This is a genomic window from Paraburkholderia sp. GAS32, assembly GCF_050434225.1.
Taxonomy (GTDB): Bacteria; Pseudomonadota; Gammaproteobacteria; order Burkholderiales; family Burkholderiaceae; genus Paraburkholderia; species Paraburkholderia madseniana.
The window spans coordinates 1-57,671 of record NZ_JBNPVS010000057.1; the positions used below are offsets into that span (position 1 = coordinate 1).

A 57,671-nucleotide genomic window follows, 5' to 3' on the forward strand; every position below is an offset into this window, starting at 1 on the left:
TGCCGTGCCGTGCCGTGCCGTGCCGTGCCGTGCCGTGCCGTGCCGTGCCGTGCCGTGCCGTGCCGTGCCGTGCCGTGCCGTGCCGTGCCGTGCCGTGCCGCAGGATCATGCATCGATCCGCACGGTCAGATCCCAACGGCAGCGGCCGCTCCATGCGTGAGTAATGCCCGAGGAGTTTATGCGCATAAAGAGGTGTCTACAGGTGACAGCTCGCGGGGCAAGACGTGACCCAGGTATGCCTCGATGCCACCAACAGTTGGACCATGCAAAAGCGATGCGACCCGGCAACGCCAAACCTGGACAAACGGGACAGCGTCGAATCCGAGACAACTGATGCACCACGATCCATACCCGAGGGCGTAGCTTCACATCGCATTGGATCCTGTAGCCGCTTCCCCTATTCGATACCCCACAGCGTCTGATATCTCCCGACGTCGCAAACCTATTGCCGTTGATACGCGCGTGACAGCCGCAGCGCTTTCACGCAGTCACGCCACACCCTTTATGCGCATAAACCTATCCCAAACGGCTAATTCTTCTCGCGTTTACACAAAAACGATTGAAATGCGAATTCATCCAGGTAAAATCCTTTTGCGTCTAAAAAGAGGAGGTGAAGATTGGCAGCAGAAATCATCGCGGTAACTCAGCAGAAGGGTGGGGTCGGGAAGAGCACAATCGCGATGCACCTCGGGGCTGCGTTCCATGAAAAAGGCAAACGCGTCCTCGTCGTAGACGCAGACGGTCAAAACACACTGGTCCATTGGGCCAGTGCATCATCAGACGGCGAAACCGGCATTCCCTTCCCGGTCGTCAACCTCTCCGAAGCCGGCAGCCAGATCCACCGCGAGATCAAGAAATTCGTGGCTGACTACGACATCATCGTGGTCGACTGCCCGCCCTCCATCACCGAGAAAGTGTCCGGCGTCGTGTTGCTCGCGGCGAGCGTCGCGATCATGCCAACGTCGTCGTCGCCCGCGGACTATTGGTCAAGCGTCGGACTGGTGAAACTCGTGCAGCAGGCCCAGGTCATGAACGAGGATCTGCGCGCCGTCTTTCTGCTGAATAAGACCGAAGAGAAACGGATGCTGACGCGCGAACTGAAGCGTGCGTTGGAAGAGCTCGGTTTCCCACTGCTCAAGACCCAGATCCCGACGCGCGAAGCCTACAAGCAGGCAATGGCGTTAGGGCAGACAGTGCTTCAGATGAACGATCGCGGCGCCAAGCTCGCCGCCATCGAAGTACGGGCGTGCGCCAACGAGATCGCAGCCCTGCTCCCCTGAATTTATGCGCATAAAGGACCCTGAATGAAACCCTCCCAATTCGCCAAAGGCTTTCAAGCACGTCCTGATACGACTAGCAGCGAAAAGCGAACCGCTCTCGACCGCCTGAACGCGATCGACGGTTTGGTCAAGAACGGCGCCCCGACTGGCGACGTACCGAACCGCGTCATCCAGCCGCTCCTGTCCCAGGACATCGCGGAAGCCGAAGCGGCGGATATCGCCAATGAGTCGGCGGCCTACCGTGCCTGGCGAATCGAACACGCTTACCGGCCGGGTCAGGTCATCGAGCTCGCGCTCAAGACGATCAAACCGAGCCCGTTCAATCCGCGCCATTTCTATCTGAAGGCGTCGATTGCCGAGCTTGCTGTCAATCTGGCGAAGCAGGGCCAGCAGCAGGCGATTCACGTCATTCCCGATTACGACAACCCCGGCACCTACTTCGTCAGCGACGGCGGCCGACGTGTGCGGGCGCTTAAAGAAGCGAACAAGGAATCGGTGAAGGCGATCGTCATCGATCTGCCGATCGGCATCCAAAGCTATAAGCTCGGCTACGACCTCAACGTCCAGCGCGATTCGCAGACCGTGTTCGACAACGCCGTCGTCTGGAAACGCTTTCTCGACGATCGGCATTTCCAGAGCCAAAAGGAGCTCGCCGAACATCTCGGACTAGACGAGTCGACCGTCGCGGTCGCCCTGTCGATTGCGAAGCTACCCGAGGTGGTGATGCATGAGATGGTCGCAAGGCCTGACCGCTTTGGTTCGAACATGGCGTATCAGGTGGGCCGCTATCACACTGCCCGCGGCGCGGACGCTACGCTGCGCCTGATCAACAAAATCCTCTCGGACGACCTGAGCACGCGACAAGTTGCGGACATCGTCAAGGGCAGGGCAAGCGCGCAGGAAAGCACCAAGCCGGCCGGTCGGCAGCGCTATGCGCAGCGTCTGGAAATCAAGCTCGGCGGCGTCTCGGTCGGCGATCTGAAATCGTATGGAGACGATCGAATCGAACTGCGCCTGAAGGGTCTCACACGTGAAAAGCGTGACGACATACTTCGTCAGATTGAAAAGATGCTGAAGTAACAGAGGGGAAAGTATCAGCAGGAAAAGAAACGGCGGCACACGAAAGTGGCCGCCGTTTTTCTTGATGTGATCTCGATGATTACGCCGCGCGCGATTGGCTCAGCGTGAAGGCGAGCAGGTCGCCATCGGTGGGTTCACCCCAGGTTTTGCGAGCCAGCCAATCGAAGAACGCGGTTTCGACGATCTTCGAGTCCAGCCCACGACGACGCCAGTCGTCACGCATGTGCGTGCCGAGATCCGGTAACACGTCGTCCTCAAACGACTTCCGCGCGATCTCCCGTTCGGACTCACCTTGCTCGTCGTAAAGCTCGCGCGCTTCCTTGCGCCGAACCGCCGAGTACTCGCCAAGCAGCCGCGCTTTCAGGTCGTCCGCCGGCGCGGCCACCGCAGCCTTGCCTCCGCTACCGGACGGCAGCGCTTCGACCGGCGGCGCATAGCCCTTCTTCAACGCATCCTTGAACAGAGCCGGCGCGCTACGCACAGCGGGCAAGGACGTGCTGCGCATGCGTTGCTCGGTCATCTGCAGCGCCGCGCGAATTCGGTTTTCTTCGCTATCGGCGTACAGTGTTTGCGCTTCTTTCAGCGGAATGCCGATCTTCACCATCCGGTCGACCAGCGTGCTGTCGAACACATTCGGGTGTTCGTCGAGTGCAAGCATGGGCTGCTTGCGCTCGGTCACGCGGAACTGGATCTCGGCGACCCGTCGCCCTTCGCGGTGTTCGATCAATTCGACAAAGATGTTGGTGACCGCATTCACCTCGGCGATGGCCGGGCGCAGGTAATCGCGCTTGAAGTACTTGTACTCGCGCTTCGCTTCGTCGCCCGCTTCGGTGTCTGGCGTGCCGGACAGAATAGGGCGCCACCATTCCCATGTTTCGCGCATCGTCAGATGGCTCGGGTTAGTCAGGTAGCGAACGCAAATCTCGTAAAGTGCGAGCCCCGCGCTACTGCGCAACTGGCTCTGGAACTGCAGACTCAACCGCGCATACTGAACCGGATCGAGCAGCTTCTTTTTGATCTTCGGCGCAAACGAGAACTCCACCCACACGCGGCGAGTGGTGGGATCTTCGAGAATTTCCGCGTCGGCAATCAGCGTGGAAATACCCCATTTCCGGCCCGGCTTCTGGCTGGACGTGCCGGTACTCCATTCGACCTGCACCGACACCATGCGCCGCAGGTGCTCTTTCACGAGCGCCGTGTCGTTCGAATCGAATGCGGAATTGGCGACGATGTCGGACAGCAAGGCCCGATAGGTATCGCCGGACTCGTCAGCTTGCTGAGCGACGGCAAGGAGAACGTTGAACAGCTTGCGGGTGAGGAGCGTGATCTTGCCGCTCTTGGGCTGGATGGCGATCGCCTCGACGGCCTTGCGTAATTCGGCCGAGCTCGGGCTGACTACATCTGTCTTCTTCGCGCGCTTCGTGGCCATGCGTCTGGTCGGAGAGGGATTTGGCGAGAGCATACCGGCTGTGGTGATACACGTCTATAGCATGGGTCTCACCGTTCCCGGTGAAGTGAGTTTACGAGGCACAACTCACCTCGAGCCACTCCCGAAAACTCTCACCTCACCCGTTTCGCGCCAGGTTCAGGGCATCCTTATAGGTCGCGGCCTCCCGAAAACTGACCTATTTCTGACCTGTCGCGAACGGGAGTCATTCGATCCCGAATCTTCTCACCTCAAAAAAATTTCGTGAATTTTGGCTGCACGCAGGTTGCGAGTAGGGTGCACTCGCACCCAATCGTTGGCGCGGACGCACTTCTGCCGATTTCAGCGGATAGGGGAGGGGAGAAACCCGGCAAACGCGCCGAGCCTCCTCCCTAAGCAGACGCCACGCCGAAGCTCGCCGGCACGCACACGCGTCGATTGAGGCCATGTGGCCTTCGCCGCGCAGACGTACACGGCAATCGCCGCGTGTCCAATTGAGTAAATGGCCGCCGAACCAGGCAGCACGACACCTCATTCATGCGAGAGTGAGATCCGAGTCGCGACAACCTCCCCCGAAAAAGCTCACCTTAACGCTAGCTGAGCGCTTGGAACGACGCGGCCTCCAGACCTGGGGCACTGAAAAAACACCGATAAATAGTCCCGAAAAGCCTCACCTAAGAGCCCGGAACAGCCCTGTGCAGCTCCTGGAAAAGCGCCCCCGAAAAACCTCACCTTTGCGCAGCGCACAAAAATTATTCAATGATTTCATTGACTTATTGGGTAGCCATTCGCCGGGCGATGGGTCCTCACTCCCGTATATCCTCACCTTTAACAGCTTTTCAGTGAAATCTGACGTTTCCGGCCACTGCCCAATGGGCCCCGAAAAACCTCACCTTAGGATTTCAATAGCCGCAAAACTGGAACGGCTCTGACAGCGTCCGTAGGGCTTTTCCGGCCCGTTGTGGCGATTTTGGTCCTGTATTTCCTCACCTTAGCGAACACAAACGTCCCAAAAGGCTCCCGAAAAACCTCACCTCAGGCCCAAAACAGGCATTTTGACGAGTCGGCTATCGCCTCGATCCACGTCTCCCGAATTCGCTCACCTTTCCGCAAGGGCTGATCGACGACCCCATCGACGCACCGAGCCGAATTTCGGTCGAAATCCGGTTCAGCTCCCGCAAACACTCACCTTAAGCGCCCGAATGCACAAAATTGAGGCAAAAATGACGCCTCGGCCCCGGAAAGTCTCACCTTCGGTTCGCGTTTTCTCCTGTCTTGACTCACCAATGGGGTTTACGAGGCCAAAATAAGACCAAAATCTGTGGTCCACGGAGGTCCCGAAAGCGCTCACCTTCAGGCCCATCCCGCTCCGCACCTACTTTTGAGCGCTGCCGGGCGATCCCGGACGCTCAGGTCCCGCAAAATCTCACCTTTAGCCAAACCGCACTTTTGGGGCAGCTCCTGAACCCGCTCACGTTCTGTCCCGGACCCGCTCACCGAGGCCCCCGAACCTCATCACTCAACACTCCCGCAAGACCTCACCACCACTCCCGTAAAGCTTCACCTTGCCGGGCTAGAACGCCTGCCTGGTAAGGGTTTGCCATGGCGTTAACGTTTTTAACATGGGTTCAAAGGTGTTTACTTTTATTACTCTCTAGACGTTCCCCGTGTGCCCTTCGGACAAGACCACTCCACCCCACAGCTCCCATGACGCCCTCGTGAAACAGTGAGCGATCAGAAAAAAACCGCTGAAACCTCTTTATTTACAAGAGCTTATTGGCTAGTCTTCGTTTTGTTTCACGGAAAAATTCGGCTTGCTCCGATCTCGAGAGCCATAAGTAACCTCAAAACACGCCAATTGGCGAAATAGCACTCGCCCCAAACAAATACGTAGCAAACAATACGTAAATTGTTATGATTCATCCGATTCGAGCGACATCGAGGTATACATGAATCTGGACCAGGAACGACAAGCCATTCGTGACGAGCTTGAATCGTTAAGGGCTAGCGGGGCACGGCGGCAAGAACTGTCACTGCATGCTTGCAAGCGACTTTTCTTTGATTTGGGCATTCGCCCGTCCATGGCAGCCGTTCGCGACCTGACTCAAACAGGCAGCGCGAGCGACATCCCGAAGGACATCGACCATTTCTGGGAGCGCATTCGAACGGTGTCGCGCGTAAAAGTCGGCGCCGGCGCTATCCCGAAGGCACTGGAAGATCGCGCCGGTGAATTGTTGGGCGCCCTTTTCGAAGAAGCCGTCGTGCATGCCCGCTCGACCCTCGACAGCGAACGCGAGGAAATTCGAGCCCAAGTCACCGTCGCCGACCAACGCGCACGAGAAGCGGAAATTCGCCGCGACGTGTCGGAAGATGCGATCAAGCGCAGCGAACTCAGAGCTGAAGCCGCGTGGGAACGTGTTCGCGCACTCGAGACTGAGCTATCCAGCGCGACCACACATGGGACCGCTCACCAGGAAGGCTTGCAGGCCACGGTCCGTCGACTCGACGGCGAAAACGAAACGCTGCGCCAACGCCTCGATACCGAACAGGCGACTAACGCGGCGCTCCGCGACCGGATCGATGCGCTGCACGTCGAATTGCGCCAAAGCACCGAGCACTATGCGCAACAGATCAAGGACGCCGTCGCCGAAGCTGAGCGCCGTGTGAAGCCAATGCTGGTCGAACTCGATTCCTTGCGCAGTATGGCGGCCACCTACCAATCGGGGGTGCGTGACGCCAGTCGCAAGGAATTCGAGTTTATTCAGCAACTCGCTTCAGCCAAGGCCCGCGGCGACCGGCTCGACGCGCAACTACGCGAGCAGTCGGACGAAGTGGATGTTTTGGCAAAAGAAGTTGCGGCGCTGCGCGGCCAGCAGGACATCGATCCCGCCGTCGCGAACCTGTTGTGTTCGCTGGTCGAAGCGGGCAGGCTCACGACCGACGAGCTGGCGATGATCGGTACCGCGGTGGACGGCCATGTCACGCTGCCGCTGCGCTGCCCAAAATGTGAGGAAGGTGAGCCGGAGCTGTCGCAAGTGGATCACCGCTTCGAGCTGCAGTGTCCGGAATGCGATCACTCGTCAGGACCCGGCGAATCAAGGCTGGAGGCGGTTAGCCGGTTTTTGTCGAGCGGATCGATTGCAGCGTCGACATGACCGCCCGGCGCGGGTGTCATAACGGATAAATCGCTAAAGGTGAGGAAATTCGGGACCTGAAGGGTGAGTATTTTCAGGGCCCGTCTACTCACCCTTTTCTCGTCAAACACCCGTCGCGCCTAGGCGTGGGTAATGGCGGGGCGGCTGGATCCGGTTCATCGACGATTGGCAAATCCTGCTGATCCATCCATCTTTGCCATGCCCGATACAAACGGTTGGCAGACACGGCCTGGACAAATCCCAGCCACTGCCCGACCTGTTCCGCCTCAACCCCGCTCTCGAACAGATCTGCGGCGAAGGTGTTGCGCAAAGTTTGCGGACTGGCGCGTGAGGCTCGCGACGCGGCGATGCCTGCGGCGTCGATCAACGCATCGACGCCGCGCAGCATGGTCGCCTTGTGCATTGGGCGTCCCGAAGGCGAAGCGGGAAAGACCAGATTGCCGGCCAGTTCGGAAAGGCGCCGTTCCGCAAGCCATGCATCGAGAACGGCGGCCGCGAAGGGCGCGAGTCGGGTACGGCGCGTCAGCATCGGATTCGCGGACTCGATCGTGACCCACGGTGAGCCGACGTTCACGCAACTAACCGTAAGTGCTGCCGCCTCGCCGGTCTTGACGCCGCCGCCGAGAAACACAGCGATCAATGCACGGTCACGTCGCTCTCTCCAGCGCTGCGCGGCTGACAAGGCCGGCAAGGGCGAAAACAGATGTGCAATGAGCGCCGCGCGTTCTGCATGATTGAGAAACCCGGTCGGCTCGTTATCGCGTGCATTCCGCCATGCTGCTTCGCCATCCTGAGCAATGAAGCGCGCAGGATTGGTCGACGCGGATTCAATTTCGCGTACGTGGTCCAGTACCCGTTCAATGAGCCGCAAATACCTGACACGTTGCGGTTTTCGGATCTCAAGGCCGCCCACGAATTCGGCGATGGTTTGCGTATCGACCGTGACCAGACTCTTTTGGCGAACCGCCAGCCAGTCGAGGAAAAGCCCCCACTGCGCTTGATAGACTTCAGCAGAAGAGTGCCTGAAATGTTGCTTGGCAAGCCACGCGTCGAACGCGATTTGCGGATCGCGGCGCCAGTCTTCCCGTTCCTGATCGAAGAGATCAGTTGACGGTGCAGGGCGTGGAACCGGGTCGGACAGATTGGGAGGTGGCATACGCTATCCTTCCGTTAGTTGCGCATATTGTAGGTGGCAACCGATGAAAGTACAGCGCCTGAGTCAGTCGCCCCACGCCCGCGCGTGCTTTAGCGGCGCGTCTTTAGATGCAGGTTGTGCGGCGCGGCGTGCCGCCTCTTCATAGGCCGAGACGGCAAACGCGAACACTGCCGGCAATGCGGTGGATGTGCCGAAGTCCACCGCTTCGTCCGTTTCCGGATAAGGCAACTCGGACGGGCGCTGGAACAGTCCGAGCATGATCGCGTCGTGCCGGCTGGCAAACCCGAGGTCCGCCAACGCTTCGGCTTCGATTGCATGAAGCAGGCGCCATGAGAGCGGCACCTGCTGGACGATGTAGCGCGCGGCGATGTTGCGCACGATGTGTTCAAGATCGCGCGCCGCGGTTTGATAGCGCAGCGCGGCCAGAGCATGCTCGGCTTGTTCGGTGGTCAGGTCGTTCATTATCGGCTCCAGTCGACACCCTGTACTGTACAAATATACAGTGTCTCGCGCAACCTCGGCCGAGCGGACAATTCAGTCCAATTCAGACATCAACCTACAACGGTGCGTCTGCCCCTCAGCCGTGAATCACCACCAGCAGCGCTTTCGCCTCGCCCTTCCCGGCGTTGCGGATCGCGTGCGGCTCGTCAGCGACATAGCGCGCGGTGTCCGCGGCCTTGAGCCGCTTCGTCGCGCCCGCCGCCTCGATCTCGATCGATCCCTGCAGCACCGTCAAATGCTCACGCGTGCCGGGTTCGTGCGCGTTCGACACCAGCGCCCCACCTGGCTGCAACGTCAGTTCGTACCACTCGAACTTGCCGGCCAATTCGATCGGGCCCCAGACACGCAACTGATACTTGGCCTCGTGCCCGTTCAAAGTCGGGATGTCGTGCGGCCCGGAGACGGCGATCGCCTCCGGCGCCTTCTGCGGCGCGAACAGCGAATCGAGGCTAACGCCGAGCGCGTTCGTCAGACGCCAGGCGACCGCGATGGTCGGATTGGCCTTGTCGCGTTCGATTTCCGAGAGCATCGATTTCGACACGCCGGCCGCGCGCGACAGGTCGTCGAGCGTCATGCGCCGTTCGGCGCGCAGACGCTGAATCTGCTCGCCGACGCGAGGCGGCGCCGCGATCGCCGGGACCGGACTCGCGCCTGAACTGGGTGCCGCGTTGGCTGCTGCGCGGCGGATTCCCGAACTTGCCATTTACTGACCTATCGTTTAGAGTTGTTCGACATACCGGATTTTAGTTCGGAAAAACGAAAATATCCGATAAAACTGACTGCCGACTATAACAGCCCGCCTCGACGTCGAACATGCCGCAAGTGCCAAGCATGTCGCGCGTGGGCGCATCACCCTTTCAGGAGTCTGGTTCATGCGTGACCTTTACCTCGCCCATCTGCGCGGCACACTCGAGCAGATCCGCGCCGACGGTTTTTACAAGAACGAGCGCGTGATCGCCAGCCCCCAGTCGGCTGACGTGCGTCTTGCGAACGGCGCGGAAGTGCTGAATTTCTGCGCGAACAACTATCTTGGTCTGGCTAACGACGAACGGCTGATCGAGGCCGCCAAGCTTGGCCTGGATAACGACGGCTTCGGCATGGCGTCGGTGCGCTTCATTTGCGGCACGCAAACCGTGCACAAAGACCTCGAAAAGGCCCTGGCCGCATTTCTGCAAACCGACGACTGCATCCTCTACTCCAGTTGTTTCGATGCGAACGGCGGTCTGTTCGAAACCCTGCTCGACGACAACGACGCCATCATCAGTGATGAACTCAACCACGCGAGCATCATCGATGGTGTGCGGCTTTCGAAGGCGAAGCGCTTTCGTTACAAGAACAATGACCTCGTGGATCTCGAAGCCAGGCTGCAAGAAGCGGATGCCGCCGGCGCACGCTTCAAGCTGATCGCCACCGACGGCGTCTTCTCGATGGACGGCATCATCGCCGACCTCGCAGGCATTTGCGATCTCGCCGACCGCTACGGCGCACTCGTGATGGTCGACGATTCGCACGCGGTCGGTTTCGTCGGCGAACATGGGCGCGGCACGCCGGAACATTGCGGTGTGCTGTCGCGCGTCGACATCATTACCGGCACGCTAGGTAAAGCACTAGGCGGCGCATCGGGCGGCTACGTTGCAGCGCGCCAGGAAGTCATCGATCTGCTGCGTCAACGCTCACGTCCCTATCTGTTCTCGAACACGCTGACACCGAGCATCGCCGCCGCCTCGCTGAAAGTACTTGAATTGCTCGCCAGCGACGAAGGCGCGCAACTGCGTGCGCGCGTGCGCGAAAACGGCGCGCATTTCCGCCGCGCGATGAGCGCGCTCGGCTTCACGCTCGTGCCCGGCGAACACCCGATCATTCCGGTCATGCTCGGCGACGCGCAACTTGCATCGAACATGGCCGACGCGTTGTTGAAGGAAGGCGTGTACGTGATCGGCTTCTCGTTCCCCGTGGTGCCCAAAGGCCGCGCGCGAATTCGCACGCAAATGAGCGCCGCACACACGCCGGAACAAATTGATCGAGCTGTCGACGCATTTGCGCGCGTCGGCCGTCAACTCGGTGTCATCTGAAGCGGAGGCGCACATGAAAGCATTGGCAAAACTCGAACGCGCACCGGGCCTCACGCTGACGGATGTGAAGAAGCCCGAAGTCGGTCACAACGACGTGATGATCCGCATCACGCGCACCGCGATCTGCGGTACCGATATCCACATCTGGAAATGGGACGACTGGGCGCAGAAGACGATTCCGGTACCGATGCATGTCGGCCACGAATACGTCGGTGAAATTGTGGAAATGGGTCAGGAAGTGCGCGGCTTTGCGATCGGCGATCGCGTGTCGGGCGAAGGCCATATCACCTGCGGCTTCTGTCGCAACTGTCGTGCAGGACGCCGGCATTTGTGCCGCAATACGGTAGGCGTTGGCGTGAATCGCGAAGGCGCATTCGCCGAATACCTCGTGATTCCCGCGTTCAACGCGTTCAAGATCCCGCCTGAAATCTCCGACGATCTCGCCGCGATCTTCGATCCGTTCGGCAACGCCACGCACACGGCGCTGTCGTTCAACCTGGTTGGCGAAGACGTGCTGATCACCGGCGCCGGACCGATCGGCATCATGGCGGTGGCGATTGCGAAACATGTCGGCGCACGCAATGTGGTGATTACCGACGTCAACGACTATCGCCTCGAACTCGCGCGCAAGATGGGCGCAACGCGTGCGGTGAACGTCTCGCGTGAATCGTTGCGCGACGTGATGGCCGATCTGCACATGGCCGAAGGTTTCGACGTCGGGCTGGAAATGTCAGGTGTACCGAGCGCTTTCACCAGCATGCTCGAAGCGATGAACCACGGCGGCAAGATTGCGCTGCTCGGCATTCCGCCCGCGCAGACCGCGATCGACTGGACCCAGGTGATCTTCAAAGGCCTCGAAATCAAGGGCATTTATGGCCGCGAGATGTTCGAGACCTGGTACAAGATGGTCGCGATGCTGCAGAGTGGTTTGGATCTGTCGCCGATCCTCACGCACCATTTCAAGGTCGACGATTATCAGGAAGCGTTCGCCACGATGCTCTCAGGCGAGAGCGGCAAGGTCATTCTCGACTGGACCGCTGCATGATTTGAAAAAGCGCTGCATTCAAGCGCAACCGCTGAAATAAAACGCCCGCACCGCGCTCACGCGCCTGCGGGCGTTTTTTCGAACTCAGCCTGAATACGCACATGAATATCGTCGCCGACAGCCGGATACCACGTCGACAAACCGAACTTCGCGCGGCTGAAATGACCCTCCGCGGAAAAGCCGAGCGTGTCTTTTTTCGTGAGCGGATCGGGCGCGAAGCCGTTGAAGGTCACATCGAGCGTCACAGGTTGCGTCACGCCGTGAATCGTCAGATCGCCGGTCAACGTGCCGCGCGATTCGCCGGTGCGCTCAAAGTGCGTGCTGGTGAAGCGCACCTCCGGATAGCGTGCGACGTCGAGCATGCTGTCGCTTTTTACCATCTTGTCGAGTAGCGGCACATTCGTATCGATGCTCGCGGCGTCGATCGTGATCGCCACGGTACTCTTGTCCATCCCGCCTTCGTTCCAGTCGAGTTGTCCCTGTCTGCGATCGAAGCGCATCGTAAAGCGCGAGTACTTGAAGTGATCGATGTCGAAGGTGATGCTGCAATGGTCCCGATCGAGATCGTAGCGACCGGCCGGTACGCGTGCTTCGTTCTGGCTGACCGTATGGGTGAGTACTCGAACGGGCACGCAACCTACCGAAGTCAGCAGCGCTGCGCTGAGCAACGCGCGCACAAATGTGACGCGGACAATAGAGAGGCTCATGAAATTCGTTCCAGTTGATCGACCATCACCACGATAGCAGTAAGCATAGCAATCCGCCGAAGCGCACAAAAACTTGACGAAGGAGAATGATCGTTCTACCCTTCGCACATGGCTACTCAAAACCCAACTGAATTGGCTGCGTCCGGCAGCAGCGCGCGTGAAAGGCTGCTCGATGCCGCGGAGGCGTTGATCTACGCCGGCGGCATTCATGCCACCGGCGTAGATGCAATCGTCAAGCAATCCGGTACTGCGCGTAAAAGCTTTTACACGCACTTCGAATCGAAAGACGCGCTTGTCGCCGCCGCGCTGGAGCGGCGCGACGAACGCTGGATGAACTGGTTTATCGCGGGCACGTTGCAGCACGGCAAGACTGCGCGCACGCACCTGCTCGGCATGTTCGATGTGCTGCGCGAATGGTTTGCGTCGGAGGACTTTCACGGTTGCGCGTTTCTGAACGCGGCCGGCGAAATCACCTCCGCGGAGGATCCGATCCGGATCGTCGCGCGTGAACACAAGGAACGCCTGCTCGTGTTCGTGAGAAGCCAGTGCGATGACTACGCGGCCGAATCGGGCATGGACGCGCGCCGCGCCGCGCGCCTGTCGCGCCAATGGCTGATCCTGCTCGACGGCGCCATCGCCGTGGCGCTGGTGAGCGGCGAGGCCGATGCCGCGCTCGACGCGCGAGCCGCCGCTGAAGCCTTGCTCAATACCGAGTCCGCAAGCGAATCGAACCCACTCGCAGGTAAATCCGCGAGCAGGTCCCCGAGTGAAGCCCGAAGCAAACGACCGCCATCCCGGCGCACAGAAACCTGACTGAGGAAACACACACCATGGCCGACCCGATCGAAACCCGCCCGCCACTCCCGCCGTTCACACGCGAAACTGCGATCCAGAAGGTGCGCGCCGCGGAAGACGGCTGGAATACCCGAGACCCTGAACGCGTGTCGCTCGCGTACACACCGGATAGCGTCTGGCGCAACCGTGCCGAGTTCACGCATGGCCGCGCGGAGATCGTCGGCCTGTTGCGTCGCAAATGGGCAAAGGAACTCGACTACCGCCTGATCAAGGAACTCTGGGCATTCACGGATAACCGTATCGCCGTGCGCTTTGCCTACGAATGGCACGACGACTCGAACAACTGGTTCCGTTCCTACGGTAACGAGAATTGGGAGTTCGATGAGCACGGGCTGATGGCGCGCCGTCATGCCAGCATCAATGATCTGCCGATTCGCGAGGCCGACCGTCTTTATCATTGGCCGCTCGGCCGCCGTCCTGACGACCATCCGGGCCTGTCCGACCTCGGCCTCTAGACCTTTCTCCGACATTGAAGGTGGACACCTGCCGGGTGTTCACCGCTCTGCCATCGGTTCTCCGTTATCGTTGCGTCTGCGCCGTGGGGCACGTCCCGTGCCCGCGCGTCCGAGCGTGTCCTCCACATCGCCCGTGCGGGTTGAGTTACAGTGCGCGACGGACGACAAGCAAGAATACCTAGAACATAGATCACACCGGCGTTCGATCGGTGGCGGAGAATACATGCATTTTCGTCAGACAAAAAAGCAGATTCGACACGCGGCCGTAGCGCTCGTCGCGAGCCTGGCCGCAGCCTCCGCTGCGCATGCGGGCAATTGGTGCGAGGGCGGCGTATGGGTCGACGCAATGCTTGGCTCGTATCACATCAATCCCGACCCCAACACTCATTTCGAGGAGTTCAATCCGGGCCTTGGCGTCGAATGTTGGCTCAACAATCAATGGGCGCTGACTGCCGGCGGTTTTCGCAACTCGCTGCGGCGCCCTTCTTATTATGGCGGCGGTGTCTGGGCGCCCGAGTTCGCGCACTGGGGCATCGTGCGGATTGCTGCGATCGGCGGGATCATCTCGGGCTATAACTACGGCAACTGGGGCCTCGGCCGCAACCACACGATCGGGCCAGTGGTCGCGCCGATCGTGATGGTCGACTACAAGCGCGTCGGGGCTAACTTTATTCTGATTCCGCCGATCCCCTCGGACAAACTTCCGTTCACGATCGGGTTTCAGGTGAAGGTGAAGTTCTAGTCTGCAAAGGTGAGCGATTCCAGGATGGTGAGGAATTCCAGGAGATGGCGTCATCGTGATCAAAGGTGAGGATCGCCAGGAAATATCGTCAACACCGCTAAAGGTGAGGAATTCCAGGAGACGCACTACCTCGACGAAAGGTGAGCGGTTCCAGGGAGCATGACATCACGTCGGTAAAAGGTGAGCGGTTCCAGGAGGTGTCGCCATATCAGCGAGCGGTGAGTCGTTTCATGAGCCGAACTGCACCGTGGAAGCTAGCAAAGCCACGCCAAGGTGAGGCGTTCCAGGAGATCGCTCGGCAAAGGTGAGCGATTCCAGGAGGTGAACAATCGCCGCGTTGAGTACGCACCTGAAACAAGGTGAGGATTTCCAGGAAGTCTTCGTTATAGTCGCCGAAGGTTCGAACGGCGGGATCGCTGCGGATTATTCCGTTGCACCGTCGACGCCGCTAACAGAGCACTAAGACCCTAGGTGCTCTCCCGCTCGATCAGACTGAATCCCACATCGACGATGGGCTCACTGCCAGCGCGATTTTCAATCCGATCGACCAGCATGGTCGCCGCAAGCGTTCCGATTCTTGTGCCGTCGACTCTCATGGTCGACAACGGTGGCGTGGTGTCTTTCGCAAAATTCAGATCACCGTAGCCAATCACACGCAGTTTCTCTGGCACCGAGATATCCCGGTACTCCGCTTCCATCAACACGCCCAGCGCCAGAATATCCGCGCCGCAAAAAACGGCGTCGATATCGGCATGCGTATCGAGCAAGCCTTTCAGCGCCCGTCGCCCGTCACCCAGATTCGCAGGTGACTCGACCGTCACGACAGGGATGGAGGAGATTGCTTTGCCATTTCCGAACGCTTTGAGGAACGCTTTGGTGCGGGCCTTCGCGCGCCGGTCGCTGGGTGTGACGACAGCGGGCCGCCGCACGCCACGCGTCTTCAGAAAATCCGCAGCAGCCTTCCCAACGTTCTCATGAGAGAAGCCGACCAGCATGTCAATAGGCTCGCGTGTCAGGTCCCAGGTCTCGACAACAGGAATGCCGCACGCGCGCAGCTTTTGCCTCGCACTCTGCGAATGAATGACGCCGGTCAGTACGATGCCGGCGGGCCGGCGGCCAATCACCGCATCAAGCAGGGCGTCCTCGCGCGACTCGTCGTATCCGCTTTGTCCAATCAGCAACTGGTAGCCCGCTGCGGCAAGCTCGGTCGTCAGGGCCCCGACGGTTTCCTGAAACACGCTCCCGGCCATCGCGGGGATCAACGCGACGATGAGACGGCTGCGAGTCGACGCCAGCGAACCGGCGATGAGGTCAGGGGTGTACCCGGTTTGCCGGACGGCCGCCTGGACGCGCTCCAGCGTATCGACCGAAACCAGCTCCGGCGTGTTCAGTGCGCGTGAGACGGTCACTTTCGTCACGCCGACGAGCGCCGCGAGATCGCTCAGGGTCACGCGGCCGGAATTCTTGCGGGCGCGCCGGGAGGCACTGCGTTCGACAGGGGCAAGCAGGGTAGTAGGCGGTTTGCTCACGACGTTGATCACTCAGGCCCAAAAAAAGTTGCTGGCGATTATGGCAAAACCATACTACCATGCGTCCTATGTTACCGGTTACATGAACCGGTAACATAAATTAGAAGAAAGGCGATTGGCGCGAACCGAGTGCGTGCGCCCAGGACTTGAGAGACAGGAGAGCAGCATGTCGGAGGCTGGTACGGTGTTGAGCGAGCCGCTGATCCGGCTTAACGCCGCGGACAATGTACTGATCGCGCGAGAATCGCTGTCGATCGGGCAGCAACTGTGCATCGGCGAGGCGACGATCCGCATCCGCGCGCAGGTCACCGCGGGCCACAAAGTAGCCGCCCATCGCATCCCGCGTGGTACGCCGATCCGTAAATACGACACGGTCATTGGCCTTGCGGCTCGCGACATCGAGGCGGGTGATCACGTCCACACGCACAACATCGAACTGATCGATTTCGAGCGCGATCCGGGCTTCTGTCTCGATGTGCGTCCGGTTGAGTACGTTGCAGAAGCTGAACGGGCCACATTTAACGGCATTGTTCGGCCCGATGGGCGAGTCGCGACGCGCAACTTCATTGGGATTCTGGCATCGGTCAACTGTTCGTCGACCGTTATCAAGAATATCGCCGCCTGGTTTACGCCGGAGCGGCTTGCGCCTTATCCGAATGTCGATGGCGTGGTCGCGTTCGCGCAGACAAGTGGCTGCGGGATGTCCTCGCCCAGCGAGCACTTCGACGTCCTGCGCCGGACGCTCGCCGGCTATGCGCGTCATCCCAATCTCGCCGGGGTGTTGATCGTCGGGCTAGGCTGCGAGCGTAATCAGGTGGGCGACCTGCTCGATTCACAAGGGCTTCATGTCGGTACGTCGGTCCACGCGTTGGTGATGCAGGACGAAGGTGGCACCCGGGCAACGATCGAAGCGGGCATCGCTGCCATACAGAAGATGCTGCCGTCGGCTAACGATATCGAGCGTCGTCCGGTGTCGGCGAGCCACCTCAAAATCGGTCTGGAATGTGGCGGTTCCGATGGCTTTTCGGGCATCACGGCCAATCCAGCTCTAGGCGCAGCTATGGACCTTCTGGTGCGTCACGGCGGCACGGCGATTCTTTCCGAAACCCCTGAAATTCACGGCGTCGAATACATGCTGACGCGCCGTGCGGTGACACCGGAGGTCGGCCAGAAACTGCTCGACCGGCTCGCATGGTGGGAGCGCTACACGCGCGGCCACAACGGTCAGTTTAACGGTGTCGTCGGGCCGGGTAATCAGAAGGGTGGACTCGCCAACATCTTTGAAAAATCGCTCGGATCGGCGATGAAAGGCGGCACGACGCCGCTGCAGGCCGTCTATGAATACGCCGAGCCTATCGACCGGGCGGGCTTCGTCTTCATGGATTCACCAGGCTACGATCCCGTTGCGGTGACCGGGCAGATTGCAAGCGGCGCAAACCTGATCTGCTTCACGACCGGCCGCGGTTCCATGTTCGGCTCGAAGCCCGCGCCCACCCTCAAGCTCGCGAGCAACACGCCGATGTTCAAGCGGTTGCGCGACGACATGGACATCAATTGCGGACTTGTCCTTGATGGTGAGCGGTCGGTCGAGGAGATGGGGAAGGATATCTTCGAGCACATCCTCCGGGCCGCGTCGGGTGAGCACACCCGTAGTGAATTGCTCGGGCTGGGCGACCACGAGTTTGTGCCCTGGCATATGGGCATCGTGAGCTGAAACGCCACCTCATTCCTACAAAAAAAGCGGAGACAGAGATTGAACCAAGCCTTGCAACAGGCGCCACGCAGCAAAGTGCGCTGGCTGGTGGCTGGTCTGATGTGGTCGGCCATTGCCATCAACTATATCGACCGTACGGTGCTGTCCGCCGCGGCCCCTCATCTTCAGGCGGAGTTCCATCTCAGTGCGATGGAGATGGGCATCGTGATGTCGGCGTTCTTCTGGTCGTATGCATTGCTGCAATTGCCTGCAGGCATGCTCGCCGATCGCTTCGGACAGAAGATCGTGCTGGGTGCGTCCGTATTCTGGTGGTCGCTTGCGACGGCCGTAACCGGACTCGCTACCGGCTTCAAGTCCCTCGTGCTCCTGCGGGTCATGCTGGGCATCGGCGAAGCGGGCGCCTACCCCAGTAACGCGGGCATCGCCTCGCGATGGTTTCCGCGCAAGGAACGCGCAACGGTGGCGGGCATCTTCGATAGCGGATCGAAGCTTGGGGGCGCGGTGGCGCTGCCGCTGATCGCCTGGCTGCTGGCGACGTTTGACTGGAAGGTCACCTTTGCGATCACCGCTGCGCTGGGTCTCATCTGGTGCGTCGTCTGGGTGTTGGTGTTCAGGGACTCGCCGGCTGATCACCGGCGCGTGAATGCGGCCGAGCTTGCCCATATCCACGATGGCGAAGCGGTGTCGCGCAGCGACAGCGTGGGCGCGGCCGCCGATGTACCCTGGCACAGGCTCTTCGCGCATCGGAACATCTGGGCGATGTGCATTGGCTTCTTCATGATCAACTACAACTCGTACTTCTTCATCACCTGGCTGCCGACGTATCTCGTCAAGGAACGCGGCATGAGCCTGATGGAGATGGGCTTCATGGCTTCGCTACCGCTCATCCTTTCGATGATCGTCGAGGTATTCGCGGGCTGGGCCTCCGATCGTGTGTATGCCTCCGGAAAGTTGTCGCTCACCGCGACCCGAAAACTGTTTCTCGTCGTCGGCCTGGTGATGGCGTCGAGCATTGGACTCGCGGCGTTCGCCACTTCTCCGCTCGTGGCCGTCGCATTGCTCTGCGTGGCGAAGTCGGGCACGACCGTCGCCGCCTCTCAGGTCTGGGCGCTACCGGGTGATGTCGCGCCGGGGAACATGGTGTCGCGGGTGGCGGGCATCCAGAACACCGTCTCCAACATGGGCGGCGTGGTCGGGCCGATCGTCACCGGCGCGATCGTCGGTGCAACCGGTTCGTTCATTCCTGCGCTGCTGTTCTCGTCGGGGCTGATCGTGATCGCGATCCTCAATTACCTGTTCCTGCTCGGAAAGGTGGAGCCCATTCAATTCAATCAAGTCCCCGTGGAGGCTAGAAATCGTGATGAACGCAACGTCGATGTCAGCGCTTAACCCATTCAAGGCGGCGCTTGCAAACGGTCAACGACAGATCGGCTTCTGGCTTTCGATGGCCGATGCTTACTTGGCCGAAGTCAGCGCGACCGCAGGCTTCGAGTGGCTGTTGATCGACGCCGAGCACGCCCCGAACGACGTGCGCAGCATTCTTGCGCAATTGCAGGCGATCGCGCCGTATTCCGCCGAAGCCGTCGTGCGACCCGTGAACGGTGATCCGGCGCTGCTCAAGCGCTTACTCGATATCGGCGCACGTAACCTCCTCGTTCCGATGATCGATACCGCGGTTCAGGCCCGCGCTTGCGTGGCCGCCGTACGCTATCCACCCCATGGAATTCGTGGTGTGGGCAGTGCGGTGGGACGTGCGTCGCGCTGGAGCTCGCGTACTGACTATCTGGATATCGCGGACAGTGAAATTTGCCTGCTCGTGCAGGCGGAGACGGTCACAGCGCTCGACAATCTCGAAGCGATATGCGCGGTTGACGGCGTGGATGGCGTCTTCATCGGGCCTGCGGATCTGGCCGCGTCGATGGGCCATCGCGGCAAGCCCGCCCATCCGGAAGTGCAGAACGCGATCGAAGCGGCGATGCGCACCATCATCGCCTCCGGCAAGGCGGCCGGCACGTTGACCTCGGACCCGGTGCTCGCGCGTCGCTATCTCGAGCTTGGATGCACATTCGTCGCGACCGGCGTGGACATCCTTATGTTTGCGAACGCGGCACGAAAGCTCGCCCGGGAGTTCATCGAGCAGTGAAGAATGGTGAGGAATTCCAGGAGATGGCGCCACCCCGATCAACGGTGAGGAATTCCAGGAGACGACATCATCTCCGTCAGAGGTGAGTCACTCCATGAGTCGAACAGCACCTTGGGAGCATGCAAAGCCGTACTAAGGTGAGGAATTCCAGGAGATGATCTGCAAAGGTGAGCGATTCCAGGAGGTGAGGAATCGCCTTGCCGAGCGCGCACCTCAAATAAGGTGAGGATTTCCAGGGAGTCCTCGTCATGGTCGCCGACGGTGATGCAGCGAGTGCTCCAACCCTCACCCTAGTGTGCGCCGGCGCAGGACTGATACCGCCAATCTCCTTACATCCTCTTCCATATACAAACAAAGCGTGAGCGCGACACCTTGCTCAGCGCCACGCCGTAAAAGCCGCGTGAACTGCGCCACGCGGCGATGCACACCAGGACTCTGCGCGGCAGAAGTGACCACGCCCTCGCCATCTTGTAACGCTCTCGTAAAACATGATCTTTCGCTCGTTGATAAGTTGCGGATAACGCGTGTCGTCGCCACTCGAGCAACGACTTTGCGTCACCGTAGATCTAACGATGGAGAAAGCATGAAGAAGCTGTTGGCAATCGCGGCGCTGGCCGCACTGAGCGCAACCTTGAGCGGATGCTGGTGGGGGCCGCCTCCAGGTTGGGGCGGCGGAGGCCCGGGCGGGGGTGGACCTGGTGGCGGCGGACCGCACGGTGCGATCGTCGTCCCTGGCCAGGCCGCTCAGGTCTAGGCCAGAAACTAGGCGGGAAACGTAATCGTCACTACAAACCCGCCGGCGGCGGCGTTATCGGCATGAAAAGCGCCGCCGTTATATCGCACGAGGCGCCGCACGATCGCGAGCCCGAGCCCGCAGTGCGCATCGCCGCTACGCGCTTCATCGAGTCGCACGAACGGTTGCAGCGCACGATTCAGTTGACCGCTTGGAATGCCGCCGCCGTGATCGCGTACCTCGAGCGTGTATTGGCCGTCGCGGCGGGCCGTCGAAATTTCCACCGTCGGCTCGCCGTAAGTGAGTGCGTTCTCGATCAGATTGGTCAGAATCCGGTCGAGGTCGACAAGCGGCAGACCAAAACCATCGCCGGCTTGTAGATCGAGGCGCACGAGCGAATCGTCCGCGAGGCTGTCGCCGTAATGCCGGCGACAGTGGGCATCGACGCTGGTGCTTGGCGAGGTATCCGCCGTCTCACGTGCGAAGTCGAGAAACTGCGTGACGATGCGTGACAACGACTCCGCGTCCCGCAAAAAGCCGCGGCGATTCGCTTCATCAGGCAGCAGATCCGCGCGCACCTGCATGCGCGTGATCGGCGCACGCAGATCGTGCGCCACGCCGGCCAGCATCACCGCGCGCTCCTGCTCGGCCTGCGCAAGTTCGTGCACCATCTGATTGAAGTCGCCGATCAGCTCTTTCAATTCGCGTGGGCCGCTCGCCTCCACGACCGGCGCCCGATGGCCGATGCGGAACTCGCGCGCTGCGAGTGCGAGCCGGTGCAATGGCCGTTGCAATTGCCACGCGCCGAGCAGCGCGATGATCACCGCCAGCACCAGCATCGTCGCGGACGCGCCCAGGAAGAGACGCGCCGGCAGCGTCGCGTTTTGCATTTTGAGCCAGCCTGGATTGCCCGCGTAATGGACCCAGACCGTGCCGTTCTCGCCGTCGGCTACGACCTGGCTGCCTGCCGGCAACTTCCGGCGCAAGTCGCGTTCGAACGGACCCGAGGTGTTCTCACACGGCGCGGGACAGCCATACCGGATCGCGTCTTGCGCGCTCACATAGGACACACCGAGCGTTGCCGCGACGTGGGAAGCGGCGAGCGGGCCGTCGCGTCCCGCCTCAACCGCGAGCAGCAAAGCGCGTTGCGCGTGACCCGCGTCGATCTGGCCACGGTCACGGTCCACGAGAACGATTGCGGTGATATGCACCAGCACGATCAGGCTCACCGTCATCAATGCGAGCCGGCCAAACAGTGTGTTAAAGGGATTCTTCATCGTCATTGCTGCCGGGCACGAACATATAGCCGATGCCGCGTATGGTCTGGATCCGGCGCGGATTGGCCGGGTCATCTTCAAGCAGACGGCGCAGGCGCCACACCGGCACGTCGATACCGCGTTCGGTCACTTCCGAGTGCGGCCCATGCAACAGATCGACGAGCTTCGAGCGCGACAGCGTTTCCATTGGATGCGCGGCGAGCACTTCCAACAGCGCATATTCGCCGCCGGTCAGCTTGAGCGCTTCGTCATCGCGAAACAGGGTGCGCCTCGCGAAGTCGAGCCGGAAGCGGCCGAAGCGCAGCGCTTCACGCTTTTCGAGCGCCGTAGCCGTGGACCCCGACGATGGCTGCGCGTGCCGGCGCAACACCGCATGAATACGCGCGAGCAGTTCCTGCGGCATGAACGGCTTGCCGAGATAGTCGTCGGCGCCGAGTTCCAGACCGATTATGCGATCCACGCCGTCAGCGCGCGCCGTCAACATGATCACGGGAATCGTGTCGCCATGCGCACGCAATTGCCTGAGTGCGCTGAGTCCGTCGACGCCCGGCATCATCAGATCGAGCACGATGATCGAGGGCCGTTCGCGTTCCAGCCGGCGTGCCAGATGGTTCGCGTCGTGCAACACGGACATCTCGATGCCGCGTTGTTGAAAGAAGGTTCTGAGCAGGTCACGAAGGTCGGCGTCGTCGTCGACCAGTAAAACCTGGATGGGCGTGTCTGACATGGCTGGGCCCTGATCGATGAGGACAATTGACGGACGGCGCGGCCGCGCGCCTATCGCACGTCGCAATATAGCGAATCGCGCGGAGACAGCGGTTTCGGGTTCTTATCTGCGCTTACAGTTTATTACGGTGGCTGCTTTCGGTTCTATCTGGCTGCGTGAAGCAACCAAGACCAGTCAACGTCACACCGCCCGACTCTTCGCAACACCACGCGCTTCGTTACAACTCGTAATCCTCGCCTAAGCCACCGTAAGACGCCGCTCACTATGCTGGGCCACCTCTCGCCGCTGGTGGCGTTACGCGGTTTCCTTCGGGCTCAGTGTGTTGGTTTGCGTGCAGTGTCAAGCGCGTGGTCGACCGATACGTTTTCACTCGCCCCGCTTTAGCGAACAACGCATGCCAGACGGCCCTTTGTCGAATTGAGTCGAAGGATGCCCACAGCATGCCGAATAACCCTATCGCGTCCGGACCCTCCTCGCGCGTACCGAGATTCACACATCTTGCTGCTGCAGTCGTCGCCGCTTTTTTGTTGGCGGCTTGCGGCCAGCAGGCGCCCCATGGACCACCACAGTCCGTTCCTGAAGTAGGCGTCCAAACGATCGCGCCGCACCCTGTGGTGTCGAGTACCGAATTGTCCGGGCGACTGTCGGCAATCCGCGTCGCCGAAGTCAGGCCGCAGGTCGAAGGCATCGTCAGAAAGCGCCTCTTCACGGAAGGCTCACAGGTCGCGGCCGGCGCCGTGCTCTACCAGATTGACCCGTCCAGCTACCAGGCAACCTACGACCAGGCCGTCGGCACGCTCGCCAAAGCCGAGGCGACAGCGAGCGCCGCGCAGACGAAGGCCACCCGCTACGCCGAACTGTCGAAGATCGAAGGCGTGAGCAAGCAGGACTACGACGACGCCGTCGCCTCCCTGGAGGAAGCGAAGGCCGACGTGGTCTCCGACCGTGCCGCATTGAAGACTGCCGCGATCAATCTCGGCTACACGAAAGTCGTTGCGCCCATCGCGGGACGGATCGGCAAATCGAGCGTGACTGAAGGCGCGCTCGTCACTGCGGAGCAGACCACCGCGCTCGCGACGGTCCAGGCGACGACCGAGATGTATCTCGACGTCACGCGCTCTTCCGCCGACTGGTTGCGGCTGCAGAAAGAATTCGCCAGTGGCCAGTTGCAACAGGCGGGCTCGGACGGCGCGGTCGTTCATCTCGTGATGGAAGACGGCAGCACGTACACGCAGCCAGGCAAGCTGCTGTTCTCCGATATCACCGTCGACGCCACCACCGGCTCGGTCACCTTGCGTTGCGTGTTCACGAATCCGGATGGCGTGCTGCTGCCCGGCATGTTCGTGCGCGCACGGCTTGAAGAGGGCGTGAACCAACAGGCGATCACGGTGCCGCAACTCGCAGTCTCGCGTGCATCCGACGGTTCGGCGAGCGTGCTGACGGTCGGCGCCGACAACAAGGTCACGCAGACGCCCGTCACGGCCGACACCGCTTCAGGCGCCAACTGGCTCGTCACGCGCGGCCTCAAGGCGGGCGATCGCGTGATCGTCGCTGGTTCGCAGAAAGCGCGCGCGGGCGGCATTGCGAAGCCGGTCGAATCGCCCGCCATATCGGGCGCACCCGCCACCGCGGACACTACGTCGGCCGCACACAGCTAAAGCGAGACACTCATGGCAGGTTTCTTTATCAACCGACCGATCCTCGCGTGGGTTATCGCCATCGTTATCATGATGATCGGCGGCGCCTCCATCGGGACGCTTCCGGTCGAACAGTATCCGAGCGTGGCGCCCGTCTCCGTGCAGATCACGGCGACGTATCCGGGCGCCTCGGCTGAAACCGTGGCGACCACCGTCACGCAGGTGATCGAGCAGAAACTGAGCGGCATCGACCATCTGCTCTACATGTCGTCCACCAGCAGTTCGGCCGGACAGGCCACCATCACGCTCACGTTCCAGCAGGGCACCAATGCCGATATCGCCCAGGTGCAGGTACAGAACAAAGTCGAGCAGGCCAGTTCGTCGCTGCCGCAGACGGTTCAGGACCAGGGCGTGCAGGTTGCGAAGGCAGCCAATGCGTTTCTGATGATCGTGTCGCTGTCGTCCTCTGACGGCAGCATGAATTCCATCGATCTCGGCAACATCATCGCAACGCAGATCGAAGATCCGCTCACGCAGATCGACGGCGTCGGCGACGTGACGCTGTTCGGCGCGCAGCACGCCATGCGCATCTGGCTCGATCCGGTGAAGCTGCAGGCAGTCGGTCTGACTGCCGGCGACGTCACCACCGCGATCACGAATCAGAACGTGCAACTCTCGGTCGGCCAGATCGGCGGCTCGCCGTCCACGAAGACGCAGGCGCTCAACGCGACCATTTCGGCATCGAGCCTGCTCACCACGCCCGCGCAGTTCGGCTCGATCCTGCTGCGCGTGAACAGCGACGGCTCAAAGGTCATGCTGAAGGACGTCGCGCGGGTCGAGGTCGGCGGCGACGACTACAGCACGGAATCGCGTCTGAACGGCAAGCCGGCGGCCTCGCTCGCGGTCAAACTGGCGAGCGGCGCGAACGCGATGAGCGCAGCCAAAGCGGTGCGTGCCAAGCTCAACGAACTGAGCGGGCAATTGCCGCATAACGTGGTGGTCGACTATCCGTACGACACTACGCCGTTCGTGCGCATCTCGATCGAAGAAGTGGTGAAGACGCTGATCGAAGCGGTGATGCTGGTCTTCGTCGTGATGTACGTGTTCCTGCAAAACCTGCGCGCGACGTTGATTCCGACCATTGTCGTGCCCGTTGCGTTGCTCGGCACGTTTGCGGTGATGTCGGCGGTGGGATTTTCGATCAACGTGTTGTCGATGTTCGGGCTCGTGCTCGCTATCGGCCTGCTGGTGGACGACGCGATCGTGGTCGTGGAAAACGTCGAGCGGCTGATCGCGGAAGAGGGTCTATCGCCGATCGAAGCCACGCGCAAGGCGATGAAGCAGATCACCAGCGCACTGGTCGGCATTACGACCGTGCTGATCGCCGTGTTCATTCCAATGGCGTTTTTCTCGGGGTCCACGGGCGCGATCTACCGGCAGTTCTCGATCACGATCGTCGCGGCGATGCTGCTCTCCGTGTTCCTCGCATTGACGCTGACACCGGCGCTGTGCGCGACCATGCTGCGGCGCGCGGACGTCGAGCACCACACGAAGCGCGGCGTGCTCGGCTGGTTCAACCGTGTGCTGACTCGTGGAACCGATCGTTACGACTCGACGGTTGCGCGTGTGATCGGCAAGCCGATGCGCTATATGGTGATCTACCTGCTGATTGGAGGCGTGGTTGCGCTGCTCTTCATGAAGCTGCCGTCGTCCTATCTGCCGGACGAGGATCAGGGGTTCATCATCACGTCGATTTCCGCGCCCGCCGGCACACCTGCCGCGCAGACGCTGGAAGTCGTGAAACAGGTCGAGGCGTATTACCTCGGTCTTCCGCAGGTGGACAAGATCATCGCGCTGACCGGCTTCAGCTTCAACGGCTCGGGGCAGAACAACGGCCTGGCGTTTGTCAGGCTCAAGGACTGGAGCACGCGGCGCGGCAGCGACGCTTCCGCGGCGGCGATCATCCAGCGCGCCAACATGCACTTCGCCGCCTCGCACGACGCGCAGATTTTCGCGCTCAATCCGCCGGCCATTCAGGAACTCGGCACGCAGAGCGGTCTCGACTTCGAACTGGAAGATCGCGCCGGGCAGGGTCATGACAAGCTGATGGCCGCGCGCCAGCAATTGATCGCGCTCGCCGCGCAGGACAGCGCGCTAGCCGGCATGCGTCCCGGTGGCCTCGACGATACGCCGCAGTTCCATGTCGATATCGATCGCGAGAAGGCGAGTGCGCTCGGACTTTCAATCGCTGATGTGAACGACACGTTGCAGACGGCGTTCGGCTCGACTTACGTGAACAACTACGTCGATACGGGACGCATCCAGAAGGTCTATGTGCAGGCCGACGCGCCTTACCGGATGATGCCGTCCGATATTGGACGATGGTATGTGAAGTCCAGCACGACCAGCAGTTCGAGTACTTCAAGCAGCACCTCGACTACCAGTACGAGCAGTACGACCACCGCAGGCTACGACGGCCAGATGGTCCCGTTCTCCGCGTTCTCTACCGGCAAATGGACCTTCGGGCCGCCGCAGATCGAACGCTTCAACCGCACGCTGGCGATGGAAATCACCGCGCAAACCGGTGCGAACACCAGCACGGGCCAGGCAATGGCCGCCGTCGACGCGCTCGTGAAGAAGCTGCCCGCCGGCTTCGGCATCGACTGGACCGGGCAGTCGTACCAGGAGCGCCTTGCCGGATCGCAGGCGATCTACCTGTACGCGATTTCGCTGGTCGTGGTGTTCCTCTGTCTGGCCGGTCTGTACGAGAGCTGGTCCATTCCGATCGCGGTGATTCTGGTCGTACCGCTCGGCGTGCTCGGCGCGGTACTGGGTGCGCATATTCGCGGGCTGTCCGACGATATCTACTTCAAGGTCGGCTTGCTCGCGACCATCGGGCTCTCCACCAAGAACGCGATCCTGATCGTCGAATTCGCCAAGGACCTGCAAGCGCAGGGCCATAGCCTGATCGACGCCACGCTGGAAGCCGCGCGACTGCGTCTGCGGCCGATTCTGATGACATCGCTCGCTTTCGTGTTCGGCGTACTGCCGCTGGTCATCAGCACAGGCGCCGGTTCGGCGAGCCGGCATGCGATTGGCACCGGCGTGATGGGCGGCATGATCGCCGCGACGTTGCTCGCCATCTTTTTCGTGCCGGTGTTCTTTGTCGTCGTGCGCCGCCTGTTCGGCGAACACGGCGATGCCAAGCAACAGGAAGGTGTTGAATGATGAGACTCAAATTGAGCGCATGCGTGGTGGCGTTTGCCGTTGCCATGCTGACGGGGTGTACGCTAGACCCGCACTATGAACGACCTGCGGCACCCGTCGCGGTGGCTTATCCAAAAGGCGAGGCGTACGAGAGCACGAGCGCCGCGGCAGCGTCCACCGCGACGCCGGGCACGACCACTACCCCACCGCCGCTCGGCGCCGACATGGCCTGGCGCAGCTTCTTTCGCGACGAGCGTTTGCAACGGCTGATCGAGATCGCGCTCGACAACAACCGCGACTTGCGTGTCGCCGCGTTGAACGTGGCCGAGTACGAGGCGCAATATCGCATCACGCGTGCCGCGCTCGCACCGTCGATCAGCGCGAGCGGCAGCCTGACCCGCGAGCGCGGCTCAGGCGTGACGACCAGTTCCAGCGACGCGAGCGTCGGCACCACGTCATGGGAGATCGACTTCTTCGGACGCTTGCGCAGCCTCAAGCGTCAGGCCCTGGAAAACTATCTCGCGACGGATGCGTCGCGGCAGAGCACACAGATCAGCCTGATCGCGACAGTAGCGACCGACTACCTGACCCTGCTGTCCGACGAACGTCTCCTGCAAATCACCGAAGACACGGTCAAAGCGGACCAGTCGACATACGACGTGACCAAGCGCATTCAGGAGTTGGGCAATTCGTCGATGCTCGACGTGCAGCAGGCGCAAAACTCATTGGCGAGCTCGAAGGCGAGCCTTGCGTCTTACCGGCGTGCCGTCGCGCAGGACCGCAACAACCTGATCGCCGTGCTCGGCGCGCCGATTCCCGACGACCTTCCGCCCGCTTGCGAATTCGACGACGAGTCGATGTTCGCCGACATCGGTGCGGGCGTGCCGTCACTGCTGCTCACCCGTCGTCCCGACATCGTGCAGGCGGAGCATGCGCTGAAGGCGGCGAATGCGAACATCGGCGCCGCGCGCGCGGCGTTCTTTCCGAAGATCGAGTTGACGGCTTCGGCCGGTACGTCGAGTTCGACGCTTTCAAGTTTGTTCAAAGCGGGTACAGGTGCCTGGGCATTCGCGCCGAGCGTGTCGGTGCCGATCTTCGATTACGGCAGCAACAAGGCTTCGCTCGACGTCGCCAAGATCGAGAAACAGATCGAGGTCGCCGATTACGAGAGCACGATTCAGACAGCATTCAAAGAAGTCGCGAACGCGCTGACAGCGCGTGCCACTTACGTTGATCAGGTGGAGGCGGATCGCGACTATGTGACGTCATCGCAGCGGTACTACACACTTGCTCAGGCGCGCTACAAGGCGGGTACGGACAGCTTCCTCACTTTCCTCGACGCGCAGCGCACGCTCTACACCGCACAACAGCAACTCGCGTCGGATAGTCTGTCGCGACAGGCCAATCTAGTGACCTTGTACAAGGTATTAGGCGGCGGTTGGGAGGGAAGCTAAAAGCCGATAGGTGAGAACATTCGGGAGCGTGTGCGGTGATAATGTTGCTACCTGTCGACGCACTTTCGATTCGAAGGTGAGAAGATTCGGGAGGCCGCCCGAACGCAGCCACCTGCGCGTTACTTTCCATTCACACGGAGCATTTCCCCAATGACGCCCGACGCTTTCGGTGAAGAAATCAAGGCGGCACTCGTGCCGCACGCCGACGCTCAACGCGCGCTTGCGATGCGCGCTTACATGCGTGACCACTTCGAGTTCATCGGTGTGCCGACACCACTGCGGCGCCAAGCGGTATTGCCGGTGTTCAAGCGGCTGACGGTGGAGAATACCGATCATCTGCTGGCGTGTGCGAATGTCCTATGGTGGATGCCGGAACGCGAATTCCAGTACGTCGCGACCGATCTGTTGGCGCGTAAATGGAAGACGCTTGCGGCAGCAGACATCGCACACTTATTAAAGCTCGCACAGCGGAGCGCCTGGTGGGATTCGATCGATCCGCTGGCGGGTGTCGTCGGCGACGTGCTGAAAGCGGCGCGAGCACACACGCCGGGGGTGCAGGCCGCGATGGACGCGGCACTCCAGCATGACTCGCTGTGGGTTCGGCGCATTGCGATGATTCATCAACTCGGCTGGCGCGAGCATACCGACGAAGAGCGCCTGTTCGGGTACGCGCGTTCGCTGGCCGCGGAAAGTGACTTCTTCATCCGTAAGGCCATCGGTTGGGCGTTGCGGGACTACGCGTGGCATGCTCCCGACGCGGTGAGCACCTTTCTTTCCGCTTCGCGGGACATCATGTCGCCGCTTACCGTGCGCGAGGCGTCGAAGCATCTGCCGCCGATTCGCTGACGCACCTGGCGCAGAACATTTGCCGCTCGATTTGCTGTTCAGTTACCCGTTCACCTGACGGCGTATGTCAACGCAATGTACGCTTTTGCAAAAGCACTGCGCACTACAACGCGCAAATCAAAAAGGCCTGTGTTAACGGCCTTAAAACCAAGAACTTTAGAAGAATATTTAACCCTCCGGACGTGGCCAAAAACCCCGTAGTCATCGCTTAGTAACATGCGGCCAGAATAATGGCCTGTGCTGTACACACGACCAGATTTCGCAAATAACGCGCTGCCCCGATCGAGGGCTGACGCGAAGGCCATACCCCCGGGGGTTTCACATGACTATCCGTCATCGCATCACGCTATTGGTTGTCTTGATGTTCGTCGCCTTGTCGGCAATCGGTGGCTACGCCGTGTATCAAACGCGTGGCAGCGCAGGCGAAGTGCGCAAGGTGACCGAGGGCGTCGTCCCCAGTGCGCTGGCTTCCGCTGACCTCGTCTCGCAAGTCAAAGACGTACAGCTCGCGACCATGACCTTGGTCTACGCGCCGGACGCCAACATGGTCGCTCAGGCACAAGACGAACTGAAGAAGAAAAAAGCCTCGTTGCAACAGGCTCTCGCGCTGCAAGGCAAAGATGCCGCGAGCCATGCCCAGCAAGGCCTCGTTTCCCAGGCTAACGACAGTCTCGAGAACTACTTCTCCGCGATCGCCGAGACGGCAAAAATGAAGGCCGACGGCAAGAACGAACTCGCGCAAGCGTATCTGTTCGCCAACGTCGCACAGTATCGCGACGAACTCGAAGGCATTGTCGAAACCCTGCGCGTAGAGAAGAACCGTCAGAAAGATGATGCGATCACCGCACTGAACACCACGCTTTCTACAACTACGACGGCCATCGCCATCGTGACCGGTATTGCGATCATTCTGCTGACCTTCATCGGCACGCTGCTCTACCGTCAGATCACTCGCCCGCTCAGCCGCATGCAAGCCATGATGAGCGAGATCGCGTCGAGCCAGGATTTCACGCGCCGCGTGCCGGTGGGCCGGCTGGATGAGATCGGCCATTCGATCGTTGCCTTCAACGGCATGATCGAAAAGATCCAGGAAAGCTCGGCGCAACTCAAGCAGAAGACCGCCGACATCCAGGCCATGTTGCAGAACATGCAGCAAGGTATCTTGACGGTGATCGACGGCGCCGTGATCCACTCCGAGTACTCGGCGTATCTGGAAGACATCTTCGAAACGAAAGACATCGCCGGGCGCGGCCTGATGGATCTGGTGTTCTCGGATACCGATCTCGGCTCGGACGTGCTCTCGCAAGTCGATGCTGCCGCGCATGCGTGCCTTGGCGAAGACTGCATCAACTTCGCGTTCAATCAGCATCTGCTGGTCGGCGAAATTTCGAAGCGCATGCCCGATGGCCGCGTGAAGATTCTCGACCTAAGCTGGTCGGCGATCACCGACGAAAACGACGTTATCGGGCGCTTGATGCTGTGCGTGCGCGACGTCACCGAACTGCGCAAGCTCGCTGCGGAAGCCAGCGAACAGCGCCGCCGTCTCGACATGATCGGCGAGATTCTCGCGGTGAGCGAAGAGAAGTTCCATCATTTCATTGAAAGCTCCGCGGGTTTTGTCAGCGAGAACGAGCGCATCATTCGCAAGCACTCGGAAGCGGACCATGCGGCGATCGCCGAGCTGTTCCGCAACATGCACACCATCAAGGGCAATGCGCGGACCTACAACCTGGCGCACCTGACTAACGTCGTTCATGAAACCGAGCAGAGCTATCACGAACTGCGCCAACCGGACGCGGACCGTTCGTGGGATCAGGAACACCTGATGCAGGAGCTGACGCGCGTGCGCGAGGCGATCGAGAGCTACGCGAAGATCAACGAACATAGCCTCGGCCGCAAGAGCAAGGCCGGAGCGAATAGCGCCGGCAACGCTGGCCGCTACGTGATGGTCGAGAAGGATCAGATTCAGCAGACCCTGAGCATGCTGGACAAGACGAACGCCGGCGAACTCCACGAATTGCAGTCGATGCGCGATGCGCTGCGCCGGACCTTGCGCGCCTTGGGCAGCGAAAGCGTGCGCGATGCGCTCTCCGGCGTGCTGGACTCGCTGCCTTCGTTGGCGCAGGAACTGGGCAAGCCGGCGCCGGCCGTACGCATCGACGACAACGGCTACCGTCTGCGCGGCCAGGCGGGTGGCACCTTGAACAACGTGTTCATGCATCTGCTGCGCAATTCGATGGACCACGGTATCGAAACCGCCGACGCGCGCAGCGCAGACGGCAAGAAGCCGGCCGGCACCATCGATATCGAAGTGGGTGTGGACAGTGGCGCGCTGCAGATCACGCTCAGCGATGACGGCCGCGGCCTCGCACTCGAACGGATTCGCGGCATTGCCGTCGAGCGCGGCTGGATCGGCAGCGACGAACACTTGAGCGACGAAGCCATCGCCGAATTCATTTTCCGGCCTGGCTTCTCGACCGCCGCAACGGTGACGGAAGTATCGGGCCGTGGCGTCGGCATGGACGCGGTGCGCGACTTCCTCAAGCGCGAGAACGGCCGCATCGAACTGCGCTTCACCGACGACCACAAGGGCGCTTCGTTCCGCCAGTTCCAGACGATCGTCTGCCTGCCGGATAGCTTCGCCGTCGACACGCTGGGTGTGGCGGCGCGCGGCGATGCCGGCGAACTGCAACTCGACGCGATGGCGGATTGAACGTTGGTCGAACGCTGATTGACGCGCTTCGCGACGGACTTCGGAAGGATAGGTTGTGATTCAACAGTACGTATTGGCGGCGGTGGCAGGCAGCGCGGTAACCGCGCTGCTGGCCTTTGTCGCGCACAAGTTGCAAAGCACGAAGCTGACGGCACGGCTCTCCGCCGAAGCCGATGCCCGGATCAAAGCGCTGACGGCGGAACAGGCGGACCACGGTGAAGCGATCCGCGAACGCGAGCAGGCCGCGCAGGAGATGGAAGCATTGGCCGCACAGTTGCGTGAGGAACTGAGGCAGCAATCGGCCAGCGTCGACGAGCTGCGCGCAACGTTGAAAGCAGCGACTGACGACAAAGACCAGTGGGCGCATCAGGCGCAACAGATCGCCGGCGAAGCCGCGCGTCTGAAGAGCCTCGGCGCGACATTCGAGCGTTGGCACGAGCAGATGATCTCGCTGATGACGCAGAACCACGACATGCACGCGAAGAATCAGGAGCTGTCGTCGATCGTCCGGCACGTGGTGATCGTGTCGCTGAATGCGTCGATCGAGGCCGCGCGCGCGGGTCCGGCCGGACGCGGCTTCGCGGTGGTGGCGAGCGAAGTTCGGGCGCTCGCCGCGCGTTCTGAGGAATTGTCGAAGAGCTATCGCGACAGCCTGCACCGTAACGATCTAACCACCACCTCCACGTTTCAGGACATCCAGGCAGGCGGCAAGATGATCGCGGCGTCGCTCTCCAGCGTCGAATCGCTCGCCAATCAGTTCCACTCGAAGCTGCACCAGGTGCCGGCGTGATCACGAGCCAGGCGAAGGACAGCTTCGAACGCATTTTCCGCAAGGCGGCAGAGGCGCGCCTGCCGCGGGATTCCGGCGATACGTGTGAGATCGTGCCGCTTGCCGAGGCCGGTGTGGGCGCAACGAAGGACACCCAGGTGGTCGTGCTGACCATCTCGTCGATCGTGTTCAGACTGCTGCTGATCCTGCACTTCGACGAAAACGACAGCACCCGCGACTACTACCTGAAAGAGGCCGACGAGCGGCCGTTTCAGGAAGCTTTTCTGGAAATCTGCAATCTGTGCTGCGGCGCGATGAATCAGGAACTGCTGCGCTATTTCCCGGACCTCGGCATGTCGACACCGTATGTATTGAGCGCGCGTTGTTTGGGGCATCTGCCGGCATTGAAGCCAGGTTTGCTGTCGTCGTATTCGGTCACGCTGAACGGTTCCGTGCAGCTTGCCGCGACGGTATGCGTGTGCGCCCATGCGCCGATCGACTTCGTGGCCGACACGAGCGCAATCGAAGAATCCAGCGGTGAGCTGGAGTTGTTTTGAGTGTTGGGTGTTGACCATGACGTCAATATCCACAGCGAGCAGGAACGCGCAATGAATATGAACAAGCCAGTCAGCAAGGTGCTGGTACTCGACGATTGCCCCGTGCACAAAGAGGCGCTGAAGCGCTTTTGCGACGAGCACGACTTGGTCGGCGTGAAGGTCGGCAAGAACCGCTTGCAGTCGGTGCTGCGCTCGAACATCGATCTGGGTGCGGTTCTGTTTGCTGAAGGCTACGGTGGCTCAGCCGAAGCGAGCGCCGAGATCGCAATCAGGATCAATGCCGTGCGCCCCGAGTTGCCGATCATCATGCGGCGCGATGACGATCCGAGCGTCGACAGTCTGCCGGAGAGCTTGCGCCGTGTGGTCTGCGCGGCCTACGTCGCGCACGACATGGCGCCTTTGCGCAAGGTGATCGACGAATACATCTTCAGCCTGGATTATCCGAACGCGCTGGTGCGCGGCATCGCCGACATGACGCAGGCGATTCTCGGCGACGTGTTCAAGGAACTGAGCATCACGTGCGACACGCCTTATATCGTGCGTGACCGGATCATCTTCGGCGAGGTGTTCAGCCTGATTCCGCTGGAAAGTGCGTGGTGCCGCGGTTACATGATGATGCAGGCGGAAGAGGCGCCAATTCTCGAACTGCTCGATCGTTACCGGATGAGCGAGAACGCGGAAGACGGCGAAGCAAACTTCCGCGATCTGAATGGCGTGCTCGGCGAAGTGACCAATCTGATCTGGGGTTCGTTCAAGAACCGCTATGTCGGCGATGCGGACGCCTGGCTGCGCAGCCAGGTGCAGGTGCCGCTGCTGGTGAATCACAAGCACAAGTACATCTCGTTCGGCAGCGGCAATCCGCAGCTGTGTTTCATGTACTCGCTGACGGACCCGCAGACGAGCCGCTCGGTCAAGTTGCATCAACGTTTTGTGTTCAGCCTGAGCTGGTCGCCGGAGGACTTCAGGGAAGTCACGGACGACGTCGGTGCGATGGTCGAAGCGGGCGAACTGGATCTGTTCTGAATGTTGTCATAGGAAACAAACATGTCGAAAATTCTGGTAGTAGATGATTCGAGCACGGTGCGCGACGAAGTGGCCGGCTTTCTGAAGAAGAACGGCCTGGACGTCGACACGGCGGTGGACGGTAAGGACGGCCTTGCGAAATTGAAGGCCAGCCCCGGCATCAAGCTGGTGATCAGCGACGTCAACATGCCGAATATGGACGGCCTGACGATGGTCGAAAAGATTCGCGGCGAACTCGCGAACACCACCGTCAACGTCATCATGCTGACAACCGAGAGCAGCCCGGCGATGAAAGAGCGCGGCAAGGCGGCGGGCGTGAAAGGCTGGATCGTCAAACCGTTCAAGGGCGACGCGGTGCTGGAAACGTTCCGCAAGCTGGCGAGCTAGACGCTGCACGCTGTGGCGGGCCGGCCAAAGGTGAGAGTTTTCGGGAGCCCGTGCGCCGGTGATTTGCAAAGCATGATTCGCTATAACGGCGGCGGTTGAAACACGCTAGTCTCCGAGCATGTGCCAACTGCTCGCCCTCAGCTGCGCCGAACCCACCGACGTCAGTTTCTCGCTGACGGGCTTTGCCGCACGCGGCGGCCTCACCGACCATCATGTGGACGGCTGGGGTGTGGCGTTCTACGAAGATCGCGCGTGCCGCGTGTTCGTCGATGAAAAGCCCGCGTATCAGTCGCCGGTGGCCGAATTCCTGAAGAGCCATCCGATCAAGTCGCGCAACGTCGTCGCGCATATTCGCAAGGCGACCCAAGGCGGCGCGCGCGTGGAGAACTGCCACCCGTTCATGCGCGAGTTGCACGGCCAGCAATGGGTGTTCGCGCATAACGGCGACCTGCAACGGCTCGGTGAGCCGGAGCAAGGTCCGTATGCACCGGTCGGCACGACCGACAGCGAAGCGGCGTTCTGCTTCATCATGAATCGCCTTTACGCGCATTTCGCCAATCATGCGGACACGGATGATATCGACGCCGTGTTCGACGTCATCGAGCAGGCGACTCACGCACTGAACACGTATGGCATTTTCAACTTTGTGCTTTCGAACGGCACGGCACAATTCTCGTATTGCTCGACACGTCTGTCGTACGTGATACGTCACTGGCCGTTTTCGAGCGCGCGTCTCGTCGATGGCGACCTCTCAGTTGATTTCGCGGAGCGTGGCACGCCGGCCGATCGCACGGCGGTGATCGCCACCACACCGCTCACCGATGAAGTCTGGACCGCCTGCGAACCAGGCGATCTACTGATGTTCCGCAGCGGCGCACTGTTGCGGCGCGCGCATGTACCCGTTCCCGCCGAAGTCCTCGCGACCGCGAAATACGCACCTTCCGAACTGTCCGCCATCCCGGCGTGACTTCGCGCCGACGCGTGGCCTTAGAGGCGCCCGCGCTAGCGGCACTTTCATATTCATCGAAGAATTTGTTAGCGGCAAGGTGGTGAGCGCCCCGGCGTCGATCGGCGATTATGGCGTGAATTCAGGGACCAACAGCCAGGAAGTGGCGGTGGTGGGGATTCGTCAAAAGTACTGATTGCCTGATTGAATGAGCCGGTTGCCTTGATGGCGGCCGGCGTTCCGAATGTCTTCACAAAGCTCAAAGGTGAGCATATTCGGGAGCGTGATGCCTCAGCGCACACGTGAGCCGCACCGTATCACTCCTCCTCACCTTCCGACAATTCTGCCGAGACACGCGCAAGCATTTGCTGAGCAGATCCGCCACCGGTGCGGAACGCGAGCGCCTGACACACACTGCCTCTTACCTGGGTATGCAGATTACTCGACCCCTTCCAAAGGTGAGGGTTTGCGGGAGTAGCCGGTTAGGAACCATCGGTGGCCCGCCCAGCATGCCTTTGCGGCCTGCCCCCAAGCTCGAAAGGTGAGCGTTTTCGGGAGCGCTCCGATGTGCACTTCACGCCCCGCCCCGCTCGCTACGCACCAAAGGTGAGATTTTTCGGGAGTTGATGGGCGCATCGCAGGGTGACTTTGCGAGCCTTCCCATATCACGTTCAGCGTTGAAAGAGTTGGGAAGAAATTGCCAACCTTGGGGGCTGTTCCGCGTTTTGAGAACAGCGGCATACAGGGAAGATGGCGACGCGGACGACAAGCGGTCAGCGGATTTGCTATTCCTGCAAGCCATCGCCTGTCTCTGAAAACCGATCGTCTCCTGGAATCAGTTGGATGAGTCAGCACATTCTCTTTGTTGGCGCCGATGCCGGCTTAACGGCCGTAGTGGGCGAATCTTTACGCGGGCAGGGCTGCGGTGTGTCCGCACGTCCGCATTGCGCCGGGCTGAAGCACGTGGTCGAGACGGAACGGCCGGCGTTGCTGGTGCTCGACGTTTCAGCGCCGCACGGCGACGGCCTTGCCGTATTGCGCGACTTGCGCATGAGCGGCAACGACGTGCCGGTGATTTTGCTGTCGGCGAGCAGCAAGGCGATCGATCGCGTGATCGGTCTCGAACTCGGCGCCGACGATTTCATGAGCAAGCCCGCCGACCCTGCCGAATTGCTCGCCCGTATCCGCGTGCTGCTGCGCAGGCGTGGCGCGCTCGCGCCAGGCGCGCCGGAAACGCGACCGCCGTACCGCTTCGGGCGTTGCGAGCTGAACTTCTCCGCACGCGAATTGCGCCGCGACAACGAGCATTTCGCGCTGCGCAGCTCCGAGTTCGCTTTGCTGAAAATCTTCGTCAATCACGCAATGACTGTGCTCACGCGCGTGCAACTCAACGAGAAATTGCGCGGCAATAGCGTGCTGCATCAAGGGCGGAGTCTCGATGTATCGATCTGGCGGCTGCGGCGTCTGATCGAGATCGATCCTTCCGAGCCGCGCTATGTGCAGACGGTGTGGGGACGCGGCTATGTGTTCGTGCCGCACGGCGAGATTGGAGCAGCCGAGCGCGGCGCGATGGTTGCGCCCGGCGTGTGAGGTTCGGCCTCTTGGCCGAAAGGTCAGCGGAAAGGTGAGGTTTTACGGGAGCGCGAAGCTCGCGTATCAGGCCTGCTTCGCGACCTCGCGAATGTCGGCCACCGGCGTTTGCCCGAATGCATCGCTGAAGGCGTAGTCGAGCAACTGGGTGGCGCATTGTTCGGGCGTCGAAAGATGACCGTTGCGCTTGAGGTCTTCGAATTTTTCGCGCATCGGAAACTGTTCCTCGCCGCTGCTGCGAATTTCCGCCTGCATATTCGTATCGATGACGCCCGGCGCCAGGCTGCAGATACGCAGCGCACGATTCGCGTCGAGTGCAACGGCGCGTGCGTGGTGATCGAGCGCGGCCTTGGTCGCACAGTAGATGCTCCAGCCGGGATACGCATTGCGCGCCGCGCCGCTGGAAATATGCATGATGCGCCGGTCGGTCGCGTCGACGCTCGCTGCGGCGAGTGCGCTCGCCAGCATCAGCGGCGTGGCCACGTTCAGGCTCACGGCGGTCGCGATGTCGGCGGCGTTCTGGCCTTCGATCGGACCGATCGGCTGGACCATGCCTGCGTTGTTGATCAACAGTACGCTCTGCGCGCCGCTGACGAAGCTGCGTAGTGCATCGGTCGCGACCCACTGCGCGACGCGCGTGGGATCCGCAAGTTCAAGCTCGATTTCGTCGAGCAGTGCAGGGAAACGCTCTTTGAGCGTGGCGTGACGCGAGCGGGACAAACCCAGTACCGCGACGCCGCGCGTCAGCAGTTGTTCAGCCAGGGATGCGCCGAGGCCGCGATTGTGACCGGTAACGATCGCACGGATCGGAGAAGAGGGAGACATGTCGTTCCTTGTGATCGTTCGCTTGGGAAGGCCGTCATTTTCTCACGCTATGTCTGATGCTTGCAGCGGCGCCGGTGTTCACGCTGCGTTCTGGCGTTGCGCTAGCTGCTCTCCTGGCTCATGCTCGTGTCACCATCCTGTTTCCCTCAGGCAGAGCGAAAGCGCTCGCGATATTGCATCGGCGTGACGCCGATTCGTTTCGTGAAGACGATGCGCATCCGGTCTGCGGTGCCGAAGCCGCAGTCATAGGCAATCGCCTTGAGCGCGGCATCGCTGCTTTCGAGCAACTTGCGCGCCGCATCCACGCGAGCACGTTCGACGAATTCATGGGGCGTCACCCTGGTTTCCTGCACGAACACACGGGCGAAATTCCGCGCGCTCATTCCGGCGACGTCCGCGAGTTGTTTGACCGTAAAGCTCTCGCGAATCCGTTCCATGACGTGCGCCTGCACTTTGGCGACCGGCGAGGTGTCGTCCGCGGGTGCGGTCAGGTACGGGCTGAACTGCGATTGACCGCCTTGCCGCTGTGCAAACACCACCAGCCGTTTGGCGACGGCGAGCGCCGTATGCGGCCCATGATGTTCGGCGACCAGCGCAAGCGATAGATCGATGCCCGCTGTGACGCCCGCTGACGTGACCAGGTTGCCGTCGCGCAGATAGATCCGGTCGAAATCGACATGGGCTCGCGGAAACTGTTCGGCGAGTTGCGCCGCGTGCTGCCAGTGCGTCGTGACGTTGCGTGCGTCGAGCAACCCCGCGTGGCCGAGTGCGAACGCGCCAGTGCAGATCGAGCCGAAACGCTCGCACTGCGTGGCGGCTTGCGACAACCATTCCAGCAAACGCGTGTCGGGCGCGGTATCGCCGGGCAGCGCAGGACCGCCGGCAACCAACGCAAGGTCAAATGGTCCGCGTGACTGGTCGAACGTGGCATCGGCGACGAGCGTCATGCCGTTGGAGGCACGCAGTGGACCCGGTTCCGCGCTGAGCAGCGTGATCTCATAGCGATCCTGCGGCGCGATGAAGCGATTGGCTTCGGAGAACACATCGACCGGACCGGCGACGTCGAGTGCCTGCACGCCGGGAAAGATCGCGATCGCGACGGTAGGCATCGAATGACTCCTTTGACGATGGACGGGAATCCGCTGCCCGCGGCAGTCAACGCGGTGCGTTTGGCAGTGTTCAACGGTCCGCGACGATTGCCCGCGACAGCGCGCTGACCAATACTGAGCTTCATCGGACGCGCTGCTCGACGGGTCAAATAAGCAGCCAGAAAAAGCGTCGCGGACCAGCATACCAAACGCGCTGTCGACTCACAAAGATCGCGCGTCGGGTTCACTCAAGTCTTTCATGGAGTACTTCACATGACCACGATCGCAGGCATCCAGATTCCCGACAGCATGATGGCGCGCGAAGCCACGCAGCTCGTGCGCGATACCGAAACCGAATTGCTCTTCCACCATTCGCGGCGCGTGTTCCTGTTCGGCTCGCTGGCCGGCGCGCGCAAGCAACTCAAGTACGACCCCGAGCTGCTGTACATCGGCGCGATGTTTCATGACATGGGGCTCGTCGCGCCGTATAGCAGCGAGCATGATCGCTTCGAGGTGGACGGCGCGAACGCGGCGCGTGATTTTCTGAAGCGTCACGGCATCGGCGAAGACGATATCGAGCAGGTGTGGAACTCGATTGCGCTGCACACCACGCCTGGGATTCCGCAATACATGAAGCCGGTCGTCGCGCTGGTTACCGCAGGTGTGGAGATGGACGTGCTGGGCCTCGCCTATGACGAATTCACCGAACACCAACGCCATGAAGTGATCCACGCCCACCCGCGCGGCGCGCATTTCAAGGAAGGCATCATCGACGCATTCGCGCACGGCACGATCCACAAGCCGGAGACGACCTTCGGTAACGTGAAGGCGGATGTGCTGGCGCTGAAGGACCCGCATTATCATCGCGAGAATTTCTGCACGATGATTCTGGGGTCGTCCTGGAAGGATTAATTAGTCGGCGTGCCGCGGCGAAAATGACAGCCGCGCAGAAGAAATATCATCGGCACAATTTTCATCCAGCATGTCATTTCCAGTCAGCGTTCGCGACTAAACCCATGAAACACCCGGTCGATCGTGTGCAGCGGTCAGCCCCGGGTGTTGCATCCTCAGACCAGGCATGTGCAACTGCTCCACCGCGGCAAGCCAGTCTGAGCACCTGAACGTCGCTTATGCAGCCCTTGTTGAAGCCGGGCTGCTCACGTAAGACTGGAGATGAAATGAAATCGATCCAAGCCATCCTGATGTGCGGATTGCTGCCGCTCGCGCTTGTAGCGGGGTCTGTGCAAGCACAGGGAATAGGACGCGCCGGCACCTACCTGATGCCGCCCGAGTACAGCATGATGATGGACAAGCTGAGCCCTGAACAGCGCGCTCAGGCCATCGGCATCCAGCAAAAAATGATGCAGATGGACATGGAGTATCACGACACGATGGTGCAGATGGAGATGAAGCACGCGCACGAGATGATGCAGATGCAAAATCAACTGCTAGATATCTTCAAAGGCCATTGACGCTCACTGCGGTTCGACCGGTTCGCGTGTGGACTCACGTCTGACGCGGCCCGGTCACCCCCTCCCATGCAACGCGGCGATCTCCTGCAAATCGAGATCCCGCTCCAGTTCGGTTAGCAGTTCATCGTGAATCAAGCCCGACCGATGCATCCGCAACAACTCGCTGCGACCGGCCGCCACGGCGGCGAGCACAACGTCGTAATGCGCGGCGCGAACATCGGTGGGATATTCGGTCACGTCCTGGTAGGTGTCCGTCATCTGCGCTCGATAGCTATATTGCTCCAGCAGGCGCGGATGAATCACTTGTCCCTCGGCGTCGTGCACGAGAGGTTGGATCGCGGCGAATTGTGCCGCTTCGAGCCTCGCCCACGCCTGAGGCTCGGTCAAATGCTGCTCGTTGCGTTCCTTCACGCTATCCAGATTGACCCAGCGAATCAACGCGCCGATCGTGGTCCCCTGTCCAAGCACGGTCACGAGAATCACCGCGAACGACGCGACCAGAATCAGATCGCGTCCCGGCATCGCCTCGGGCAACGAGAGCGCGATCGCCAGCGTCACCACGCCACGCATACCGGCCCAACTCGTCACCGTCGACGAACGCCAGTCGAGTGCAATGTTTGCGCGCCGCGTCACCTTGCACACGAGTCCCTTCAACCATTCGACGGCAAAGACCCACACGAAGCGCGACAGCACGACGGCCGCGATCACTGCGCCGACTGCGGGTGCAAACGCGGTCAACGCGTCGCCGACGCCACCCAGCCGCACGATCACGCCGCGCAGCGACAGCCCGATCAAAAGGAACACGAGCGCTTCCATCAGGAAGATCAGGACTTGCCAGAAAGCCGTACCGCGCATGCGCACCGAGGCAGAGAAAACTTCATGCTGATGCCAGCCGAGCACCATCCCGCAACTGACGGTCGCGATGACGCCCGAGACGTCCAGCATGTCGCCAGCGATGTAGCTGATCCACGGGGAGAGCGCGGATGCGGTGATGATGAGGTAGACGTCGTCGAGGTAGCGCAGAAGCCTGACGACCACGAAGCCGATTGCGATGCCGACCGCCACGCCACCCAGGCCGAGCACCGCAAACCGCTCGACCGCGTGTTGAGCGTTGAACGTGCCGGTCAGCGCGGCCGCGACGGCGAAGCGGAACAGCACGATGCCGGCGGCGTCGTTAAGCAGGCTTTCGCCTTCGAGGAGCACCATCAACCGGCGCGGCAGCGCGACGCGTTCCAGTACGGCCTTCGCGGCGATGGCGTCAGGCGGCGAGACGATCGCGCCCAGCGCGAAGCACGCGCTCCACGGTAGGGACGGCACGACCCAATGCACGACCATACCGACCGCGAGGGTCGTGAAGGCGACGGCGCCGATCGCGAGCAGCAGGATGCCGCCAAAATTGCGCTTGAATTCGTCCCATACGGAGAAGTAGGCGCCGTCCATGAGGAGCGGCGGCAGGAACACGACCAGAACCAGTTCGGGATCGAGGTTGATGCGAGGGAGTCCAGGCACGAAGGCCATCGCGGCGCCGCCGACCAGGAGCGCCGCGGCCGGTGGGAGTCGTAGCCGCTTGGCGAGCAGTTGGAGACCGATCATCGCGCCGAGCGACAGCAGGACGAGTTTGAAGCCCATGACGGAGGACATGCGGGAGCCTCGGCGGGTGGCTGGGGATTACTTTTTATCACAGAGCAAGGTCATTGCCTGCGGCTGAGCCGACGGGAGATACGGGTGCGGCATCAAGCACTTGGCTGGCCTGTGCGCAAGTTGTCCACAGCCTTGTGAACAAATTATGTGGACAACTAGGAGTTGGGCTGCCGTGCTTAAGGCTTCGCACCGGCCGCTCTAGTTTTTGGGTCATGCTGACGGTCGAGCACCGTGTGATGCTTACGCATGAACCGCAAGGCGATATGTCTGCCGCTTCAACGACTTGGCTGGAATGTCAGAAGCTTGTCCACAGGCTTGCCAACATTTTACGTGGACAAGTTTTTCGCCTTTGGCGCCTGCGATCAACGCACGCCTTCGCCAAAGGCAAACGAGAAAACGCGAAAGAAACGCCTTAAGCCTTCAACATCGAAGCCGCCACGTCTTCCCGCGATTGCACCTGCAAAACCGCATCCCGCTTATCGAGCAAGTGCTGGCGAAGAATCGCGCTCAACTTCTTCCCATCCCGTGCCTCGAGCGCCTTCAACATCTCATCGTGATCATGAATCGCGCTATCCCACTTGGGGATCTGAAAATTCGACCGGAACCGCAACGCTTGCAAGCGTCGATTAACGGCGACGTAAGTCTGCCGCAGTGCTGAATTCCTCGCCGCTTCATTGATCTTGTCGTGAATCGCCTGGTTGCGGCTGTAGTACCCGGCCAGATCGTTCTGCGTCCGGCAAGCCAGCATCGCGTAATGCAACGCCTTGATCTCGGCAAGCTCCGCAGCCGTCATCCGCTCCGCCGCGAGTTCGCCGGAAAAAGCTTCGAGACCACTCATCAATTCGAAGGTCTCGCGCAACTCCGCTTCCGACATCTTCGACACAGACGCGCCGCGATTCGGCGAAATCTCGATCAGCCCTTCCGCAGCCAGCACCTTCAGCGCCTCCCGCAACGGCGTGCGCGAAATCCCAAGCGTCTCGCACAACTCGCGCTCGTTCAGTTTCTTGCCCGGCTCGAGCACCCCCTCGACGATAAAGCGGCGAATGTGCTCCACCACCGTGTCGTGCAAACGCTGACGCTCAACCTTCGGCATCAGCGGAGAAGCGGTCACACCCGCATCGAAATCCGAATTTTGCATACAAAAGCCCTCAACATCGTGTCACATGGGATTTTATCGGAAGCCAAAAGATTAGTTAATAGCGCGGGTAAACACTGGTGTCAGCATGCAATTTTCGGCTTGGGATCGTCACAGATCGTCTGATATAGTTTTTTGCATGCAAAATTCAATTGGAGGAGCCCAATGCTCAAGCTAGACTTTCATCCCGCTGGCCGCCACTTTCTGCAGATCCCGGGTCCGAGCCCGGTGCCCGATCGCATTCTCCGTGCGATGAGCTACCCGACCATCGATCACCGCGGCCCCGAGTTCGGTGAACTTGGTCTGAAGGTGCTCGAAGGCCTCAAGAAAATCTTCAAGACGCAGCAACCGGTGGTGATCTATCCGGCCTCCGGTACCGGTGCGTGGGAAGCGGCGCTGTCGAACACGCTGAGCCCCGGTGACAACGTGTTGATGTTCGAAACCGGTCACTTCGCGACGCTGTGGAAAAAGATGGCGGAAAGCCTCGGGCTGAAGCCGGAGTTCCTCGGCTTGCCTGGTATCGAAGGCTGGCGGCGCGGGGTTCAGCCGGACATGATCGAAGAGCGTCTGCGTGCCGACACGCAGCACGCGATCAAGGCGGTGTGCGTCGTGCACAACGAAACCTCGACGGGCGTTACCTCGGACATCGCGGCGGTGCGCCGCGCGATCGACGCCGCCGGTCACCCGGCGCTGCTGCTGGTCGACACGATTTCGGGCCTCGCCTGCGCCGACTATCGCCATGACGAATGGGGCGTCGACGTCACCGTGTCGGGTTCGCAAAAGGGTTTGATGCTGCCGCCGGGCATCAGCTTCAACGCGATCTCGCCGAAGGCATTGGCCGCCAGCAAGCAGGCCAAATTGCCGCGCAGCTTCTGGGACTGGACCGACATCGTCGAGATGAACAAGACCGGTTACTGGCCGTACACGCCGAACACGAACCTGCTGTATGGGCTTCATGAGGCGCTGGAGATGATTCTCGGCGAAGGGCTCGACAACGTGTTCGCCCGTCACGAGCGTCTCGCCGAAGCCACCCGCCGTGCGGTCCGCGCGTGGGGTCTGGAGATTCAGTGCGCGGATCCCGCTGTGTATAGCCCGGTGCTTACCGGCGTGATGATGCCCGAAGGCATCGATGCCGACGCCGTGCGCAAGCTCATCTACGAACGCTTCGACATGTCGCTCGGCACGGGTCTCGGCAAGATGAAAGGCCGCATGTTCCGCATCGGCCACCTCGGCGACTGCAACGACCTGATGCTGCTGGCGACGCTGGCCGGTTGCGAAATGGGCCTGCGGCTCGCGGGTGTGCCGCTCAAGGAAAGTGGCTTGCCTGCCGCTATGGAGTGGTTAAGCCAGCCGACCAAAGCCTCGGGGCTGAAAGCGGCGGCTTAAGCGACGGGGCGCCACGCGCATCGGTGCTCGCCGCATCGGTGCGTCAGCGCATCTGCCTAACAGGCAGCAAGTAACAGGCATCTCGCAGCAAGGGAAGGCGGAGAGCACTTCCCACACGAAGCCGCGCATAGAACGCGGCCCCTGAACAACATGCGATGTTCCCGCAGCGCAGGTCGCTGACGGGCGACGACGCAGCGCGCCATTCCAGGCGCGCCGTCGATAGACTGCAATGGAGAGAGACGATGAGGCGGTTTCGTGTGAGCAGTGCGACCAGTATCGTTCTAGTGATGCTAAGCGTCATGTACTTCATCACTTACCTGGACCGCGTCAACGTCAGCACCGCGGCCGCAGGTTTCGGCAAGGAGTTCGGCCTCTCCCATACGGAAGTGGGCCTGGTGTTCTCCGCCTTCGCTTACCCGTATCTGATTTTTCAAATCATCGGTGGCTGGGTCAGTGACCGCTTCGGTGCAAAACGCACGCTGATTTTCTGCGGCGCTATCTGGGGCGTGGCGACTTTGCTGACCGGTTTCGCAGGTGGTCTCGTCTCGTTGCTGGCCGCGCGCGTGTTGCTCGGTTTCGGCGAAGGTGCCACGTTTCCTGCTGCGACGTCCGCGATGGCGCGTTGGGTCGCGAAAGAAAAACGCGGCTTTGCGCAGGGCATCACCCATGCGGCATCGCGTATCGGTAACGCGGTGGCGCCCGGTTTGATCGTGCTGGTGATGGCGACCTGGGGCTGGCGCGAATCGTTCTACATTTGCGGCGTGTTCAGCCTGCTGTGGGTAGCGGTGTGGGCGTTCACGTTCACGGAACATCCGAAAGATCATCCGCGTATCACGACTGAGGAACTCGAAGTCTTGCCTGCGCCGAAGCCGAAAGCGGCCGGTGTGCCGTGGGGAAAGCTGTTTCGCCGCATGTGGCCGGTCACGATCGTGTACTTCTGCTACGGCTGGACCTTGTGGCTGTTCCTTAGCTGGATTCCGCAGTACTTCCTGCACAGCTATCACCTGCAACTGCAAAAGTCGGCGATCTTCGCATCGGTCGTGTTCTTTGCCGGTGTACTCGGCGACACGCTCGGCGGCATTGTGACCGACTGGATCTTCACGCGGACCCGCAGCCTGAAGCGTGCGCGAAGCTGGATGGTATCGGTATGCATGCTGTTCTGTCTGCTCTCGCTCATTCCGCTGATGTTCACGCACAGCCTGTATCTGTCGATGGCGTGTCTCGCGTCAGGCTTCTTCTTCGCCGAAATGACGATCGGCCCGATGTGGGCGATTCCGATGGACATCGCGCCGGAATACTCGGGGACTGCGAGCGGCATGATGAACACCGGCTCGGCATTGGCCGCGATTATCTCGCCGGTGGTCGGCGGATTTCTGATCGACTACTTCGGCAGTTGGGAGTTGCCGTTTGTCGGCAGCATGCTGCTGATGGCGATCGGCGTGGTACTCGCGTTCCGCATGCAGCCGGAAAGCAAGTTCGAACTCAACGCGGCCGACAAAGCGCACGCTACGACCGGCGTGGGCGCGTAAACGGAATTCAACGTTCGGAATGCACTGTTTCGGAACACACCGTTTCGAAACGCACCGTTCCCTCTCTTCGCCTTTAAAGCAATGACAACATCACTGAGTCAACGTCTCGCCGACGCGCGCCGCAATCACCTCACGCTCGATGCGTTGCCGCCTGAGCAAACGCCCGCCGACAGCGTCGCCGCCTACGCGATCCAGCACGAGATCCTGCGCGTACTGGACGCACCCATCGGCGGCTGGAAGATCGGCGCGAAGCTCGACAGCGGCCCGATCCAGGGCGCACCGCTGCCGGCGAACGATCTGCACGCCGACGGCGCACGGTTGCCGCGTGAAGCCTTCGCTCCGCTGGGACTCGAACTGGAGATCGCATTCCGCTTCGACCGCCGCTTCGAGCCATCGACAACACCCTATAGCGAAGCCGACGTGCACGCAGGTATCGGCTCGATCGGCGCGACCATCGAAATCGTGGCGAGCCGTTACGCTGACTGGCCCAAGGTCGACAAGCTTGCCCAACTCGCGGATTTGCAGAATCACGGCGCGTTGGTCGTCGGCGAATTTACGCCATATCGCGAGGACTTTCCGTTTGTGACGCCTTCGTTGCAGTTCAGCTTTGAAGGGCGTGACGTGGTCGAAACGACGCCCGCCAATCCGGCCGGCGATCCGCGACGCCTGCTGACATGGCTCGTCAATCACGCCACCTCGCGCGGTATCGCGGTCACACCGGAGATGGTCGTCACCACCGGTTCGTACACCGGTATGTTTTTTCCGCAGAGCGCGGGCACAGCAAGCGGGCGTATTGAAGGGCTCGCGCCGATCAGCCTGACGCTGTACTAACCCGCTTTCCTATAGGCCGACGATATGACGAACCCCACTTCCGCTTTACTCGTCAAGCCGATCCATCTGGTGCCGTCCGCTGCACGGCTGACGTCGCCGCTCGCGCAACATCTGCGCAAGGCTTTGCGTGGCGACGTGTTGTTCGATGCGGCCAGCCGCGGCCGTTATTCCACCGATGCGTCGATCTATCAGATCACGCCGATCGGCGTGGTGGTGCCGCGCGATCAGGACGATCTGCGCATTGCGCTGGAAATTGCACGCAGCGAGAAAGTACCGTTGCTCGCGCGTGGCGCAGGCACAAGCCAATGCGGCCAGACTGTCGGCGAGGCGCTGGTGATCGACACCAGCAAGTGGTTGAACAACATCGTCGAATTCGATGCCGACGCGCGCACGGTGACGGTCGAGCCGGGCGTCGTGCTGGACCATCTGAATGCATGGTTGAAGCCACATGGCCTGTGGTTTCCGGTCGATGTCTCGACGGCGGCGCAATGCACGATTGGGGGAATGGCCGGCAACAACTCGTGCGGTTCGCGCTCGATCGAATACGGCAACATGGTGCACAACGTCGACGCGATCGACGCCATTCTCGCCGATGGCAGCGAAGCACGTTTCGCCTCGTTGCGCGAGGCACCGCAAGGCGCGCGTTTGCAGCAGATCGTCGAAGGCGTGAAGCGGATTGCTGAGCGAGAGCATGCTGAAATCGTCGAACGCGTGCCGAAGGTTTTGCGTCGCGTCGCGGGCTACAACATCGACGTGTTCGATTGCCAGAACCCGCGCGCTTATACCGACGACGGCAGCGCGAATCTCGCGCATCTGCTGGTCGGTTCGGAAGGCACGCTTGCGTTCAGCCGGCAACTGACGCTGAAGCTCGCGCCGCTGCCGACGCATAAGACGCTTGGCGTGGTCAATTTCCCGACCTTCTGGCAGTCGATGGATCTCACGCAGCACATCGTCAAGCTGAAGCCGGTGGCCGTGGAACTAGTCGATCGCACCATGATCGATCTGGCGATGAGCAATCCTGCCTTCCGTCCGGTGATCGAGAAGGCGTTGGTCGGCGAGCCGCAAGCCATCCTGCTGGTGGAATTCGCAGGCGAGGACCGCGACCAGCAACTCGTATCGCTCAAACAACTCACCGAACTGATGGCCGATCTGGGCTTGCCCGATTCGGTCGTCGAGATGCCTGCCGCGAACGAACAGAAAGCGCTGTGGGAAGTCCGCAAAGCTGGGCTGAACATCATGATGAGCATGAAGGGCGACGGCAAGCCGGTCTCCTTCATCGAAGATTGCGCGGTGCCGCTCGAACATCTGGCGGAATACACGAGCCGTCTGACCGAAGTGTTCCACCGCAACGGCACCGAAGGCACCTGGTATGCGCATGCGAGTGTCGGCACGCTGCACGTGCGGCCGATTCTCGATATGCGGCGCGACGGCGCAGTGAAGATGCGCGCGATCGCCGAAGAGGCGGCGGCGTTGGTGCGCGAATACAAGGGCGCGTATTCCGGCGAGCACGGTGACGGCTTGTGCCGCGGCGAATGGGTCGCGTGGCAATACGGGCCGCGGCTGAACCAGGCGTTTACCGAAATCAAGGCGTTGTTCGATCCGGATAACCGCTTCAATCCCGACAAGATCGTGCGTCCGCCGAAGATGGACGACGCGCGCAATTTTCGCTTTGCGCCGGGCTATGAAGCGCAGCGGATCGATACCGCGCTCGACTGGTCCGTATGGAACATTGAACGCGATCCGCTGACGGGGCGGGAGACGCTGCCGGGCAGCGGTAACGATCTGTCAGGCGGTCTCGCGAAGGCCGTCGAGATGTGCAACAACAACGGCCATTGCCGCAAGTTCGACGCGGGCACCATGTGCCCGAGTTATCGCGTGACGAAGGATGAGCAACATGTGACGCGGGGACGGGCGAACACGCTGCGTCTCGCGATCTCCGGGCAACTGGGCGAAGCAGGACTCGCCAGCGACGACGTCAAGGACACACTCGACCTGTGCGTCTCGTGCAAGGGCTGCAAGCGCGATTGCCCGACGGGCGTCGACATGGCGAAGTTCAAGATCGAAGCGCGGGCGGCGCGTGTCAAACGGCATGGACTGCGTCTGCGTGACAGGTTGGTGGCCTTCATGCCGCGCTATGCGGCAACGGCGAGTCGCGTGCCGGGCTTGATGGCATTGGCCGACAACGTGCCGGTGTTGTCGGCGTGGTTCAAACGTTCGGTGGGTTTTGCGCCTGAACGTACGTTGCCGCGTTTCAAGAAATCGTTCCTGGCGAGCGCGTCGGCGACCAAACCGCCTCAAGGCGGCGTGCTGAAAGAAGTACTGTTGTTCGTCGATACGTTCAACAACAACATGGAGCCGGAAAACGCCCGCGCCGCACAGCAGGTGTTGGAAGCTGCCGGTTACACGGTGCATTTCAATAAGCGCCAGGGCGAGCGCCCGGTGTGTTGCGGCCGCACTTTCCTCGCGGCCGGTTTGGTCGATGAAGCGAAGCAGGAAGCGCGGCGCATGCTCGATCTGTTCAAGCCGTTTGTGGAACGCGGCGTGCCGATCGTCGGGTTGGAGCCGTCGTGTTTGCTGTCGTTGCGCGACGAGTTTCTGCACTACGGTTTCGGTGACGAAGCGCGACGCCTTTCGAAACAGGCGTTTCTATTCGAAGAGTTTCTGGTGCGTGAGGAAAAGGCCGGGCGCTTGCAGCTTGCGTTGAAGCCGTTAGCGAAGGAGCAGGCGCTTGTACATGGTCACTGCCATCAAAAGGCCTTCGACGCGTTCACGCCCGTGCAAACCGTACTGAACTGGATTCCTGAATTGAAGGTGTCGACTGTCGAGTCGTCATGCTGCGGGATGGCGGGCAGCTTCGGCTACGAAGCCGAGCACTACGCGACATCGCAGGCAATGGCGGAACTCTCACTGCTGCCCGCGGTGCGCAAGATCGACGGCAATACGGTGATGGTGGCGGACGGCACGAGTTGTCGGCATCAGATTCATGATGGCGCAGGCGTCGACGCAATCCATGTAGCGCGTGTATTGGCGATGGCTTTGCGGTGAAGGTGGTTGGCCGCGGTTGGCCCTTATGCCGCGCCCACCACCTGCCGATACGCCGCCGGCGCCACGCCGACACTTTCACGAAAACGATGGCTGAAATGGCTGGCGTTCGCATAGCCGCATTGTTCGGCGACTTGTGCGAGCGGCAGTCTCGTAGTGCGCAGCAACGTGCGTGCACGTTCGAGCCGTTGTTGCGCGATCCAGGCAGCAGGCGGTAGTCCGAACGACGTGCGGAACATGCGCGCCAGATGAAATTCCGAGAGCGCCGCTACACCGGCAAGTTCACCGAGCGTGAGCGTCTGCGCGAGATGGTTCTCGATGTAGTCGCGCAAGCGCCGCCGAGTAGCGACCGACAGCCCGCCTTTGAGCGACGTATCCGTGCGACTCACGCCTTGTGCGCGCAGCAGCAGACTCAACACCTCGTGCGCGGTTTCATTGGTCCGCAGCAGGCCATCAGGATCCTGCCAGTCTTCATTCGCGAGCGATTGACACAAGTGCGCGATGCGGGCGTCTTCGAAATAGGTGCGATCGGCCAGTGTCAGTTCGCGTGGCTCGCGATCGAGTTCCTGCACGGCGCGCTGCGTGAAGTGTTCGGGCAGGAAGTAAAGATGCATGAAATGCATATGGCCGCGTACCCACCAGCGCGACTCATGCTCGCCGGGCAGCGCGCAAAGCCGCGACGGCGCACCGTAGCGCCCGGGCATTTTCTGACGCTCGGTGCGATAGCCGCCGTCCAGATAGCACGACAGCGTGTGATGGCCGGGCCGGTCATAGACGGTCTCGGCTTCCTCGGTGTCGCGGGTCCAGACGGCGATGGCGAGCCGGTCGCCGAGCCACGCGAACCGTTCGAGATTCGCGTTGGCGCTCTGCAGCGTGTGACAGACCGACTGAAGGCCGAACGGCGTTTCGGTGGATTCGATCACGGGGGCGGGCGGTCTGGCGTTCACGGAACGAGCGGGATGCATTCGATGACAGGGTAAGCGTCAGTATAGGGCGAGCGATTGCCGGCCGCTCAAGCCTCCGAAAAAGTGCGCAATCCTGGACAAGTGCGGCCGCCAGCGCTGCAGCATAGTTGGGTTTCCGCTTTTTGCTGCTGCAGGCACTGTCATGAACCTTTCGCTCTATGCCGTCACCGTGCTGATCTGGGGCACCACGTGGATCGCCATCAAATGGCAACTGGGTGCGGTGCCGCCACCAGTGTCGATTGCGTGGCGTTTCTGGATCGCGGCGCTGGTGCTGTTCGCGTTGCTGCGCATCATGCGCCGGCCCATCTGGCCGCCGCGCGCCGCACGGCGCTTCCTCGCCGCGCAAGGTCTGGCGCTCTTCTGTCTGAACTTTCTGTGTTTCTACTATGCCGAGCAGGTGGTGCCGAGTGGCCTCGTCGCGGTGGTGTTTTCCACCGCGCCGCTGCTGAATTCGATCAATGGCCGGCTTTTCATGGGACGTCCTTTGCAACCGTCGGCGATTGCCGGGGCGGCGTTGGGGCTCGTCGGCATCGTGTGCCTGTTCGTCCAGCAGATGGCCGGACACCTTGGCGACCACACGGTATGGCTGGGACTCGCGATCGCGTTCCTTGGCACCTTGTGCTTTTCGGCGGGCAATCTGTTGTCGAGCCGGATGCAATCGATGGGCTTGCACCCGTTCGCCACCAATAGCTGGGCCATGCTGATCGGCGCCGGCGTCTTGACGGTGGGAAGCGCGCTGGCCGGCTTTTCGTTCTCTATCGAACCCCACGCGCGTTATCTTGGCGCGCTCGCTTATCTGGCGATCTTCGGTTCGGTGATCGGCTTTACTGCGTACCTGATGCTGGTCGGGCGCATCGGGCCGGAGCGGGCCGCCTACTGCACCGTGCTGTTTCCGATCGTGGCGCTGGCGGCGTCGACGGTATTCGAGGGCTACCAATGGTCCGCGTTGGCGGTGCTCGGGCTCCTGCTGGTGGTGGCGGGGAATCTGGTGGCGTTCGATCTCACGCGGCGACTCTTTGTGCGGCGGGTGAGGGCATCCTGAGGGCGCGGTGCCCTGGATCCTACTGCGCCTCCTCGGACCGCCCCGCGAATGACGTCGCTTTGGGACGATGGCGCCCTAATCGGCAGCCGCCCACTCCGGCCGCTTTCCCATGCTGTCGAACAGTTCGAGTATCGTCGCCTTGACCTTCTGCACGGCATTGCTGAGCAAGGCCGTGTCGTGCCAGCAGAGTGACAGATCGCGCGAGAACAACCGGTGATCGACCTTGGCAAGCTTGAGCTTGCGCTCATCGAGTTCGACGTGTGCAGCCGTCCACGGCAGGATCGTCACGCCTAGTTTTGCCATCACCGCCGCGAATAGCAACGCGGTGGAACTGGCCTCGAACAGAATCTCGCACGGCAGCCCGGCTTCGCGCAGCGCCCACTCGACGCGGCTGCGAATCGTATTCGGTGCGCTCGGCAGGATCAGCGGCATGCGCGCGAGTTCGGCGATCGACACCGGCTCGCGCGGCATCTGAAATTCCGGCCACGCAATCAGATAGAGCGCTTCGGTGAGCAACCTTTGCGCGGCCACCCCGCGCGTTTCGACCGCGTCCACCACGACGGCCAGATCCACCCGTCCGCTACCGATCAGACTGCCGAGCTCCGCGCTCGGTGCTTCGAGCAACTCCAGCGCGATGCCGGGGTAACGGTCGCGTATCGTGCGTGCAAGCGGAATCGCCATCATCCGGGCCGTGCTCGACGGCATGGCGACTGACACTCTGCCTTGCGGCAGCTCGGCGTCCTGCCGCAGGAGTTCGCGCGTGCTGTCGGCCTGCCGCAGCAACTCGATCGCGTGCCGGTACAGCGTTTGCCCGGCCGCGGTGGGCGCCACGCCCTGCACGCTGCGCTCGAGCAATTGCATCCCCAGATCTCGCTCCAGATTGCGCATCTGCTGGCTGATCGCGGGCTGCGCGATATGCAGCGCCTCGCTCGCGCGGGTGACGTTGCCGCACTCCACCACTTTGACGAAATACCGCAGTTGCCGCAGGTCCATGCGCGTCGTTCGCTCCTTCATCCCATAACGAAATCCGATTGAACTAGAGAAATATCATATTTTTCGATTATCGAGTGCGTTCTTATACTCAAGCCACAAAAAACCGAAGCGTGCCCAGCGTGAGCTGTCCGGCGCCGCTTCAGAACTGCCGGCTGCTGCTGGCAGCAACCAAGTTGCATGGGACCAGAGCAGCGCGCTGAAGCGCGAACTCTGGTCGACAAAGGAGACGAGCATGTCGAAAGCGATCGCTGCATCGACGCCCGGGCTCAAGCCCCGGCGCACGCCCCTCACCCGCGAGCAGATCGGCGGCTTCTGGGCGGTTTACTCAGGATGGGTGCTGGACGGCGTGGATTCGGTGATCTACGCGCTGGTGCTGATTCCGGCGCTCACCGAGTTGCTGCCCGTCTCGGGCATTGCCGCGACGCCCGGCAATCTCGGCATGTACGGCTCGATCCTGTTCGCGCTGTTTCTGATCGGCTGGGGGCTGTCGTTTATCTGGGGGCCGCTCGCCGACCGCTTCGGGCGGGTCAAGACGCTGGCCGCGAGCATCCTCATCTACTCGGTGTTCACCGGCGCCGCGGCATTCGCGCACAACGTTTGGGAGTTGGCCGCGTTCCGGCTGATTGCCGGCATCGGCGTCGGCGGCGAATGGGCGCTGGCGGGTACCTATGTCGCCGAGAGCTGGCCGGAGGATCGCCGCAAGATGGGTGCGGGCTATTTGCAGACCGGTTACTACGTCGGATTCTTCCTTGCCGCCTTGCTGAACTACACGGTCGGCGCGACGTATGGCTGGCGCGCGATGTTCCTGTGCGGTCTCGCCCCGGCGTTGCTGGCGATTTTCACGGTGCTCAAGGTGAAGGAACCTGGGCAATGGCGCAAGGCCACGCATGGCGTCGGTCAGACGAACGTCGCGGCGGTGACTAAGCGCCGTCCGCTGATTGAGATATTCGCGCCGGCTTATCGGCGTCGCACGTTGACGAGTGCAAGCCTCGTCGGCGTCGCGATCATCGGCTTGTGGGCCGGGTCAGTTTACGAAGCGAGTGCGGTTGTGACACTGGCGACGCGCGCCGGCATCGACCGCGTCGGCGCTGTGCGCCTTGCTTCGATCGGAGCGGCAGTGCTGTCGGTCGGGACGATCCTCGGTTGTCTCGTCGCACCGTGGCTGGCGGAACGTTTAGGGCGCCGCGTCGCGCTCGGGACGTACTTCGCCGGCATGGCCGTGTCGATCGTGTTCGCCTTCGGCTGGGTCTTCTATCTGCCGAACGGACTCAACCTGTTCATGGTGTCGCTGCTGTTCCTCGGCTTCTTCGGCGGCAATTTCGCGGTCTTCTCACTGTGGCTGCCGGAGCAATACCCGACCCGGATACGCGCGACAGCGTTTGCCTTCAATGCGTCGGTGGGCCGCCTGCTCGGCGCCGGTGTGAACTTCCTGCTGGCTGCCGCGATTCATTGGCAAGGTTCGCTCGGGCTGCCGATTGCGTGGACAGCGGCGGCCTTTGTGATCGGTCTGCTGATCTTGCCGTTCGCTGTCGAGACCCGTCACCAGACGTTGCCGGAATAGCGCCTGGCTGAGTGCATCGCTGGCGCTATCCGCGTTAGTCCTCGGACACTGTGGGCATAGCGCAAGCGCATCACTCAGCCTATCTGCAACCGTCATCAATTCGTTGGAGAACTCAATGCAAGCGTTACACGGAATCAAGGTCGTCGAACTGAGCCGTGCGCTGTCGGGGCCGTTCTGCTCGATGGTGCTGGCCGATCTCGGCGCGGACGTCATCAAGGTCGAACCGGGGCCGGGCGGCGACATGAGCCGAACCTGGGGGCCGTTCGACCGGGGCGTGAGTACCTACTATCTATCCTGCAACCGCAACAAGCGCGGCGTGTGCATCGACTTTCGCAACCCGGAAGGACTGGCCGCGATTCACCGGCTGATCGACGATGCCGACGTGGTGATCGAGAACTTCAAGCCCGGCACCATCGACAGCATGGGGCTCGGATATGACATGCTCAGCGCGCGCAATCCGCGGTTGGTGATGGGCAGCGTCAACGCGTTTGGCGCCGATGGTCCGATGAGCGGCTGGCCCGGTTTCGACCAGATCGCGCAGGGCTATTCCGGCCTAATGAGCCTGACCGGTTTCGCCGATGGCGACCCCACGCGCACCGGCACAGCGATCGGCGATCTGAGTTCGGGCATGTGGCTCGCGATGGCGATACTGTCAGCGTTATTGGAGCGTGAGCGAACCGGGCGCGGCCAGCATGTGAGTACGTCGTTGCTCGCGAGTCTGGTGGGGCTCTTGAGCGTGCATGGCCAGCGCTACCTGAGCCTGGGCGACATTCCGCGCCGTACGGGCAACGCGCATTCGGTGATTGCACCGTATGGCGTATTCGAAACTGCAGACGGACCGCTCAACATCGCACCGATTACTTCCGACATGTGGCTGCGCTTGTGCAACTTGCTCGATTTGCCCGCATTGCCGGACGATCCGCGCTTCGCGACCAACGAAGCCCGCGTCGCGCATCGCGATGAATTGAAGGTTGCCTTGGAAGCGCGGTTGAAGACGCGCAGCAAACGAGAGTGGACAGAGTTGTTCATCGGCGTGGGATTGCCTGCCGGCCCTATCAATACCTTGGACGAGGTGTTCGACGATCCGCAAGTGCAGCATTGCCGGTTGGTGGAAACGGTCGAGCATCCGACGCTCGGCGCGTTGCGCCAGGTCGTGACGCCGGTGTCGAGTTCGGCAGTAAAGGGCGATTCTTCGCATCACGTCAGCCGTCATGCGCCGCCGGGCCTTGGCGAACATACTGTCGATGTATTGCGCGAGGCGGGTTTCGATGAGGGCTCGATCGAGGCGTTGCTTGCCGCTAAAGCGGTGCATCAACAGGGCGAATACTTGCCGCCGGAAAAGGCTCGGGGACACGCTACTGGCGTTACGCTATGAGCGCCGACAAAAAACTCGAAACAGGGCTACAGCGGCACGCACTAAGCGCGCCGCGCAACTGAATACGCTGTGGGAATTGCGCAATGAGCGGGACACAATCGTTGGAATATGCAGCAGAGGTCACACAATGAACACGCCGAACGCATCACCGTTTTCGATAACGGCCGATATCGTGGATGAACGGATCGCACGCTTGACGTTCCGTCATCCTACCCGCCGGAATGCCCTCAGCGCTGAGTTGTTGCACGCGCTCGACTCACACCTTGTCGATCTCGCGACACAGCGTATACCGGTCGTGATACTTGGCAGCGGCGTCGGGCAGGACGTCTGGAGCGCGGGCCATGACCTTGGAGAGTTGGCGCATGACCGCGACCCTATTGCCTACGGCAAGCCGTTGGAGCAGGCGTTGCGCCGCGTGCGTGCTTACCCGGGTGTAGTGATCGCGATGGTATCGGGTTCCGCGTGGGGCGGCGCCGTCGATCTGGTGATGAGTTGCGACCTCGTTATTGCCGACGAAAGCGCGCGGTTTGCGATGACGCCCGCGAACATCGGCTTGCCCTATACGACGAGCGGCCTGCTGCGTTTCTTCAACAATCTACCGATTCATGTACTGAAGGAAATGTTCTTCAGCGCGCAGCCACTCGATGCAGCGCGTGCCGAGCGTTTTGGCGTGATAAATCGTCTGGTCGACAGCGACAAACTAGAAGCAACGGCGCTTGAAATGGCGCGCGGAATCGCAAGCAAGGCACCCTTAGCGATCCAGGCAGTGAAGGAACAACTGCGGATACTTGAAGATCTGCAACCGATGCCTGTGCAGGCGATGGAAAAGATTGCCGAGCTGCGTCGGCATGCATGCGAAAGCGCTGATTTCAGTGAGGGGCTGGCGGCGTTTTCGGAGAGGCGGCCACCGGTGTTTAAAGGCGAGTGAACGAGGCGTTTGTCGGAGCCCGTGAAGATGTTAAAGGTAGCGGTTCAAGGAACGGTGATGTCGTGAACGATCGCGCCTGCACCGACAGTACTACAGGTGAGCCTTTTCGGGAGAAAAAAGGTGGGTGAAGAC

46 protein-coding genes and 2 pseudogenes are annotated in these 57,671 nt (G+C 61.2%); 34 read left to right on the plus strand and 14 right to left on the minus strand.

Going from position 1 to position 57,671, the window contains the following annotated elements; genetic code table 11:
* The first annotated feature begins 617 nt into the window (after window positions 1-617).
* The 3 genes and pseudogenes from parA to P3T25_RS41355 all read left to right on the plus strand — a co-directional run.
* Complete coding sequence (gene parA / locus P3T25_RS41345; RefSeq protein ID WP_054034704.1) at window positions 618-1,280, plus strand: ParA family partition ATPase; 663 nt, start codon at window positions 618-620, stop codon at window positions 1,278-1,280.
* A gap of 24 nt (window positions 1,281-1,304) precedes the next feature.
* A pseudogene (locus P3T25_RS41350) lies at window positions 1,305-1,416 on the plus strand (ParB/RepB/Spo0J family partition protein); the annotation flags it as partial.
* A gap of 74 nt (window positions 1,417-1,490) precedes the next feature.
* Window positions 1,491-2,360 (plus strand): annotated as a pseudogene (locus tag P3T25_RS41355) (ParB/RepB/Spo0J family partition protein); the annotation flags it as partial.
* A gap of 79 nt (window positions 2,361-2,439) precedes the next feature.
* Here the strand turns inward: P3T25_RS41355 and P3T25_RS41360 are convergent.
* Complete coding sequence (locus P3T25_RS41360) at window positions 2,440-3,789, minus strand: replication initiation protein (protein WP_074289157.1); 1,350 nt, start codon at window positions 3,787-3,789, stop codon at window positions 2,440-2,442.
* A gap of 1,946 nt (window positions 3,790-5,735) precedes the next feature.
* Here P3T25_RS41360 and P3T25_RS41365 point away from each other — a divergent pair.
* On the plus strand, window positions 5,736-6,941 hold the full coding sequence (locus P3T25_RS41365; RefSeq protein WP_154566440.1) for a DNA-binding protein: 1,206 nt from the start codon (window positions 5,736-5,738) through the stop codon (window positions 6,939-6,941).
* An 88-nt stretch (window positions 6,942-7,029) separates the two neighbouring features.
* Here P3T25_RS41365 and P3T25_RS41370 read toward each other — a convergent pair whose 3' ends face one another.
* From P3T25_RS41370 to P3T25_RS41380, 3 genes are all read right to left on the minus strand, one after another.
* Entirely contained in the window at window positions 7,030-8,097 is a 1,068-nt protein-coding gene (locus P3T25_RS41370; RefSeq protein ID WP_429362982.1) for a tyrosine-type recombinase/integrase, read from the minus strand.
* A 63-nt stretch (window positions 8,098-8,160) separates the two neighbouring features.
* On the minus strand, window positions 8,161-8,559 hold the full coding sequence (locus tag P3T25_RS41375) for a DUF2471 family protein (protein ID WP_054034709.1): 399 nt from the start codon (window positions 8,557-8,559) through the stop codon (window positions 8,161-8,163).
* A 115-nt stretch (window positions 8,560-8,674) separates the two neighbouring features.
* Window positions 8,675-9,301: a helix-turn-helix domain-containing protein gene (locus P3T25_RS41380; protein ID WP_429362984.1), complete on the minus strand. Its 627-nt coding sequence runs from the start codon at window positions 9,299-9,301 to the stop codon at window positions 8,675-8,677.
* 169 nt (window positions 9,302-9,470) lie between these two features.
* Here P3T25_RS41380 and P3T25_RS41385 point away from each other — a divergent pair, with 169 nt between their 5' ends.
* Complete coding sequence (locus P3T25_RS41385) at window positions 9,471-10,670, plus strand: glycine C-acetyltransferase (protein WP_429362986.1); 1,200 nt, start codon at window positions 9,471-9,473, stop codon at window positions 10,668-10,670.
* Window positions 10,671-10,683: 13 nt separating this feature from the next.
* The gene (tdh, locus tag P3T25_RS41390) at window positions 10,684-11,715 is read left to right on the plus strand and encodes an L-threonine 3-dehydrogenase (RefSeq protein ID WP_028195988.1); all 1,032 of its coding nucleotides are present in this window, start codon (window positions 10,684-10,686) and stop codon (window positions 11,713-11,715) included.
* 56 nt (window positions 11,716-11,771) lie between these two features.
* Here tdh and P3T25_RS41395 read toward each other — a convergent pair whose 3' ends face one another.
* Window positions 11,772-12,422 (minus strand): YceI family protein, encoded by a 651-nt coding sequence (locus P3T25_RS41395; protein ID WP_171926615.1) that lies wholly within the window; start codon window positions 12,420-12,422, stop codon window positions 11,772-11,774.
* Window positions 12,423-12,530: 108 nt separating this feature from the next.
* On the opposite strand from P3T25_RS41395, the gene P3T25_RS41400 reads away from it, so the two are divergent.
* The 3 genes from P3T25_RS41400 to P3T25_RS41410 all read left to right on the plus strand — a co-directional run bounded on the left by P3T25_RS41400 (window position 12,531) and on the right by P3T25_RS41410 (window position 14,474).
* A complete protein-coding gene (locus P3T25_RS41400) occupies window positions 12,531-13,235 on the plus strand; it encodes a TetR/AcrR family transcriptional regulator (protein WP_266240947.1) in 705 nt (234 codons plus the stop codon).
* Window positions 13,236-13,252: 17 nt separating this feature from the next.
* Window positions 13,253-13,732: a DUF1348 family protein gene (locus P3T25_RS41405; RefSeq protein ID WP_154566433.1), complete on the plus strand. Its 480-nt coding sequence runs from the start codon at window positions 13,253-13,255 to the stop codon at window positions 13,730-13,732.
* A 223-nt stretch (window positions 13,733-13,955) separates the two neighbouring features.
* On the plus strand, window positions 13,956-14,474 hold the full coding sequence (locus P3T25_RS41410; RefSeq protein ID WP_429362989.1) for a hypothetical protein: 519 nt from the start codon (window positions 13,956-13,958) through the stop codon (window positions 14,472-14,474).
* 467 nt (window positions 14,475-14,941) lie between these two features.
* On the opposite strand, the gene P3T25_RS41415 is transcribed toward P3T25_RS41410, so the two are convergent.
* Complete coding sequence (locus tag P3T25_RS41415; RefSeq protein WP_429363037.1) at window positions 14,942-15,919, minus strand: LacI family DNA-binding transcriptional regulator; 978 nt, start codon at window positions 15,917-15,919, stop codon at window positions 14,942-14,944.
* 250 nt (window positions 15,920-16,169) lie between these two features.
* Between P3T25_RS41415 and P3T25_RS41420 the strand changes: the two genes are divergently transcribed.
* From P3T25_RS41420 to P3T25_RS41435, 4 genes are all read left to right on the plus strand, one after another.
* A complete protein-coding gene (locus P3T25_RS41420) occupies window positions 16,170-17,717 on the plus strand; it encodes a UxaA family hydrolase (RefSeq protein ID WP_429362991.1) in 1,548 nt (515 codons plus the stop codon).
* A 99-nt stretch (window positions 17,718-17,816) separates the two neighbouring features.
* Window positions 17,817-19,106, plus strand: coding sequence for an MFS transporter (locus P3T25_RS41425; protein WP_429363039.1), 1,290 nt, complete (start codon window positions 17,817-17,819; stop codon window positions 19,104-19,106).
* Window positions 19,093-19,860 (plus strand): 4-hydroxy-2-oxoheptanedioate aldolase, encoded by a 768-nt coding sequence (gene hpaI / locus P3T25_RS41430; RefSeq protein WP_429362993.1) that lies wholly within the window; start codon window positions 19,093-19,095, stop codon window positions 19,858-19,860. The genes P3T25_RS41425 and hpaI overlap by 14 nt, the downstream gene beginning before the upstream one ends.
* 583 nt (window positions 19,861-20,443) lie before the next feature.
* Window positions 20,444-20,614 carry a hypothetical protein gene (locus tag P3T25_RS41435; RefSeq protein WP_166618323.1) on the plus strand — a complete coding sequence of 57 codons (171 nt, stop codon included), beginning with the start codon at window positions 20,444-20,446 and terminating at the stop codon, window positions 20,612-20,614.
* A gap of 8 nt (window positions 20,615-20,622) precedes the next feature.
* Here P3T25_RS41435 and P3T25_RS41440 read toward each other — a convergent pair whose 3' ends face one another.
* Together P3T25_RS41440 and P3T25_RS41445 are read right to left on the minus strand one after the other, a co-directional pair.
* Entirely contained in the window at window positions 20,623-21,870 is a 1,248-nt protein-coding gene (locus P3T25_RS41440) for an ATP-binding protein (protein ID WP_171926612.1), read from the minus strand.
* Complete coding sequence (locus P3T25_RS41445; protein ID WP_429362996.1) at window positions 21,854-22,597, minus strand: response regulator; 744 nt, start codon at window positions 22,595-22,597, stop codon at window positions 21,854-21,856. Before P3T25_RS41445 ends, P3T25_RS41440 begins: the two co-directional genes overlap by 17 nt.
* 440 nt (window positions 22,598-23,037) lie before the next feature.
* On the opposite strand from P3T25_RS41445, the gene P3T25_RS41450 reads away from it, so the two are divergent.
* The 11 genes from P3T25_RS41450 (at window position 23,038) to P3T25_RS41500 (ending at window position 37,726) form a co-directional block, all read left to right on the plus strand.
* Complete coding sequence (locus P3T25_RS41450) at window positions 23,038-24,255, plus strand: efflux RND transporter periplasmic adaptor subunit (protein ID WP_429362998.1); 1,218 nt, start codon at window positions 23,038-23,040, stop codon at window positions 24,253-24,255.
* Window positions 24,256-24,267: 12 nt separating this feature from the next.
* Window positions 24,268-27,462, plus strand: a complete 3,195-nt coding sequence (locus P3T25_RS41455; RefSeq protein WP_429363000.1) for an efflux RND transporter permease subunit — start codon at window positions 24,268-24,270, stop codon at window positions 27,460-27,462.
* Window positions 27,462-28,895, plus strand: coding sequence for an efflux transporter outer membrane subunit (locus P3T25_RS41460; protein ID WP_429363041.1), 1,434 nt, complete (start codon window positions 27,462-27,464; stop codon window positions 28,893-28,895). The genes P3T25_RS41455 and P3T25_RS41460 overlap by 1 nt, the downstream gene beginning before the upstream one ends.
* Window positions 28,896-29,045: 150 nt before the next feature.
* Window positions 29,046-29,741: a DNA alkylation repair protein gene (locus P3T25_RS41465; RefSeq protein ID WP_171926609.1), complete on the plus strand. Its 696-nt coding sequence runs from the start codon at window positions 29,046-29,048 to the stop codon at window positions 29,739-29,741.
* Window positions 29,742-30,063: 322 nt separating this feature from the next.
* Complete coding sequence (locus P3T25_RS41470; RefSeq protein ID WP_429363002.1) at window positions 30,064-32,454, plus strand: HAMP domain-containing protein; 2,391 nt, start codon at window positions 30,064-30,066, stop codon at window positions 32,452-32,454.
* A 55-nt stretch (window positions 32,455-32,509) separates the two neighbouring features.
* The gene (locus tag P3T25_RS41475; protein ID WP_168435887.1) at window positions 32,510-33,244 is read left to right on the plus strand and encodes a methyl-accepting chemotaxis protein; all 735 of its coding nucleotides are present in this window, start codon (window positions 32,510-32,512) and stop codon (window positions 33,242-33,244) included.
* Complete coding sequence (locus tag P3T25_RS41480) at window positions 33,241-33,780, plus strand: hypothetical protein (RefSeq protein WP_429363004.1); 540 nt, start codon at window positions 33,241-33,243, stop codon at window positions 33,778-33,780. The genes P3T25_RS41475 and P3T25_RS41480 overlap by 4 nt, the downstream gene beginning before the upstream one ends.
* A gap of 51 nt (window positions 33,781-33,831) precedes the next feature.
* Window positions 33,832-34,803, plus strand: a complete 972-nt coding sequence (locus P3T25_RS41485; protein ID WP_429363006.1) for a chemotaxis protein CheX — start codon at window positions 33,832-33,834, stop codon at window positions 34,801-34,803.
* 21 nt (window positions 34,804-34,824) lie between these two features.
* The gene (locus P3T25_RS41490) at window positions 34,825-35,190 is read left to right on the plus strand and encodes a response regulator (RefSeq protein WP_028196001.1); all 366 of its coding nucleotides are present in this window, start codon (window positions 34,825-34,827) and stop codon (window positions 35,188-35,190) included.
* A gap of 118 nt (window positions 35,191-35,308) precedes the next feature.
* Complete coding sequence (locus tag P3T25_RS41495; protein WP_429363008.1) at window positions 35,309-36,157, plus strand: class II glutamine amidotransferase; 849 nt, start codon at window positions 35,309-35,311, stop codon at window positions 36,155-36,157.
* A gap of 822 nt (window positions 36,158-36,979) precedes the next feature.
* Window positions 36,980-37,726, plus strand: a complete 747-nt coding sequence (locus tag P3T25_RS41500; protein WP_154565057.1) for a winged helix-turn-helix domain-containing protein — start codon at window positions 36,980-36,982, stop codon at window positions 37,724-37,726.
* 66 nt (window positions 37,727-37,792) lie between these two features.
* On the opposite strand, the gene P3T25_RS41505 is transcribed toward P3T25_RS41500, so the two are convergent.
* Window positions 37,793-38,551, minus strand: coding sequence for an SDR family oxidoreductase (locus tag P3T25_RS41505; RefSeq protein ID WP_429363010.1), 759 nt, complete (start codon window positions 38,549-38,551; stop codon window positions 37,793-37,795).
* Window positions 38,552-38,697: 146 nt separating this feature from the next.
* Window positions 38,698-39,660: a GlxA family transcriptional regulator gene (locus P3T25_RS41510; protein ID WP_429363012.1), complete on the minus strand. Its 963-nt coding sequence runs from the start codon at window positions 39,658-39,660 to the stop codon at window positions 38,698-38,700.
* Between the two features lie 252 nt (window positions 39,661-39,912).
* Here P3T25_RS41510 and P3T25_RS41515 point away from each other — a divergent pair, with 252 nt between their 5' ends.
* Together P3T25_RS41515 and P3T25_RS41520 are read left to right on the plus strand one after the other, a co-directional pair.
* The gene (locus tag P3T25_RS41515) at window positions 39,913-40,551 is read left to right on the plus strand and encodes an HD domain-containing protein (RefSeq protein WP_154565053.1); all 639 of its coding nucleotides are present in this window, start codon (window positions 39,913-39,915) and stop codon (window positions 40,549-40,551) included.
* A gap of 266 nt (window positions 40,552-40,817) precedes the next feature.
* Entirely contained in the window at window positions 40,818-41,111 is a 294-nt protein-coding gene (locus tag P3T25_RS41520) for a hypothetical protein (protein ID WP_429363015.1), read from the plus strand.
* A 54-nt stretch (window positions 41,112-41,165) separates the two neighbouring features.
* On the opposite strand, the gene P3T25_RS41525 is transcribed toward P3T25_RS41520, so the two are convergent.
* Both P3T25_RS41525 and P3T25_RS41530 read right to left on the minus strand, forming a co-directional pair.
* Window positions 41,166-42,752: a Na+/H+ antiporter gene (locus P3T25_RS41525; RefSeq protein WP_429363017.1), complete on the minus strand. Its 1,587-nt coding sequence runs from the start codon at window positions 42,750-42,752 to the stop codon at window positions 41,166-41,168.
* A 412-nt stretch (window positions 42,753-43,164) separates the two neighbouring features.
* The gene (locus P3T25_RS41530; protein ID WP_154565047.1) at window positions 43,165-43,890 is read right to left on the minus strand and encodes a GntR family transcriptional regulator; all 726 of its coding nucleotides are present in this window, start codon (window positions 43,888-43,890) and stop codon (window positions 43,165-43,167) included.
* A gap of 162 nt (window positions 43,891-44,052) precedes the next feature.
* Here P3T25_RS41530 and P3T25_RS41535 point away from each other — a divergent pair, with 162 nt between their 5' ends.
* The 4 genes from P3T25_RS41535 (at window position 44,053) to P3T25_RS41550 (ending at window position 50,678) form a co-directional block, all read left to right on the plus strand.
* Window positions 44,053-45,273, plus strand: a complete 1,221-nt coding sequence (locus P3T25_RS41535; RefSeq protein ID WP_429363019.1) for a pyridoxal-phosphate-dependent aminotransferase family protein — start codon at window positions 44,053-44,055, stop codon at window positions 45,271-45,273.
* Between the two features lie 242 nt (window positions 45,274-45,515).
* Window positions 45,516-46,802 (plus strand): MFS transporter, encoded by a 1,287-nt coding sequence (locus P3T25_RS41540; protein WP_154565043.1) that lies wholly within the window; start codon window positions 45,516-45,518, stop codon window positions 46,800-46,802.
* Between the two features lie 81 nt (window positions 46,803-46,883).
* Window positions 46,884-47,633: a 2-keto-4-pentenoate hydratase gene (locus tag P3T25_RS41545; protein ID WP_171926599.1), complete on the plus strand. Its 750-nt coding sequence runs from the start codon at window positions 46,884-46,886 to the stop codon at window positions 47,631-47,633.
* 24 nt (window positions 47,634-47,657) lie between these two features.
* Entirely contained in the window at window positions 47,658-50,678 is a 3,021-nt protein-coding gene (locus tag P3T25_RS41550) for an FAD-binding and (Fe-S)-binding domain-containing protein (protein WP_429363022.1), read from the plus strand.
* A 23-nt stretch (window positions 50,679-50,701) separates the two neighbouring features.
* Here the strand turns inward: P3T25_RS41550 and P3T25_RS41555 are convergent, their stop codons facing one another.
* On the minus strand, window positions 50,702-51,622 hold the full coding sequence (locus P3T25_RS41555; RefSeq protein ID WP_429363024.1) for a helix-turn-helix domain-containing protein: 921 nt from the start codon (window positions 51,620-51,622) through the stop codon (window positions 50,702-50,704).
* 160 nt (window positions 51,623-51,782) lie between these two features.
* On the opposite strand from P3T25_RS41555, the gene P3T25_RS41560 reads away from it, so the two are divergent.
* Entirely contained in the window at window positions 51,783-52,682 is a 900-nt protein-coding gene (locus P3T25_RS41560; protein ID WP_429363026.1) for a DMT family transporter, read from the plus strand.
* Between the two features lie 75 nt (window positions 52,683-52,757).
* Here P3T25_RS41560 and P3T25_RS41565 read toward each other — a convergent pair whose 3' ends face one another.
* A complete protein-coding gene (locus tag P3T25_RS41565; protein WP_171926595.1) occupies window positions 52,758-53,675 on the minus strand; it encodes a LysR substrate-binding domain-containing protein in 918 nt (305 codons plus the stop codon).
* Window positions 53,676-53,907: 232 nt separating this feature from the next.
* Between P3T25_RS41565 and P3T25_RS41570 the strand changes: the two genes are divergently transcribed.
* The 3 genes from P3T25_RS41570 to scpB all read left to right on the plus strand — a co-directional run bounded on the left by P3T25_RS41570 (window position 53,908) and on the right by scpB (window position 57,539).
* Entirely contained in the window at window positions 53,908-55,236 is a 1,329-nt protein-coding gene (locus tag P3T25_RS41570; RefSeq protein ID WP_171926594.1) for an MFS transporter, read from the plus strand.
* Between the two features lie 115 nt (window positions 55,237-55,351).
* Window positions 55,352-56,611, plus strand: a complete 1,260-nt coding sequence (locus P3T25_RS41575; protein WP_171926593.1) for a CaiB/BaiF CoA transferase family protein — start codon at window positions 55,352-55,354, stop codon at window positions 56,609-56,611.
* A 127-nt stretch (window positions 56,612-56,738) separates the two neighbouring features.
* The gene (gene scpB / locus P3T25_RS41580) at window positions 56,739-57,539 is read left to right on the plus strand and encodes a methylmalonyl-CoA decarboxylase (protein ID WP_429363029.1); all 801 of its coding nucleotides are present in this window, start codon (window positions 56,739-56,741) and stop codon (window positions 57,537-57,539) included.
* Window positions 57,540-57,671 lie beyond the last annotated feature (132 nt).

What these genes read in the sequence shown, in the direction of transcription:
- P3T25_RS41360 (WP_074289157.1), bottom strand. Translation starts at nt 3,789, where the DNA reads ATGGCCACGAAGCGCGCGAAGAAGACAGATGTAGTCAGCCCGAGCTCG.
- P3T25_RS41365 (WP_154566440.1), top strand. Translation starts at nt 5,736, where the DNA reads ATGAATCTGGACCAGGAACGACAAGCCATTCGTGACGAGCTTGAATCG.
- P3T25_RS41370 (WP_429362982.1), bottom strand. Translation starts at nt 8,097, where the DNA reads ATGCCACCTCCCAATCTGTCCGACCCGGTTCCACGCCCTGCACCGTCA.
- P3T25_RS41375 (WP_054034709.1), bottom strand. Translation starts at nt 8,559, where the DNA reads ATGAACGACCTGACCACCGAACAAGCCGAGCATGCTCTGGCCGCGCTG.
- P3T25_RS41380 (WP_429362984.1), bottom strand. Translation starts at nt 9,301, where the DNA reads ATGGCAAGTTCGGGAATCCGCCGCGCAGCAGCCAACGCGGCACCCAGT.
- P3T25_RS41385 (WP_429362986.1), top strand. Translation starts at nt 9,471, where the DNA reads ATGCGTGACCTTTACCTCGCCCATCTGCGCGGCACACTCGAGCAGATC.
- tdh (WP_028195988.1), top strand. Translation starts at nt 10,684, where the DNA reads ATGAAAGCATTGGCAAAACTCGAACGCGCACCGGGCCTCACGCTGACG.
- P3T25_RS41395 (WP_171926615.1), bottom strand. Translation starts at nt 12,422, where the DNA reads ATGAGCCTCTCTATTGTCCGCGTCACATTTGTGCGCGCGTTGCTCAGC.
- P3T25_RS41400 (WP_266240947.1), top strand. Translation starts at nt 12,531, where the DNA reads ATGGCTACTCAAAACCCAACTGAATTGGCTGCGTCCGGCAGCAGCGCG.
- P3T25_RS41405 (WP_154566433.1), top strand. Translation starts at nt 13,253, where the DNA reads ATGGCCGACCCGATCGAAACCCGCCCGCCACTCCCGCCGTTCACACGC.
- P3T25_RS41410 (WP_429362989.1), top strand. Translation starts at nt 13,956, where the DNA reads ATGCATTTTCGTCAGACAAAAAAGCAGATTCGACACGCGGCCGTAGCG.
- P3T25_RS41420 (WP_429362991.1), top strand. Translation starts at nt 16,170, where the DNA reads ATGTCGGAGGCTGGTACGGTGTTGAGCGAGCCGCTGATCCGGCTTAAC.
- P3T25_RS41425 (WP_429363039.1), top strand. Translation starts at nt 17,817, where the DNA reads ATGTGGTCGGCCATTGCCATCAACTATATCGACCGTACGGTGCTGTCC.
- hpaI (WP_429362993.1), top strand. Translation starts at nt 19,093, where the DNA reads ATGTCAGCGCTTAACCCATTCAAGGCGGCGCTTGCAAACGGTCAACGA.
- P3T25_RS41435 (WP_166618323.1), top strand. Translation starts at nt 20,444, where the DNA reads ATGAAGAAGCTGTTGGCAATCGCGGCGCTGGCCGCACTGAGCGCAACC.
- P3T25_RS41440 (WP_171926612.1), bottom strand. Translation starts at nt 21,870, where the DNA reads ATGAAGAATCCCTTTAACACACTGTTTGGCCGGCTCGCATTGATGACG.
- P3T25_RS41445 (WP_429362996.1), bottom strand. Translation starts at nt 22,597, where the DNA reads ATGTCAGACACGCCCATCCAGGTTTTACTGGTCGACGACGACGCCGAC.
- P3T25_RS41450 (WP_429362998.1), top strand. Translation starts at nt 23,038, where the DNA reads ATGCCGAATAACCCTATCGCGTCCGGACCCTCCTCGCGCGTACCGAGA.
- P3T25_RS41455 (WP_429363000.1), top strand. Translation starts at nt 24,268, where the DNA reads ATGGCAGGTTTCTTTATCAACCGACCGATCCTCGCGTGGGTTATCGCC.
- P3T25_RS41460 (WP_429363041.1), top strand. Translation starts at nt 27,462, where the DNA reads ATGAGACTCAAATTGAGCGCATGCGTGGTGGCGTTTGCCGTTGCCATG.
- P3T25_RS41465 (WP_171926609.1), top strand. Translation starts at nt 29,046, where the DNA reads ATGACGCCCGACGCTTTCGGTGAAGAAATCAAGGCGGCACTCGTGCCG.
- P3T25_RS41470 (WP_429363002.1), top strand. Translation starts at nt 30,064, where the DNA reads ATGACTATCCGTCATCGCATCACGCTATTGGTTGTCTTGATGTTCGTC.
- P3T25_RS41485 (WP_429363006.1), top strand. Translation starts at nt 33,832, where the DNA reads ATGAATATGAACAAGCCAGTCAGCAAGGTGCTGGTACTCGACGATTGC.
- P3T25_RS41490 (WP_028196001.1), top strand. Translation starts at nt 34,825, where the DNA reads ATGTCGAAAATTCTGGTAGTAGATGATTCGAGCACGGTGCGCGACGAA.
- P3T25_RS41495 (WP_429363008.1), top strand. Translation starts at nt 35,309, where the DNA reads ATGTGCCAACTGCTCGCCCTCAGCTGCGCCGAACCCACCGACGTCAGT.
- P3T25_RS41500 (WP_154565057.1), top strand. Translation starts at nt 36,980, where the DNA reads ATGAGTCAGCACATTCTCTTTGTTGGCGCCGATGCCGGCTTAACGGCC.
- P3T25_RS41505 (WP_429363010.1), bottom strand. Translation starts at nt 38,551, where the DNA reads ATGTCTCCCTCTTCTCCGATCCGTGCGATCGTTACCGGTCACAATCGC.
- P3T25_RS41510 (WP_429363012.1), bottom strand. Translation starts at nt 39,660, where the DNA reads ATGCCTACCGTCGCGATCGCGATCTTTCCCGGCGTGCAGGCACTCGAC.
- P3T25_RS41515 (WP_154565053.1), top strand. Translation starts at nt 39,913, where the DNA reads ATGACCACGATCGCAGGCATCCAGATTCCCGACAGCATGATGGCGCGC.
- P3T25_RS41520 (WP_429363015.1), top strand. Translation starts at nt 40,818, where the DNA reads ATGAAATCGATCCAAGCCATCCTGATGTGCGGATTGCTGCCGCTCGCG.
- P3T25_RS41525 (WP_429363017.1), bottom strand. Translation starts at nt 42,752, where the DNA reads ATGTCCTCCGTCATGGGCTTCAAACTCGTCCTGCTGTCGCTCGGCGCG.
- P3T25_RS41530 (WP_154565047.1), bottom strand. Translation starts at nt 43,890, where the DNA reads ATGCAAAATTCGGATTTCGATGCGGGTGTGACCGCTTCTCCGCTGATG.
- P3T25_RS41535 (WP_429363019.1), top strand. Translation starts at nt 44,053, where the DNA reads ATGCTCAAGCTAGACTTTCATCCCGCTGGCCGCCACTTTCTGCAGATC.
- P3T25_RS41540 (WP_154565043.1), top strand. Translation starts at nt 45,516, where the DNA reads ATGAGGCGGTTTCGTGTGAGCAGTGCGACCAGTATCGTTCTAGTGATG.
- P3T25_RS41545 (WP_171926599.1), top strand. Translation starts at nt 46,884, where the DNA reads ATGACAACATCACTGAGTCAACGTCTCGCCGACGCGCGCCGCAATCAC.
- P3T25_RS41550 (WP_429363022.1), top strand. Translation starts at nt 47,658, where the DNA reads ATGACGAACCCCACTTCCGCTTTACTCGTCAAGCCGATCCATCTGGTG.
- P3T25_RS41560 (WP_429363026.1), top strand. Translation starts at nt 51,783, where the DNA reads ATGAACCTTTCGCTCTATGCCGTCACCGTGCTGATCTGGGGCACCACG.
- P3T25_RS41565 (WP_171926595.1), bottom strand. Translation starts at nt 53,675, where the DNA reads ATGGACCTGCGGCAACTGCGGTATTTCGTCAAAGTGGTGGAGTGCGGC.
- P3T25_RS41570 (WP_171926594.1), top strand. Translation starts at nt 53,908, where the DNA reads ATGTCGAAAGCGATCGCTGCATCGACGCCCGGGCTCAAGCCCCGGCGC.
- P3T25_RS41575 (WP_171926593.1), top strand. Translation starts at nt 55,352, where the DNA reads ATGCAAGCGTTACACGGAATCAAGGTCGTCGAACTGAGCCGTGCGCTG.
- scpB (WP_429363029.1), top strand. Translation starts at nt 56,739, where the DNA reads ATGAACACGCCGAACGCATCACCGTTTTCGATAACGGCCGATATCGTG.